Annotated in this window: 42 protein-coding genes and 7 pseudogenes (2 of these 49 running past the window's edge); 23 read left to right on the top strand and 26 right to left on the bottom strand. The window is 35.5% G+C overall.

Annotated features, from left to right (window positions below):
- The 3 genes in view from wVul_RS06910 to wVul_RS06900 are tightly spaced (at most 23 nt apart) and all read left to right on the top strand, a layout consistent with a single transcriptional unit that may run on beyond the window.
- Window positions 1-3008: the 3' portion of a DUF1601 domain-containing protein gene (locus wVul_RS06910; protein ID WP_047759683.1), read on the top strand. It extends 2278 nt beyond the left edge of the window; 3008 of the gene's 5286 nt are visible here — the last part of the coding sequence; its start codon lies off the left edge, out of view; the stop codon is at window positions 3006-3008.
- A complete protein-coding gene (locus wVul_RS06905; RefSeq protein WP_047759682.1) occupies window positions 3005-8548 on the top strand; it encodes an ankyrin repeat domain-containing protein in 5544 nt (1847 codons plus the stop codon). Before wVul_RS06910 ends, wVul_RS06905 begins: the two co-directional genes overlap by 4 nt.
- Before the next feature lie 23 nt (window positions 8549-8571).
- Window positions 8572-9231, top strand: coding sequence for a latrotoxin-related protein (locus tag wVul_RS06900; protein ID WP_047759681.1), 660 nt, complete (start codon window positions 8572-8574; stop codon window positions 9229-9231).
- A gap of 29 nt (window positions 9232-9260) precedes the next feature.
- On the opposite strand, the pseudogene wVul_RS06895 reads toward wVul_RS06900, so the two are convergent.
- The 4 genes and pseudogenes from wVul_RS06895 to wVul_RS09580 all read right to left on the bottom strand — a co-directional run.
- Window positions 9261-10322: pseudogene (locus wVul_RS06895) on the bottom strand (Rpn family recombination-promoting nuclease/putative transposase); the annotation flags it as partial.
- Entirely contained in the window at window positions 10319-10738 is a 420-nt protein-coding gene (locus wVul_RS09590; protein WP_202966484.1) for a group II intron maturase-specific domain-containing protein, read from the bottom strand. The gene wVul_RS09590 and the pseudogene wVul_RS06895, both read right to left, overlap by 4 nt.
- Complete coding sequence (locus tag wVul_RS09585; RefSeq protein ID WP_202966483.1) at window positions 10728-10985, bottom strand: reverse transcriptase domain-containing protein; 258 nt, start codon at window positions 10983-10985, stop codon at window positions 10728-10730. Before wVul_RS09585 ends, wVul_RS09590 begins: the two co-directional genes overlap by 11 nt.
- Complete coding sequence (locus tag wVul_RS09580; protein WP_202966482.1) at window positions 10960-11784, bottom strand: reverse transcriptase N-terminal domain-containing protein; 825 nt, start codon at window positions 11782-11784, stop codon at window positions 10960-10962. The genes wVul_RS09585 and wVul_RS09580 overlap by 26 nt, the downstream gene beginning before the upstream one ends.
- A 779-nt stretch (window positions 11785-12563) precedes the next feature.
- Here wVul_RS09580 and wmk (wVul_RS06885) point away from each other — a divergent pair.
- The 4 genes from wmk (wVul_RS06885) to wmk (wVul_RS06870) all read left to right on the top strand — a co-directional run bounded on the left by wmk (wVul_RS06885) (window position 12564) and on the right by wmk (wVul_RS06870) (window position 16879).
- Window positions 12564-13472: a WO male-killing family protein Wmk gene (gene wmk / locus wVul_RS06885; protein WP_047759680.1), complete on the top strand. Its 909-nt coding sequence runs from the start codon at window positions 12564-12566 to the stop codon at window positions 13470-13472.
- A gap of 187 nt (window positions 13473-13659) precedes the next feature.
- Window positions 13660-14328 (top strand): JAB domain-containing protein, encoded by a 669-nt coding sequence (locus wVul_RS06880; RefSeq protein WP_047759679.1) that lies wholly within the window; start codon window positions 13660-13662, stop codon window positions 14326-14328.
- A gap of 271 nt (window positions 14329-14599) precedes the next feature.
- Complete coding sequence (locus wVul_RS06875; protein ID WP_047759678.1) at window positions 14600-15832, top strand: hypothetical protein; 1233 nt, start codon at window positions 14600-14602, stop codon at window positions 15830-15832.
- 108 nt (window positions 15833-15940) lie between these two features.
- Window positions 15941-16879, top strand: a complete 939-nt coding sequence (gene wmk, locus wVul_RS06870) for a WO male-killing family protein Wmk (protein ID WP_047759677.1) — start codon at window positions 15941-15943, stop codon at window positions 16877-16879.
- Window positions 16880-16945: 66 nt separating this feature from the next.
- Here the strand turns inward: wmk (wVul_RS06870) and wVul_RS06865 are convergent.
- The 17 genes and pseudogenes from wVul_RS06865 to wVul_RS06785 form a co-directional block, all read right to left on the bottom strand.
- Window positions 16946-17860, bottom strand: a pseudogene (locus wVul_RS06865) (patatin-like phospholipase family protein).
- Window positions 17861-17889: 29 nt separating this feature from the next.
- Window positions 17890-18084: a hypothetical protein gene (locus wVul_RS06860; protein WP_047759676.1), complete on the bottom strand. Its 195-nt coding sequence runs from the start codon at window positions 18082-18084 to the stop codon at window positions 17890-17892.
- Window positions 18085-18293: 209 nt separating this feature from the next.
- Window positions 18294-18785 carry an ankyrin repeat domain-containing protein gene (locus tag wVul_RS06855; RefSeq protein WP_047759675.1) on the bottom strand — a complete coding sequence of 164 codons (492 nt, stop codon included), beginning with the start codon at window positions 18783-18785 and terminating at the stop codon, window positions 18294-18296.
- Window positions 18786-18820: 35 nt separating this feature from the next.
- A complete protein-coding gene (locus wVul_RS06850) occupies window positions 18821-19768 on the bottom strand; it encodes a contractile injection system protein, VgrG/Pvc8 family (protein WP_047759674.1) in 948 nt (315 codons plus the stop codon).
- Window positions 19769-19975, bottom strand: a complete 207-nt coding sequence (locus wVul_RS06845; RefSeq protein ID WP_047759673.1) for a tail protein X — start codon at window positions 19973-19975, stop codon at window positions 19769-19771. It lies immediately after the preceding gene.
- A complete protein-coding gene (locus wVul_RS06840) occupies window positions 19972-20319 on the bottom strand; it encodes a phage tail protein (RefSeq protein WP_047759672.1) in 348 nt (115 codons plus the stop codon). Before wVul_RS06840 ends, wVul_RS06845 begins: the two co-directional genes overlap by 4 nt.
- A complete protein-coding gene (locus wVul_RS06835) occupies window positions 20319-22619 on the bottom strand; it encodes a phage tail tape measure protein (protein ID WP_047759671.1) in 2301 nt (766 codons plus the stop codon). Before wVul_RS06835 ends, wVul_RS06840 begins: the two co-directional genes overlap by 1 nt.
- Before the next feature lie 109 nt (window positions 22620-22728).
- Window positions 22729-22986: a phage tail assembly protein gene (locus tag wVul_RS06830; RefSeq protein ID WP_010405430.1), complete on the bottom strand. Its 258-nt coding sequence runs from the start codon at window positions 22984-22986 to the stop codon at window positions 22729-22731.
- A gap of 121 nt (window positions 22987-23107) precedes the next feature.
- Complete coding sequence (locus wVul_RS06825; RefSeq protein WP_047759670.1) at window positions 23108-24079, bottom strand: Rpn family recombination-promoting nuclease/putative transposase; 972 nt, start codon at window positions 24077-24079, stop codon at window positions 23108-23110.
- Window positions 24080-24174: 95 nt separating this feature from the next.
- Window positions 24175-24681, bottom strand: a complete 507-nt coding sequence (locus wVul_RS06820; RefSeq protein WP_047759669.1) for a phage major tail tube protein — start codon at window positions 24679-24681, stop codon at window positions 24175-24177.
- Between the two features lie 11 nt (window positions 24682-24692).
- Window positions 24693-25868, bottom strand: a complete 1176-nt coding sequence (locus wVul_RS06815; protein WP_047759837.1) for a phage tail sheath subtilisin-like domain-containing protein — start codon at window positions 25866-25868, stop codon at window positions 24693-24695.
- Window positions 25861-26421 carry a hypothetical protein gene (locus tag wVul_RS06810; RefSeq protein WP_047759668.1) on the bottom strand — a complete coding sequence of 187 codons (561 nt, stop codon included), beginning with the start codon at window positions 26419-26421 and terminating at the stop codon, window positions 25861-25863. The genes wVul_RS06815 and wVul_RS06810 overlap by 8 nt, the downstream gene beginning before the upstream one ends.
- A gap of 107 nt (window positions 26422-26528) precedes the next feature.
- A complete protein-coding gene (locus wVul_RS06805) occupies window positions 26529-27932 on the bottom strand; it encodes a hypothetical protein (protein WP_410543415.1) in 1404 nt (467 codons plus the stop codon).
- Window positions 27929-28114 (bottom strand): hypothetical protein, encoded by a 186-nt coding sequence (locus wVul_RS06800; RefSeq protein WP_047759667.1) that lies wholly within the window; start codon window positions 28112-28114, stop codon window positions 27929-27931. The genes wVul_RS06805 and wVul_RS06800 overlap by 4 nt, the downstream gene beginning before the upstream one ends.
- Window positions 28115-28118: 4 nt before the next feature.
- A pseudogene (locus wVul_RS06795) lies at window positions 28119-29290 on the bottom strand (hypothetical protein).
- A 7-nt stretch (window positions 29291-29297) separates the two neighbouring features.
- Window positions 29298-31204: pseudogene (locus wVul_RS06790) on the bottom strand (DUF4815 domain-containing protein).
- Between the two features lie 6 nt (window positions 31205-31210).
- Window positions 31211-31876 (bottom strand): hypothetical protein, encoded by a 666-nt coding sequence (locus tag wVul_RS06785; RefSeq protein ID WP_047759666.1) that lies wholly within the window; start codon window positions 31874-31876, stop codon window positions 31211-31213.
- A 146-nt stretch (window positions 31877-32022) separates the two neighbouring features.
- Between wVul_RS06785 and wVul_RS06780 the strand changes: the two genes are divergently transcribed.
- Window positions 32023-33258, top strand: a complete 1236-nt coding sequence (locus wVul_RS06780; RefSeq protein ID WP_047759665.1) for a hypothetical protein — start codon at window positions 32023-32025, stop codon at window positions 33256-33258.
- Window positions 33218-34288 (top strand): hypothetical protein, encoded by a 1071-nt coding sequence (locus wVul_RS06775; protein ID WP_047759664.1) that lies wholly within the window; start codon window positions 33218-33220, stop codon window positions 34286-34288. Before wVul_RS06780 ends, wVul_RS06775 begins: the two co-directional genes overlap by 41 nt.
- Window positions 34289-34297: 9 nt before the next feature.
- Here the strand turns inward: wVul_RS06775 and wVul_RS09160 are convergent, their stop codons facing one another.
- The 5 genes from wVul_RS09160 to wVul_RS06755 form a co-directional block, all read right to left on the bottom strand.
- Window positions 34298-34453 carry a hypothetical protein gene (locus wVul_RS09160; protein ID WP_153295678.1) on the bottom strand — a complete coding sequence of 52 codons (156 nt, stop codon included), beginning with the start codon at window positions 34451-34453 and terminating at the stop codon, window positions 34298-34300.
- Window positions 34454-34631: 178 nt separating this feature from the next.
- Window positions 34632-35132 (bottom strand): hypothetical protein, encoded by a 501-nt coding sequence (locus wVul_RS06770; RefSeq protein ID WP_047759126.1) that lies wholly within the window; start codon window positions 35130-35132, stop codon window positions 34632-34634.
- A 33-nt stretch (window positions 35133-35165) separates the two neighbouring features.
- Window positions 35166-35969 (bottom strand): AAA family ATPase, encoded by an 804-nt coding sequence (locus wVul_RS06765; protein WP_047759127.1) that lies wholly within the window; start codon window positions 35967-35969, stop codon window positions 35166-35168.
- Window positions 35970-35991: 22 nt separating this feature from the next.
- A complete protein-coding gene (locus tag wVul_RS06760) occupies window positions 35992-36807 on the bottom strand; it encodes an ATP-binding protein (RefSeq protein ID WP_047759128.1) in 816 nt (271 codons plus the stop codon).
- A gap of 56 nt (window positions 36808-36863) precedes the next feature.
- A complete protein-coding gene (locus tag wVul_RS06755) occupies window positions 36864-37379 on the bottom strand; it encodes an RNA polymerase sigma factor (RefSeq protein ID WP_047759129.1) in 516 nt (171 codons plus the stop codon).
- Between the two features lie 222 nt (window positions 37380-37601).
- Here wVul_RS06755 and wVul_RS06750 point away from each other — a divergent pair, with 222 nt between their 5' ends.
- The 14 genes and pseudogenes from wVul_RS06750 to wVul_RS06685 all read left to right on the top strand — a co-directional run.
- The gene (locus tag wVul_RS06750; protein ID WP_047759130.1) at window positions 37602-39719 is read left to right on the top strand and encodes an AAA family ATPase; all 2118 of its coding nucleotides are present in this window, start codon (window positions 37602-37604) and stop codon (window positions 39717-39719) included.
- A 2233-nt stretch (window positions 39720-41952) separates the two neighbouring features.
- Window positions 41953-42414 carry a crossover junction endodeoxyribonuclease RuvC gene (locus wVul_RS06745; RefSeq protein ID WP_047759131.1) on the top strand — a complete coding sequence of 154 codons (462 nt, stop codon included), beginning with the start codon at window positions 41953-41955 and terminating at the stop codon, window positions 42412-42414.
- Window positions 42415-42517: 103 nt separating this feature from the next.
- Window positions 42518-43732: a DNA modification methylase gene (locus wVul_RS06740; RefSeq protein ID WP_047759132.1), complete on the top strand. Its 1215-nt coding sequence runs from the start codon at window positions 42518-42520 to the stop codon at window positions 43730-43732.
- A gap of 133 nt (window positions 43733-43865) precedes the next feature.
- Window positions 43866-45758, top strand: a complete 1893-nt coding sequence (locus wVul_RS06735) for a hypothetical protein (protein WP_047759663.1) — start codon at window positions 43866-43868, stop codon at window positions 45756-45758.
- Window positions 45759-45941: 183 nt separating this feature from the next.
- Window positions 45942-46424: a hypothetical protein gene (locus wVul_RS06730; protein ID WP_047759133.1), complete on the top strand. Its 483-nt coding sequence runs from the start codon at window positions 45942-45944 to the stop codon at window positions 46422-46424.
- Between the two features lie 19 nt (window positions 46425-46443).
- Window positions 46444-47903, top strand: a pseudogene (locus tag wVul_RS06725) (ankyrin repeat domain-containing protein).
- Window positions 47891-49718, top strand: a pseudogene (locus wVul_RS06720) (phage terminase large subunit family protein). The pseudogenes wVul_RS06725 and wVul_RS06720 overlap by 13 nt, the downstream one beginning before the upstream one ends.
- A gap of 3 nt (window positions 49719-49721) precedes the next feature.
- Entirely contained in the window at window positions 49722-49946 is a 225-nt protein-coding gene (locus tag wVul_RS06715; RefSeq protein WP_047759662.1) for a gpW family head-tail joining protein, read from the top strand.
- Window positions 49947-51344, top strand: coding sequence for a phage portal protein (locus tag wVul_RS06710; RefSeq protein WP_047759661.1), 1398 nt, complete (start codon window positions 49947-49949; stop codon window positions 51342-51344).
- Complete coding sequence (locus wVul_RS06705) at window positions 51344-52378, top strand: S49 family peptidase (protein ID WP_047759660.1); 1035 nt, start codon at window positions 51344-51346, stop codon at window positions 52376-52378. Before wVul_RS06710 ends, wVul_RS06705 begins: the two co-directional genes overlap by 1 nt.
- Window positions 52379-52445: 67 nt before the next feature.
- Entirely contained in the window at window positions 52446-52814 is a 369-nt protein-coding gene (locus wVul_RS06700; RefSeq protein WP_047759659.1) for a head decoration protein, read from the top strand.
- A 32-nt stretch (window positions 52815-52846) separates the two neighbouring features.
- A complete protein-coding gene (locus wVul_RS06695) occupies window positions 52847-53848 on the top strand; it encodes a major capsid protein (protein ID WP_047759658.1) in 1002 nt (333 codons plus the stop codon).
- A 361-nt stretch (window positions 53849-54209) separates the two neighbouring features.
- The gene (locus wVul_RS06690; protein WP_047759180.1) at window positions 54210-56261 is read left to right on the top strand and encodes a recombinase family protein; all 2052 of its coding nucleotides are present in this window, start codon (window positions 54210-54212) and stop codon (window positions 56259-56261) included.
- 413 nt (window positions 56262-56674) lie between these two features.
- A pseudogene (locus tag wVul_RS06685) lies at window positions 56675-57671 on the top strand (IS110 family RNA-guided transposase); it runs 309 nt beyond the window's last position.

The raw sequence follows: 57671 nt of genomic DNA, 5'->3' as shown, positions 1-57671 counted from the left end.
ATATTGCAAATACCTTAAATGCGCTATCAAAGTGGGGTCTGTCATCGGACCTTAATTGGAAAGATCATTATAAGCCTCTGATTCTCGAGCTTGCAAAAATGGGAATAAAAATATCAGATCAGTTTAATGCTCAAGATATTGCAAATACCTTAAATGCGCTATCAAAGTGGGGTCTGTCATCGGACCTTAATTGGAAAGATCATTATAAGCCTCTGATTCTCGAGCTTGCAAAAATGGGAATAAAAATATCAGATCAGTTTAATGCTCAAGATATTGCAAATACCTTAAATGCGCTATCAAAGTGGGATCTGTTATCGGGCCTTAATTGGAAAAGTTATAGGCCTCTGATTGTTAGTCTTGCTGAAAAGGGAGAGAGAATATCAAATCAGTTTAATGCTCAAGATGTTGCAAATACCTTAAATGCGCTATCAAAGTGGAATCTGTTATCGGATTTTTATTGGAAAAAACATTATAAGTCTCTGATTGTTAAGCTTATTGAAAGGGAAATGAGAGTAGCGTATCAGTTTAGTGCTCAAGATATTACAAATACCTTAAATGCGCTATCAAAGTTGGATCCGTTATTTTCTCATAAATTCAAAAAAAATAATAGGTTTATAATCATTGATCTTGTTGAAAGGCAAGTAGAAATATCGAATCAGTTTAGTACTCAGGATATTACAAATACCTTAAATGTGCTATTAAAGTGGGATCTGTTATCGGACCTTGATCGGAAAGATCATTATAAATCTCGGATTCTTAGGCTTATAAAAAAGAGAAAAAAATCAGATTTGGTTTATTATCTAGATCAGTTTAGTGCTCAAGATATTGCAAATGCCTTAAATGCGCTATCAAAGTGGGATCTGTTATCGGACTTTAATTGGAAAGATCATTATAAGCCTCTGATTCTCGAGCTTGCAAAAATGGGAATAAAAATATCAGATCAGTTTAGTGCTCAAGATATTGCAAATGCCTTAAATGCGCTATCAAAGTGGGATCTGTTATCGGACTTTAATTGGAAAGATCATTATAAGCCTCTGATTCTCGAGCTTGCAAAAATGGGAATAAAAATATCAGATCAGTTTAATGCTCAAGATATTGCAAATACCTTAAATGCGCTATCAAAGTGGGGTCTGTCATCGGACCTTAATTGGAAAGATCATTATAAGCCTCTGATTCTCAAGCTTGCAAAAATGGGAATAAAAATATCAGATCAGTTTAATGCTCAAGATATTGCAAATACCTTAAATGCGCTATCAAAGTGGGATCTGTTATCGGACCTTAATTGGAAAGATCATTATAAGCCTCTGATTCTCAAGCTTACAAAAAGGGGAGAGGAAATACTTAGTCAGTTTAATGCTCAAGATGTTGCAAATACCTTAAATGCGCTATCAAAGTGGGATCTGTTATCGGATCCTCATTTGGACAGATATCATTATAATTTTCTGATTTTTAGTCTTGCAAAAGTGGGAATAAAAATATCAGATCAGTTTAATGCTCAAGATATTGCAAATATCTTAAATGCGCTATCAAAGTGGGATCTATCATCGGACCCTAATTGGAAAGGTCATTATGAATCTCTAATTCTTAAGCTTGTTGAAAGAGGAATGGAAATATCAGATCAGTTTAATGCTCAGGATATTACAAATACCTTAAATGCGCTATCAAAGTGGGATCTATCATCGGACCCTAATTGGAAAGGTCATTATGAATCTCTAATTCTTAAGCTTGTTGAAAGAGGAATGGAAATATCAGATCAGTTTAATGCTCAGGATATTACAAATACCTTAAATGTGCTATTAAAGTTGGATTCATCATCAGATCCTGACTTGGAAAAGCATTGTAATCTTCTGATTTTTGAACTTAAAAAGAGAAGAGACGAGCCAGAATTGAATATTGATGATGAAATGGCGGTGGAGCTCAAAGAATTCAAAAGTAAAATAGGTAACGAAGTTTTAACTAGACATGAAAAAATAAAAGGCACTACTACTCATGATGTAAACAAGAGTGATGTGTTAAGTAACGCATTACAGTCCTTACAACTAAATGAAGTATCATTGTTGATGAGTCAAGAAAGTAAAATGTCTACAAAATTAGAAAAAAAGACATATTACAACACACTGATTGATATTGGCGCACTCGTTTATGATCACAAAAATCATGTTCATAGAGATCGTTTGGAAGCAATAGAAAGTAGGATTTTTGATAATCCGTTGCTCAGTGTAGGACATGACTTATATTACTTATCAAAAAATGAAGATAATATTGTTGATCAAGATAAATTGTATTCTGATCAAATAAAAAATAAGGTTAGCTCCTATAGTTATATAGAGAGCGGGAGTAGATTAGATGCTATATATAGTGAGCTCAGTGATACAGACATAAAGGATTACTTTAGTGATAGTAACGTCAAGGGGGTTTATACAGAAATTGAGGCCTATAATAAAGAAGTAATGACTATACATTCCATTCAGGTATCTGCTGATGAAGTATACGTGAACGTAAAGGATAATAATGGCGATCACCAAGAAGTAGTGATAGGTAACGCTGCAAGCATACAAAACACAGAGAATTATATATTAGATGAGAAAACTTCTGAAATCAAATTTAAAACGGATAATGATAAAGAGTACATAATAACGCAAGAGGGAGAAGACGTTAAGCATTATTTGAATATCCCTGGTGGATATAAAGTAAAGGTTGGTGATATAATTAGCAGCTTTACTAAAAATGAAAAGGAAGTGATTCATAATAGATTGAGTGAGCTAGAGTTATCAGCAGCTATGAAGGGGATTGAAGAGATAGGCAATGCTGAAATAACTGATCAGGATTATAATAGTATTGTAGGTGAAATTAAACAAAGTTTTTTACAAAAAGGAGTAAGAGAAGATACTTTTGACCGATTAAAAAATCATCTTGATAGTCTGAGTGAGGAGGTTTTTAGAGAATACATTAGCGATTTAAAAAAAAATTTGAGAGCTCTGGAACTGAATTTGATCGTGGTAAGTTGAGCCCAATAAAGGAAAAAGTAGTTAAGGGAGGAAAACTTTTCTTTTTTATGGCTATATATGATCTATTTGATAGTATAGTTGATATATCAAATCTTGGGCGTCATGATAATGAGGCTTTAAAGCAAATAACTTTTGTGGCCGGCATATTGGATACTCTCAATGATGCCAGGGAAAGTCTAAGTACTAGCTATATACATCCTGATTATACTATAAAAACAAAGCTTCCTCGTAATGGTTTAGGGAAGATTATAAGCAAGATACCAAATATTGTACGTAAAGGTTTTGTTAAAATAATTAGTAATCCTGTAGTTCAAGGTATTACATTTGTAACCGTTGCTTATCAATTTGGATATAGTATAAATGAAATAGCTAAAGGTAATCTTCATCCATTAAACTACTATTGGACAACTAGTAGCGGTGTAAAATTGACGAGTATGAGTATAAGACCTGTAAGTATGGGAGTTGGTTTTGCGATGAAGGGCGTAAGTATTACTCCTAAAGTTCTTAGAGGGTTATTCGTTGCAGGCAAAGTTTTAGGCAAGTTATCAATGGTTACTGCAGTTCTTGATATGGCAATATTAATTGGTATGAGCATCAATGAAAGAATGGAATATACTAGAGCAATAGCGGAACAGGTGCCTCTATTACCTGGCAATGAGCAAGCAGGGGTGTTTTTTGCAGAATGGAGAAAATTTTTTACAGGAAGAGATTTAGGAAAGGAGTATGAAGAGGTAATTAGAATAAAAGGTCATTTAAATGATGTAAAAAAGAAGGCTATTGAAGTGTTGGTTGGTAGTGATGTAGCTGCAGTTGTATGGTATATATCCTCTATTAAAGAAAGATATAATGAGATAACTATTCATAGAGAAGGAATGTATTCTCAAGCGATGAAAGTACATTATACAGTTGAATGTGAGCCGGAAAAAGAATATAAAAACGTTTCTTTTAATAGTGGTGCTGGCACTATTTCTAATTCTTACGTAGCGTATCATAATTTATCTCTCCTTAATATACCTAAAGCACTAAAGATGAAACCTTATATCTTGGGCATGAGTGGAGATGTGGGAGCTTTTCGTAGTAATATGGGATGTTTTGACAAATTTAATGAAGAAGAGGTTTATATTATTGATACAAACGCAAGACATGTCTTTCATCTAACCAGATTTGAGTACGAAAACCTTGATTTAAGAGTTGTAGATGCACCATTAAAATACACGAAAAAAGAACCTCAATGTGGTGCTGTAATCAATCTAATTTATCCAAGAAGAAAATCTTCCGCTTGTAATATTGCCAAACTTCGTAGAGAATGTACACAGGAATTTGTCCTTTCAGATGAACCTTTCGTTTTAGCCGATATAAAAAAGAGTCGCTCTTCTCCAATATTATACCTATTAGGGCCTAATCAGTTAATAGCAGCAAAAGATTACCCAGCAATTATGTATGTTCCAAAGGGTGAGATAGATTATATCGGTTCAAAATATCATGATAATACCTTTATTATCAATCACGATACTCGTGGTAATATTAGTGGAGGAATAGTAAATAATATCATAGTAATGAATTATGATACCCCTAGCCTTTCTGTTGAATTAAATAAAGGGATTGTTGAAATGGGAGAATCAAAAATACATTTATTGAATGTATATGATTATGTTTCTCATTCTACAGATAATCAATCCATTATTACTGATTGCAAAACAAGGTATATTGATGCAGGAGAAGGCGGAGGGTATAATTCTATACAAAGTCATGATGTCGATTGCCAAGACAATGATTATGAAGTGAGAAAGGTTAACAAGAGGGATACACACCTTAGAAGTACAAAACAAACATCATTCATTGTTGATAAGAGCAGTGGTGATGGTGCTGGTATAAATTCTGGTAATCTTGGATCAAAGAAAAACTTGGATGTGATACTTTTTGAAGGTAATGATATTAGACTATTAAGAATAAATGAACACCAAGCTTATTACAATCTAGAGCTTTTGGCTGATGATGAAAAGAGCAAAGTTGCAAGTATTAAGGTAGGTGATTTTGAAAAATTAATGATCCAAGCAAAAAAAGCAGGGATAACAGAAGTAGTTACGATACAGAATAAATCTTTGTCTGATTTAATAAAAGATATGAAGTATCAGAAGCTGAATCACTCAGGAATTGATGTTGGTAGCAAAATTATGGAAGACAGTAAAAAAATATCGAAAGCAGTAATAATTGCAAACATTATAGATTCAGAAGGTCCAACGGCTTATAAAGTCGCAAAAGATATTATTAATAACAATAATCTAGGTGTCCCAATATCTTTAGTGCAAGCGAAGAAAATTGTGGGCAATGTTGTTTATGAAGAGATAATTGGAGGTATTTATACTGATGAGATAGCAGCTGATTTTAGTTGTGAAAATATTCATTGTAAGAAGGTTATTACGATAGAAATGAACTCATACAGTAGTGATTACGTTGTTAAATTTCCTCAGACTTACAAGCGTAGTCATTCAGTTGATTTTACACTGAGAATAATAACAGCACCTTACGCTAGCACATCTGATAAGGTAATTGACCTTACTGGGTGTGACATAGATCCAAAAAATATTAAATGTAAAGTAAATTGTGAGAATGCTAATGAAATAGTACTTAGTAGTCATATTAATCAAGGATCTTTCCAAATTGTTTTAGATAATTATTTACGAGGTCCAAAATATCAACAAGTTGCTTTTCAATTTAACAAAGGTGGTAGGTTTTACAAAGTTAACAGTGCAAATCTTAAATTTGAGCCCGCAAGGGCAGGGGTGGATCCTGATGGTGAGAATAAAGTTGGTTCTTCATTAAGAGAGCGGATGTTTGATGCTATAGATCAAGATAATATGGATGAAGTTGAGGATCTAGCTAAAAGTATTGATATTGAGAGGTTAACATCTTTTGATAAAGGATGTGCTAGCATTGAATATCAAGATATTCGCGGTCGTAGTCTTTTGCACTTAGCTGCTCAAGAAGGCAAATTGAGTATGGTTAAATTTTTTATTAATCAAGCTGTTAGTGTTATGGATATAGATAAGTATGGCAATATACCTTTTTATTATGCTGCTAAAAATGGTCATACTGAAGTAGTAAATTCTCTATGGGATAAGGCAGTAGGGGTGCAACGTGAAATGCTAGAAGCCAATGACTATGAAGCATTTAAATTAGCTGCTAAAAATGGTCATACTGAAGTAGTAAATTCTCTATGGGATAAGGCAGTAGGGGTGCAACGTGAAATGCTAGGAGCTGATCGCTATGAAGCATTTAAATTAGCTGCTAAAAATGGTCATACTGAAGTAGTAAATTCTCTATGGGATAAGGCAGTAGGGGTGCAACGTGAAATGCTAGAAGCCAATGACTATGAAGCATTTCGCTATGAAGCATTTAAATTAGCTGCTAAAAATGGTCATACTGAAGTAGTAAATTCTCTACGGGATAAGGCAGTAGGGGTGCAACGTGAAATGCTAGAAGCCAATGACTATGAAGCATTTAAATTAGCTGCTAGAAATGGTCATACTGAAGTAGTAAATTCTCTATGGGATAAGGCAGTAGGGGTGCAATGTGAAATGCTAGGAGCTGATCGCTATGAAGCATTTAAATTAGCTGCTGAAAATGGTCATACTGAAGTAGTAAATTCTCTATGGGATAAGGCAGTAGGGGTGCAATGTGAAATGCTAGGAGCTGATCGCTATGAAGCATTTAAATTAGCTGCTGAAAATGGTCATACTGAAGTAGTAAATTCTCTATGGGATAAGGCAGTAGGGGTGCAACGTGAAATGCTAGAAGCCAATGACTATGAAGCATTCATATTTGCTGCTGAAAATGGTCATACTGAAGTAGTAAATTTTCTATTGAATAAGACAAGCTTATCAGAGGTACAACGCGAAATGTTAAAGGCTGATAGTTATGAAGCATTCAGATTTGCTGCTAAAAATGGTCATACTGAAGTAGTAAATTCTCTATGGGATAAGGCAGTAGGGGTGCAACGTGAGATGCTAAAGGCTGGTGGCTATCGTGCATTCAATTTGGCTGCTGGAAATGGTTATACTAAAGCAGTAAACTTTCTGTGGGAAGAAGCAGTATCATTGAAGATGGAATATTTTATGTTAGAAGCTGGTATCATAAAGTATGAAGCATTCAAACTGGCTGCTGAAAATGGTCATACTGAAGTAGTAAACTCTCTGTGGGATAAGGTAAAATCAGGGGTACGATATAAAATGCTAAGGGATAGTGGTTATCATGTGTTCAAATTGGCTGCTGAAAATGGTCATATTAAAGTAGTAGACTCCCTGTGGAAAAAGGCAGAGTCATTTAAAGTACAACATGAAATGCTAGAATTTTGGCATCATCTGGCATTCAAATTGGCTGCTGAAAATGGTCATGATAAGATATTAGATTTTCTGTGGGGCAAGGCAAACTCATCGGGGGTACAATATTCAATGCTGATGACTGGATGTTATAAACCATTCAGATTCGCTGTTAAAGGTGGTTATGATGAAGTAATAGACTCTCTGTGGACAAAGGCAAAACAGTTAGGTATACAGCTTGCAATGCTAAGGGATAATGATTATCATGCGTTCAAATTGGCTGCTGAAAATGGTCATACTGAAGTAGTAAATTCTCTATGGGATGAGGCAGAATCATTAGGGGTGCAACGTGAGATGCTAAAGGCTAATAATTATGAAGCATTCATATTTGCTGCTGAAAATGGTCATACTGAAGTAGTAAATTTTCTATTGAATAAGACAAGCTTATCAGAGGTACAACGCGAAATGTTAAAGGCTGATAGTTATGAAGCATTCAGATTTGCTGCTAAAAATGGTCATACTGAAGTAGTAAATTCTCTATGGGATAAGGCAGTAGGGGTGCAACGTGAGATGCTAAAGGCTAATAATTATGAAGCATTCGTATTAGTTGCAAAAAATGGTCATGATAAGATATTAGATTTTCTGTGGAACAAGACAAGCTTATCAGAGATACAACACGAAATGCTAAAGGCTGGTGGCTATCGTGCATTCAATTTGGCTGCTAAAAATGATCATACTGAAGTAGCAGATTCTCTATGGGATAAGGCAGGATCATTAGAGGTACAACGTGAGATGCTAAAGACTGGTGATTATAAAGCTCTTGCTCTTATAATTACAGGCCGTGAGGGTGTTTATTTTTTAAAAAGATTTCGATCTGCCATTAGTGTTGATAAGGAATCAATAATTTATTCACCCCATATTAGTGGTATTCTCATTCAAAAATGGAAGGAGTGTCTTGAAGCTGTAGCACATCGTGAAAATGAGGAAATGTTCCAATGGGTATGGCAAACTTTTATCCTCCCACTTAGACTTGAAAAAAAACAAGAGATCAGTGAATTTTATCAAGAATTCAAGCAGAATCTACAGAAGCAGGAGGTTCACCAAAAAGAGCTGAAGAAAGTGTACAAGAAAAGAAAAAAACTACACAACGCAAACGTCGTCATCACCGTGGAGATTATAATCGTCATCATGGTCACTTATCACGTAAACCTCTTGCTATAGATTTAAGTAATCAACATGAGGTAGTGGCAAGTAGTAGCGCAAGACCATCTTCATGGATAAATGATTTGTTTAGTTGGGTAAAAGATTCTATAGGAGGGTTGTTTAGTTCTAGAGCTGCTTTACCTGAGGAAACATTAAATACTACAAGCTCCATCTCACAAATTGATGCGCCAATAGATGTAAATGGTACAATAATGTTACTTGATTTATTGATTAGAAAAGTTACAGGTCAAAAGTACATTTCTACAGCAGATCAGCCTATATCTCCACTAGAGGCACAGAGCTATGCATTGAATATTACAAAGGGATTTGAGCGATTATTGAATGAAACAGCCACTAAATCAGGTATATCAGTAAAAAATCTAAGCTTTGATCCTGTGGCAGTACAATCAGCTATAGTTAGGCAAATAGTAAGTGAAAAATTTTCTGAAATATCAAAAACTCTATATTCATTTGCAAAAGAAGCATGTCCAGAATTAAAACAAACTGATAAGTTTCTAGTCCACTTAAGAAGCCAATTAGAAGGGGAAAAAGAAACTGTACTGCTACAACAAAAAATAGAGAAACCTTCTGAAGTCTTAGATCAACAAGTTTCAAGAAAAGTAGAGCTACCTAAGAGGCCTAATACTTTCTTAAATGGAACATCAGTAGTTAAAGGAATAAGCAGTGTGTTAGAGCGATAAATCAAGGAACTATATGGTCTTTCTGCCTGTAACTGCTTGATTTCATTAGAGGAAAGACCTGTAGTTTGCGATATGATGTCAGTAGAGACGCCAGCCTTAAGTAGATTTTTGGCCACAGCTATTTTAGCCTGTTGTTCGCCCTCTGCTATACCTTCAATTTTACCTTTTTGACGGCCGATTTGGATGCCTTCTTGTCTACCTTTTTCTTGACCTAGTCTAAGCCCCTCATCAAATTTTTCAGCAAAAGCAGCAATCTCATCCATTATACGTTTTTTCCTTTGCTCATATGCTAGTAATTCTTCTTCTGACCAGTTAAACTTATTCATCTCTTCATAAGCTCGTTTTATTATTACGTCACTACCAACTATCTTATCTAGATCCTCTTCCCTTGTTTCTCCTGCATAACGAAAAAAATAACACCATTTCTCTACTATATTTTCTAGTTGGTCTTCTTTGGTTTTTGTAAATTTTGGTAGCTCTATAAATACGAAGTAAAAATCCTTCAGGTCATGTTCAAATGTTTTTCTATCAAGAGTAACGTGATCGGATTTGTACTCTGGTTTATTAGGAAATAGGATAAAATCAGTGATAGCAATAAAGACAACTTCCTTCAGATCTTGATATTGACCACCTACGTCAGCTTGACTGGAATAAGCTTTAGCGGCATAGTATTGTGCACGTTTTTCGAAGCCAGTAGTTCTAGCGACTTGCATCTCAACAATTGTTTGAACACCTTTAGAATCTCTACACAATACATCAACAATACTTTCCTTTTTAGCAGCAATATCAGGATTTTGAATGGGATTTAGAAACTGCACATTTTCTATTTTAGCTTCATCAGTAAGGCCTAGAATGTCATTGAGAAAGTGGATAAGAATGTCTTTATTTTTTTCAGTGCCAAATATTCTTTTGAACGAGTAAGAGTTTAGTGGACTGAGATATTTTCCACTAAACTCTCCTCTAGGAACCGTACTTGAAAGTTTCCCTTCATACGGCTCGAGCCATCTTAAGTCCTTTTCTCGAGAACCGGCAACAGCTTCCTTCAAATATTCTGGCATTTCAAATTCCTTACTAGGATTAACATTAATCATATCTTATCATCCTCATAAAGAGAAGGATTATTTGATCTACGTTTTTCAAAGTAGGCATACCATTCTTTATCGTAGGGATTTGCCTCAGCTTGAATTTTCTTGTGGCGACGAATTGGTACGCTTGTTGCTTGAAAGAGTTCCTTCCACTCAACTGTACCTTTATTCTTAGTCAGCGCTGCAAAGCACCATCTTCTGGCTTCTTTTGTTTTAAAGTATTTCCCCTTAATCCAGCGTAAGCCTTTATTAGGGTGTCTGCGTTTTGACCATTGCCATAAGGCTTTAAAAATCTCAGAATCCACTTTCTCATAAGCTTTTCTTGCGCATATTCCCCTGTGGTAATAGACCCACCCTCGAATTTGAGGTGTGAGCAGTTCTATTACTTTTTCTTGGGTTGCTGCGCAGTTCTTACGAATCAAGCACCGGATGCGCTTCAGAAGTCGGTTTGTACTTTCTGCTGAAGGTTTGATGATTATCTTCCTTTCGTACTGTCTGACCTAGAAAATCAAATCCCTGTTCTACGTGTGTGATCTTGGTTTTTCCTGTGGATAGAGTTAACCCTCTGTCGCTGAGGAAATCCTCTACTAGCCTTTTAACTTTAGTCTCAAGAATTTCTTTTGATTTTCCAGTTACTATGAAGTCATCCGCGTAGCGAATCACGTGCACACCATATTTCTTGCGTTTTCTTGTTCCCGAAATGTTTACTGATAACATTTTCGAAACCATTAAGGGTCAAGTTAGCAAGTACAGGGGAGATAATTCCTCCTTGTGGAGTCCCTGCTATTGTGAAGCGGAACATTTGTTTTTCTATGAACCCAGATTTTAACCATTTGCTGAGAATATTCTTTTCTATTGGAATTGAGCTTTCTAACCAGCAATGGTCTATTTCATCAAAACACTTCTTAATATCCGCCTCTAGGATCCATTGCGATCTGTCGCGTCCCGCCAAAGTTTTGTGGATCTGGCTTATCGCATCAGCAGCTGAGCGATGTTTCCTAAATCCGTATGAGTGTCTATCTCCTATTGTTTCTGCAACAGGATCAAGTCCCATAAGATATAAGGCCTGCATCGCTCGATCTTTCATAGTGGGAATACTAAGAGGTCGCTTGCTGCCTGTAGGTTTGGGGATATAGACTCGTCTCAAAGGTTGAGAGCGATATCCTCGTTGCCTCAGGTTTGCAATTCCTTGAGATTTTGCTGAAGGGCTCTGCCACAACTGGTTGTCAACACCAGCTGTACATTTTCCTTTATTTGAAGTTACGCGTTTTACTGCCAACGCTTTAGCACTAAAACTACGTGTGAGGAGGCGTTGTAAAGTTTTCACTTTATTCCATCTCCTAGCTTTTGTTGCCTGAACAATACGAGCTTGTAGCCTTCTGGTATTTTTTTTACACTGAAACCAGTTAATTTGATTCCAGTGTTCTGCCGTACCGAAAGGTGCACTTACAATTTTACCTGTAACCATCTGCTTTCCTCACTTAAAAGGTTTTACAAACAATCTTGTTCAAGATGACCGTAGTGGACGTCAGTTCTCTTTCGAGCCAGATAACGTTTAAACCTGTATCTCATCCATTACAGATGAGCATTCACTTTTTCCACACTCCCAATCCCACATATCCATCAGTCTTTCTCATGATCAACCTTACTGAGTAAAGAAATTACCCAGAGATATATGGGGTTTCCGTGTTCCACCTATCAAACAACGAGCGGGTTAGGATTGATCTATACACCGGTGGTGTTTATGTTTGCGTATCAGATGCGTTCACGCTGATAACCTACCACATACCTTTTGGTCCAAGCCTGTCAGTGTCTTTGGCTTGTTCGATTTAACGATGCTTACGATCATTCACTTCTGTTATCCATACCGTTCACCCTAGCCCCCGTGCCAACTTGACACTTATAGCATCGTTCCTTCTTCACAGACCGAACTTCTCCTTTTCGGGCGGGTTCATTGTCCTAAACGCTTTGCATAAGACATTACTGTACTTATACAGTTTAGTAGGGTACGAGTGGCAAAACACTCGGTTTAGTCAGTGCTAAACAGTTCAATAGACGACTTTCACGTCACACAAAAGCATAATCATTGCGTGCATCAAGAAATTTAGATAAAGCCATAGGAAATCCACTTAAAAAGCATTAATAATTATACACAATTGTGAAGAAATATTCAACTAAAATTCAAACATAGAAGGAAGCATCCTTTTTATATATCTTTATTTGGTAGTATTAACCTGTATAATATTTATGGCAAATATCTCGATAAGGTACCAGATAGCACAAAAAGTAAGGAGCTGGAGGTTAAAGAGAAAATATACTCTAAAAGATTTAGTAGGCAAAGCAAACATAAATTACCATACACTGCTAAGATACGAGCAAGGAACATGTGGCATTCCAATTGAAAGGCTAAAAGTGATAGCAGAGACATTATCAATCCCTATTAGAAATCTCTTTCCAAGACAAAAAGTACTAAAAGAAAACAGTTGTTTCGACAAAGCTAAGACCCAGGAAATGTATAATTTTATAGAAAAATACAAAAGAATAGAAGGACGAAAAGCAATTTATGCATTAACCAAATCTATCCGAACTGAGGAAGAAAGTAATATAAAAGCAGCAAGAATAAGAATTGCAAAGAATCTAGTTAAAGCTGGGTTTGCTACTGACATTATCTATCGAGCAACGGGCTTATTAACCGAAGAATATGCTGATAGAGAGAGTATCGGCTGTACAAGCCAAAACGGAGGACAAGAGATCAAGAAGTGGAGAATAATCAGAGGCTATACGCAAGAAGAATTAGCAAAAAAGCTAGATGTAGGTCCCTCACAGATACATCACTATGAACAAGGTAGCGTTACTCTTTTAAGTGAAAGGTTGGGGGAGATAGCAAGAGAATTATCAGTGAATGCTGAAGATCTGATAAAGGAATACAAAGAAAATGATTGCGAAGGAGAAAATGAGTTATTAGGTTTGGCAAGAGAATATAGAAAAATTGACAATCAAGAATCACGAGATGAGCTAAATATATGGGTAGAATTTTTATTGCAAAGAAAGCAAATTTACAAAGAGAAGATTAATAAAATAGAGGAAATGAAAGTTGCAAATAATTTACTTCAGTTAGGTTTTTCTACTGATGTTATTTCTAAAATAATTGATTAACAACAACCTTTTTACATAACTTGAAAATAAATATGTATTAATATCTTTACCTATTTATGAAAAAATAAGTAAAAAAGATTTAAAAATTGATTTGACTTCACTCGGAAGCTATGGCTTTATGCCAATGCTGATAAAAAACAGCAGTAAATAATTAAAAACAATTTGTTATTAACGAGGAGTATATTTTATGAATAATGGTAAAAAACTTACAGAAGAAATAGAGAGAGTACTACAGAGCGGAGGAGGAAGTGCTCTATTTGATCGTGAGATAGTGTCAGTGCTTCTAGGAGCAGTTCACGACAGAAAGCAAGCACAAGATGTTACTAAAACTCTAATGGATAACTGCCCAGGAATAGGAGAAATTTTGGGACGAGAAATCGATGACCTGAAAATGATAGACGGAATGACTGAACATGCAGCCGCAGCGATTGAATGTGTTAAAGAAGCTTACAAGAGGGCACTAAGAGAAGGGTTAAAGAGAGGCCCTGTAATGGATAGCCAAGAAAAGCTAATAGAGTATGTAAGGGTAAATATAGGCTTTTCAGCAAAAGAAGCTGTCCTGATAATATACTTGGATAAACAGAACCGTCTGATAAGAGATGAAGTGTATTTTGGTACAATAGATGAAGTACACCTATCTGAAAGGAAAGTGGTAAAAAAGGCGTTATCAATGGAAGCAGCGTCAATAATATTAGCTCATAACCATCCGGGAGGGAGTTTAGAACCATCAGAAGATGATAAAGTAATGACTAGAGAATTAGTGTCAGCATGTCAAGGAGTGGGAATTGAACTAGAGGATCACATTATTATGACAGACAAAGGATATTGCAGTTTTAAGGAAAGAGAGCTGTTATAAACCAAATTTCAATTGCTTGAGAAGTTTGGCTACTACACAGTAGCAAAAAAACTTAATCAAGAATCTGAAGAGCAAGAACTGCACAATATAAAAGATCTTTGTATAGCTTGTATATTAAGTCGTGATTAAAGAATAAAAGTCCCAAAAATCTATTCTTTTATTATAAATAGTTGCAAGATATACAAGATCTTTTTATAATTTGCGTATTAAGTTAATCATAAAGCAATAAATTGCTCTATAGACTTGAATAACATGCTTAATAGGAGGCTATATGACTACTAAAAAAACAGTATCATTTGATGATATGGATGGAAATACTTATGAGTTAATCATTGATTCTAAAAAGTTACCAAAAGGACTATATAGTGCTATTAGGCGTACTAGCAAAAAAAATCAGCAGCTTATACTTTTAGACGAGACTGATCCGAAAATATTTGATGATAAAAGCAGGTTTGAGAAGCCTGAAGGTGTGCCTTCCCCTAGCGATGTTTCTGGAAAATCAATCAATCTTGGAGAAGGACGTAAGATTTATAACACAAAATCTTCAAATCGTCAAAATCCGTTTATTCCAGCCTTAAGCAAGATAGAGCCAAGTGCAAGTGAAAATGTAGAATTGAGATGGTTTAAAAGTAGAGTAGTAAAGGCAAAAAGCGTAGATGAACTGAACAAAGTGATAGACCAGGCACTAAGCGCTGGAATCAGGATAAATGCGTATAGCGAAGGACAGAAGAGTTTTGCTGATACGGTGATATCGAAAATGCCTTTGATCAAATGCAAAGAAAATGAGAAGGAAGACATAATATGTGAATTGATGCTAAATGGAGCAATATTCAGTTACGATCTATTGCAGGATAAGGGAATAAGTGAAATGCATAACAAACTGTATCAAGAGATTCATCCACAGATAGATGAGTGGCTTAAAGAATTGAGAGAAATCGGTGAAAGTGCTATTGAAAATGAGGGAATCATAGAGGATGTGGAAATAGACAATCAGACATTTTTTATGAAATTTTCTGATAATAGCAAGGTAAATATTGCAAGAGTATTGGAAGGTACAAAAAATTTAGGGTTAACCACAGGAGAGGTAAAATTAGGAGGTGATGTTATAGAAATGGGAAATAGTAAGGTTGAGGTTAGAAGTGGAAAAGAAGGTGAAAGGAATTATGTTGATGTGTCTGACAATAGTGCTTTTGAGGTAGCATTTCCCACAAGTATTGGTAGCCTAAAAATTGTAATATACCATAATGCAGAAAATGACCATGAGATAGAGGTCAGAGTAGCAGATAAAGAAATGTGGTCTGAACTACAAAAGAGAGGGGAAAATATAGGAAAAGAGTGTTTTTTTGGAGGGATGACGGTCACAGAAGCGGTAGAAAAAGGAAGTTTTCCTAGGAGTGGCAAGTGGAGTAAAGATAAGGTTGAAAAGACAATTAGTAATAGCGAAACATTATCGTGGGTTGATAAGGTATGTGGAGGTAGTAAAGAAACTTCCCGGAAACTTTAAACGAAGGGAGGTTTTCTCCCTTTTTACTTACAACCACAAAATTGCGAACTCTTTATAAGCTAAATATAGCAAAATAACAGATGTTTATTTCGGTAAAATTGTTACGATATGGCAAATATCTCTATAAGATACAAAATAGCACAAAAAGTAAGAAGCTGGAGGCTAAAACAAAAGTATACCCTAAAAGATTTAGTAGAGAAAACAGGCATAAAATATCATACATTACTAAGATATGAGCAAGGAGCATGTGGCATTCCAACTAAAAAATTAAAAGTCATAGCGGAAGAATTATCAGTTCATGTTGGTAGCTTATTTCCTAGACACAAAGTACTGAGAGAAAATTGTTCTTTTAACAAAGAATGGATGTACAACTTTATAGCAAAAATAAAGGGACAAGAGTCATGCAAGTTAATTAGCGACTTAACTGGATTTATTCAAGCTGAAGAGGAAAATAATGTAAAAGCTGCAAGGGTAAGCATGGCCAAGAACTTAGCGAAAGTGGGGTTTGATAATGATATTATCTATCGAGCAACAGGCTTATCAACTGAAGAATATGATAATAAGGAGAAAAAAGGCTCTGAGCATTCAAACGAAGGACAAGAGATAAAAAAATGGAGAATAATAAGAGGATATACTCAAGAGGATTTAGCAAGAGAGCTAGATATAGGACCATCACAGATACATCACTATGAACAAGGTAGTGTTACTATTTTAAGCGAAAGATTATGGGAAATAGCAGAAAAGTTATCAGTTAATCCTGAAGATTTGATGAAGAAATATGAAGAAGATAATTATAAAGCAGAAAACGAGCTATTAAGTTGGGTGAGAGAGTCTAAAAAGATTGACAATCAAGAATCACGAGATGAATTGGGCATATGGGTAGAATTTTTATCGCAAAGAAAGCAAGTTTACAAAGAAAAGATTTACAAAGCGGAGGCAATAAAAGTTGCGAATAATTTACGTATGTTGGACGTTTCTATTGATGCTATTTCTAAAATAACAGATTTATCTGTTGAGGAGCTTGAAAATTATGCTTTCAAAACTTAACCTGAATTAAAAACCTCAGTAGTTTACTGACTCATAAATAATATATTAAAATATTAGAGAGAATAGTTATATATTTAATATTTCTATACAGAATTTCTCTATCACTTTCTGATTATCCTCTATCATTGCATTTGCCTCCTCCTGCAGAGATTTGATATTTTTTGATGTAATGTTATCCATATCAGGTGATGCTATTTTTAATTGCGATTGTATACGTATATATTTATCACCTATAACTTGATCCAACTGATAATTTACTGCATCTAAACTTGAGGCAAACATCACATGTAGTAGTGGTTTTATCCAGCTTATTTTTCCAAATCTCCTTGAATTAGCTATGCTTCTATCTGTTCTACCAGTACCTAGTGATAACAGTATAATCTCATCATTTGGAAACAATTTTTTACCACTTGCATATGCACAAGCCGCTGGATTATTGGCAAACACCCCACCATCCACTAATACTCTGTTTATCTGGTTAATTTTTAGATGTTTTGGTATGAAATAAGTAGGTGCAGCCGTTGCAGCTCTGAGTGCATCTTTCAGCTTAATATTACCTTCTTTCCAGCTTTTGAAGAAAAATGGGCAGTTATTCTGAATATCGTAACTCGTAATCAACACATTACTTAAAATGTTTTTAAGGATATCATCGCCAAAATATTTATGAAGTACATACTCAATATTTTTACTGGGTATTGTGCACAGTTAAACCAAGATATATTGATTCTAAAAATGAAGACTTAAAATATATGCTCGTACTTTTGGTAAAGCTCGATAATCATTTGCTGAATATTGGGGATTTCCCCGTTCATCTTTTTGGCATAACCCTGCTACAACAATTCCACCGGTTGAAGTACCAGCCATTAGATCAAAGATTTGAGAAATAGGCTTCCTTGCTCTCTTTTCTATTTCTGCTAATATTATCGCTGGTGTGATGCCTCTTATGCCTCCGCCGTCAACGGACAAGATGTACTTTGTCATTGTGAAATGTGAAAATTTAGATAAAGGTATTAAGATTTAATTTTCCCGCTTAAGACTTGTAATTTAAACTCATCAAGTTCCTCAGAAAGATTTTTTACCCGTTCTTCCAGACGATATACCGTAACGGTCAATCCGTTGTTCTGCTCTATAAATTTATCATGAATGTGAACCCGTAAATCTAGCTTGGCAAGCCACCATATCGCCGCTACCGTCTGTATTAACATCGTTAATATAGCTCTTTTCACAATAATCCGAACAGATCATAATAACACACTGCTGGCCTCCTGGCTTACAATAGCTATAAAGACGTTTTTACCCACGTTCGGACTATTATAAGAAGGGCTATATTACTGCAACTGGGATCTTTTGATTTTGCATAATGTAATGATTTATTGTGGATAATTGTTGAAACTGTATGTTGTACGCGTGCGGTTTATTGCTCTGGCTTGTACTGCTTTTCTGCTTCATCAAGTAAGTCTACGATTTCTCTATAAGACTTCTTATTTCCACTATAAGATGACCTCTTCATTGCTATAGTTTTTGCAGTTCTTCTTTTACGGCCTTCAACATGAGGGTTAGCTCCTCTTTCTAGTAAAAGTTTCACAACCTCTAATTGGCCACTGTCAGCAGCACTAAGTAGAGCTAAACTAGTATTTATATCTACTCCTTCATCGAGCAGAAATTTGACAACTTCTAAGCATCCTTTCTCTGCGGCATCATATAATGCTCTTTCACTAACTCTTGAATCACCTCTACTCTTTTTTATTAATAATTTCAGAATGTCTAAGTCACAGTTCTTAGCTGACACTTCCAACATTTTCTGATGATCTTCAGCAGCCTTAGATTTTTGATAGTAATACGTAATAACAATAAATACTATTGCTACTATACACCACAAAAACTTGTTTCTTGATATCTTGCTCATGTTCAGCATTAAATCAGCAATTTACTTATTTTCTCTTAATACTTACTCAAAGACGCTGATAATGTAGTAAGATAACCTAAACTATTTAAAGTATGTTCTGCTTTATCAACCACCCATTCACCATCTATGTCTTGATTGAATCCTACAAGATTAAGTTTTGCTTCTGCAAATAGCTCTGGATTACCTGGTATTGTCATCTCTAAAGTCTCATTATTACGCTGCAGTTGCTTAAATCTGGCTTTTGCTGCACTAATTGCTGATTCTGCATTTGGATAAATTGTCTGTATGGCGTAACTTGGTTCACCGCTGCCTACTGTTTCTGATATTTGCTCTCCCTTTTCATAACTATACCATTTTGCTATCACTGAGTTGTATTTATTACGTACAGTAAAATGTACTTTCCAATTGATTGTGTCTTCAGGTCTGATAGTTGTTGTTCCTAAAACCTTTCCTGTTGCTGATTTTGCTGCACCTTTTGGAATAAATAATATATATCCTCCTGCTAATTTTGCCATGGCTTCTCGCTCTATAGCTATCCTAGTTAATAAATTAATATCACTTTCCTCAGTCTGATCAATGTGTGGTATTAATATATCTTTAAATTCTTCAGCAACTTTGTGCCCATATCCATGTTTATTTGCTATTTCTTTGACTAGATCACCCAGTGTAATCTGGTGCCACTCCCTAGATACTTTTTCCTTTAGTGATATCATCAAATTTGTTGCATGAGCTTTGATCGTTAAGGTTTTTGGTGGACTTTGTACTGTAACTTCATTGACTGTATATACACCTATGGGTAGTACTCCTGTTTCTCTATATCCCAAAGCAATCTTTAGCTCTTTTGGAACTTTTATGTTATCATCCCTGTAATCAACACACACTTCAACTACATCGTCTATTGTCCCAGATTCATCGGTAAGGCGCAATGATATAACTCTATCTTTAATTGATTCACATTTATCTATTATAAAATCTGGCTGCATTTATTCCCATACCTTTAATTTTGACTTTTGTACTGGTTTCTGAACAACGGGAAGTTTTATCTTTAACCCTGCTGGCAAGCTCCAGTATTCTGCAAGGCCTGGATTTTTAAGCAATACTTCCTCCACTGCTCCACTACTGTATCCATAATGTTTCCAGCAAATCAGATCTAACATTTCATTTTCTTTGCTCACATAATATATAGTCATCTATAGCTCTTCAAATTCAAGCTCAATTGAACTTTTCTTGGTAATCCATTAGGTAAAAAATACATCTGCTTTTCTTCTAACCTGGTAATTACAAATTGTCCTAAAATATTACCTAAACTATTTACTAAAACATGTGGTTTTTCAGCTTCTTTCATATTCTTTAGTTGATTTAGGCCGTTGAGATTATGCAGATAAATCATTCCTTCCAAATCTATATTTTCTACACCTTGGCCGATATTTTGCAATAGTGGCATATTTCCAATGCACTCAATCGTGCTCCAACGATTTTCTCTGCTATACTTTAAACTTGTGGGGGCAAACTTATACGGACCAAGAGATAGCATCAATAAAATGTCTCTACTGTATCAAATAAAATATCACGTGACTTCTCTCTTATCCTTTTTATTACTTCATCTGCAAGGCTACGGATATCTTGATTTGGCTCTGCTTTAATGCTGATAGTATAATTATTAGTGATGTTCTGAGTTTTATTTTGTTCTTTATTTTCAAACTTACTCCTTGCAAAATCTGCAAATATCTTATCGCTCTCTGTAAACTTTTTCTCCTCAATAAGGCTTTTGACTCTGAAGCTATTTTTATTTCTCTTTGAAAATTCTTTAATTATACTGTTACCTAGCACAGGATTTCCACTGTTGAGAATATTACTTTTTAGGGGAGTATGCACTGCTTTTACTTCAGTTTTTCTTTTTTCAAACTCTTTCAGTGGGCTATTTTCCAATACTTTTCCAAATACACTTTCTCCTATCCATGAAAAAGCTTCTCCTATAGGTTTAATGAGTGATTTTATGTACTCCAAAAAGTTAGAGAAAAAGTCTTTTACCTTTTGCCAGTTAGTTATAACAAGTGCTGCACCAGTAGCAAGACTTGCTATTAAAAGTCCTATAGGGTTACTCATTATAGCGAGTGTTACTGCTCTTAGTCCTGTTACTACTGCAGGAAAAACTGTAGCTGATAAAAATGAAAATACTCCAAGTAGGTTTGCTTTCAGACTAAAAATCGTACTTCCTAGCAATGTAAATCCGTATCCTAGTCCTACTGCTACAATTTTTAAACTTATCAAGGCTGCTACAGTACCCATGATTGCTTTGGTTAAAGTTGGATATTTTTCTGCAAATAACGCTATGCTTCTAGTTTTTTCTTGTAAAAATTCAGCTATAGATTTTAAAGTAGGCAGCATCACTGAACCCAGGTTCATACCAACTTCAGCTATTGCGTTGCGAAGAAGTCGTAATTTACTGGCTGTGGTGTCTACACGGTTTTGAAATTCTTTCTGCAACGAGCTCTTGTACTCTTCTGTGTCAGATAGTAACCTTATAGCATCTTCGTATTTGTTAAAACTTCCAGCTAATAATGCAATATCATCTTGATATTCCTGACCGAAAAGTTTCATAAGGATTGTAGAACGTTCCTGGTTATCCATTTTCTTTAGAGTTTGAAAAAAATAGAGTAATGCTTCTTCGCCGTTTTCGCTTATTCTTTGTACTATTTCTTCTGCAGTTATGCCCATTTGCTCTAATGCTGCTTTAAAATCCCCTCCTTGTTCTTCAGCAGTCTGAAGTTTACTAAGTAGAGCATTTATAGCAGTTGCAGCTTTTGCTGGTTGTTTACCTAAACTAACGAAGGCATTTACTAAACTACTTGTTTCCTTGATGTCAAGACCAAATTGTTTTGCAGTACCACCAACTATTGCTAGAGCTTCAACCATATCTTTTGCTTTGGCAGCAGTGTTATCTGATAAGTGATTGATTACATTACCAACGTATTCCATTTTACTAACATCAATTCCATAAACGTTAGAGAGTTTAGCTATAGAATCACCTGCTTGCTCTGCAGACATATCAAATGCTGTTGACATTTTTGCCACTGTTTCTGTAAACTTAAAAAGATCTTCTTTCTTGATACCAAGTTGACCACCACTTGCAGCTATTTGTGCCAGTTCTGCGGCTGATAATGGTATAGTATGTGACATCTCTTTTAACTTCTTTGCAAATTTAGTTGCTTCATCCGTTCCTTTTTTAAAATCTACCACTTTTGTAACATCAGCCATAGCACTTTCAAAGTCAATTGCAACTTTAACTGGAGCTGCAAGTGAAAGTCCCAGCCCAATAGTTTCTATAATTTGTGACTTAAAATGTGCTTTACTTGCTAAAAAACTTTGGTGACTACGTATTGCAGACCCAAGCTTACCATACTTACCTTTTAGTATTTCAATAGAAGAACCAAGTTTATATTGATCACTTACTAATGACTTAATATTCCTTCCACTTTTTCTGATTTCTTCATTTAGTGAGTACAAAGTATCTCTCTTTTTCAAGTAAGCTTCTTTTGCTTTTGTTGCAGAAAATTTAGCTTTATCAAACTCAGCTTTTAAAGTTTTGCTTGGTTTCTCTATCGCTTTCATTTGTTTAGCTAAAGATTTTACTTGATCTTCAAAGCCCTTCCACGACCTCCTGCTAGTCAAAACATCATGACCCAACTGCTTAAACTTTGATACTGATTTTAAAGATGAGTCAAGCTTTCTTATATTCTCACCAAGACAGGTAAGTTGACTACTACTTCCCTTTATTACAGTATTAAAACTGCCATCAAGTACCGCACCTATTTTTATCGATAATACTGACATTTGAACTTCCTAGCTAATTTGCTCCATAAAATAAACTCACTAATCTCCATATCAAGAATGTGCTCAACTCCACCACCTATGATAGAGCCAAGCACTAGTATTTCTAATCTCAAGTTTTTTGGATAATCGGTGAAAAAAAATCCTTTAATACCTCTTGAATTTTCACATAATCAGCAATATCTAACTCTTCAATTGCTTCTTTTGCAACTGATGTCAAATTGGCAGTCAAAGTTACTTCCTTACTCAGATCACTACCATTAAGTCTCTCAATAGCAAGATAATCTCTAACTTTTGGACGTCTAACGGTAAGTTCTGAGACAGAAATACCATCAACTGTAATTGGGTTGTTTAGTGTTATAGCTTGCATACTTTTCCTGAAAAAGTTAATTAAATAAAAGTCTATATCGGCTTTTACATAACTAATTTTTTTTATTACAGTTTTTGTGTTTGATTGAAGAGGCAACCTAATATAAAAGTTGTAGTAGGGGTTATTTCCTTTCCACTTGGATTAATTCTTGAACTTCATCAACAGAAAGACCTGTACACTTGACAATAGTGTTAATATCAACGTTATTGGTCAGCATCGCTTTTGCAACTTCAATCTTTCCTTCAATCTTTCCTTCAATCTTTCCTTCAATCTTTCCTTCAATCTTTCCTTCAATCTTTCCTTCAATCTTTCCTTCAATCTTTCCTTTCTCTTCTCCAATTTGGATTCCTTCATGTTTAGCATCATCGAGTTTTTGAGCAAGGACAGCCTGTTCATCACGAATACGCTTGGTCTCCTGTTCATATGCTATAAACTCTTTTTCTGACCAGTTAAACCTATTTAGCTCTTCATACGCTTTTTTGATTATTACGTCACTTCCTGTTATCCTTTCCAATTCTTCTTCACTTGTTTCATCAGCGTACTTAAAAAAATATACCCACTTCTCAACTATATTTGAAAGCTGATCTTCTTTGGTTTTTGTAAATTTAGGCAGTTCAATAAATACAAAGTAAAAATCTTTTAGATCATGTTCATTAGTATCTTCATCGCGAATAGTGTGTTTTGATTTATACTCAGACTTATCAGGAAATAGTATACAATCTGCTATAGCAATAAAGATAATTTCCTTAAGGTCATGGTATTGATCACCTTTATCCGCTTGTCTTGAGTAAGCTTTAGCAGCGTAGTATTGGGCACGTTTTTCAAAGCCTTTGGTTTTAGCGACCTGCATCTCAATTATCCATTGCACTCCTGTTGAATCTCTACATAGCACGTCAACAATACTTTGCTTTTTAGATGCAATATCAGGATCTTGAATAGTACTTAAGAACTCTATATCCTGTATTGCATTTTTGCCAGTAAAACTCAAAATATCATTTAGAAAGTGAATGAGGATATCTTTATTCTTTTCTGTACCAAAGATACGGCGGAATGCTATATCATTCTTAGGGTCGAGAAATTTAGATAAAGCCATAGCAAAAATGCCTAAAAAACGTTACTAATTATACAGTATTATCAGTAATTTTTCAATAAAAAAGTGGTTATATAAAAAGGCATCCATCTATTCCATTAAATCCCTAGAATCGTTTGCAGCAAGGCCATTTGATCAACATCATTTATCTTTCTAATCATATTTTCAGCATCGATTTCTATTAATTCATTACTACCTATCGCAAGTTTATAGTAATGAGCAGCTACAGTACACTTCAGCGTTGCTTTTTCAGCAGGTTTCCAGCTACCAAAATCAAATTCTTTGAATATGCCCCTTAAATTGATTATTACTCCTTCAATATCATTACTTCCACTTCCTTGTAATCCACCTCTTAGCGTCAAAGAAACCGAATTTCCATCTATCAAGCCAAAAAGCCTAAAAAGTTCTGAATCATATTCTGCAAAAGTAAAATCAGCTTCAAGTTTCTCCATCCCCATATCAATATTTATTGGAATATCCATACCACCAGCTCTGTACTCTTCGGTTTTTATGGTAAGCTTTGGTAGGGTAATTTCATCTATTTTTCCTGCATAACCACGACCATCAACAAATACGTTAAAATTTCTCAGTATTTTTGGTAACACTTCGCTTTCTCCTAACTTATTACACTATTATTTACAAGATGAGATCTGAATATTATTTGCTCAGCCGGATACGGTGGTGTAAATTCAAAGTCAAAATATACTTTTCCACTTGCAATGTTTGCCGGCGTATTGAGTTCTGGGGTTGCATAACATCTTCCACTGATAATCGCTCCTTGGGCTTTTAAATTAGCCAAATAAGAATTCACCCCCTCAATCACATCATCTATATAAGTTTTAGTGATATTGCGATCAACTGCCCATAAATGAGCCCTAAGTAAACTATCGTTAATTAAATCTGCAGTTCTTCTCACTGATAAAAAAGCCCATTTTGAGTCATTTGAACATGTTCTATTTCCCCAAAGCCTATAGCCATTTTGATGAATTATCGTTGTTACTTCATTTTCATTCAAGTGGTTTGCTCTACAATTTATATTACCGAGCGTAAAATCAATAGGCCTGCTTGTTCCAACAATACCATTTATCTCTTTATTTGAAGGTGAGTGCCAGAAGCCTTGCTCGCTGTCTATCTTAGCTATTAAACCAGCTACAAATGGGCTTGCTGGCAAGATTCCTTCTTTTCCTTCAATAAATACCTTAACCCAAGGATCAACTACGTAAACTCTTGAGCTGCCTACACTTTTTCTCCATTTTATTGCTTCTTCATCATTAGTATTTGGTCCATCTGCTACTATTATGCTTCTCAGCTTTTCTGCTACGGAAATTAATGCTGCAACCACTGCATCTTCTGGTAGTTGGTGAGTAAATTGAGGTGCAATTAATATTCTTGGGGCAACATGAACTATACTTTCATTGCTGAGGAATGCCTCTATCCCTTGATACTCTCCAGTCTCTTTATCAACTCCGCCAATTATACTTTGAATAGTTTCACTTTCTTTGAGCTTTGAATCGCTGTTTTCACTTTCTTTAACTCTAATAACTACTACTGTTGCACCAATTTGGGAAAATATTCCATTTACTGCAGAAGGTAAACTGCCACTCTTTCCAAGCTTTGCTGCTTCCTTTAAACTTCCTGCTATCAGTACTGGTTTATTCAGTGGAAATTTTTGCTCATCAGCTTCGAATGCAGTACCAATTACACCTATCACTGATGATTTAGCTGTGCGTACTGTTCTTGACCCTGAGGTTACCTCAATAACATTTACACCATGTAAAAATTCTTCAGCCATTTCTTTGTATTTTTTTCCTGAAATCATCTAGCAAAGTCTGTAGCTCATTTTCACTTTTGGCTTCTTCAATCTTTCTTTTGGCTAAATCTTCAAGCTCTTCACATTTAATTATTGCTTTTACTGCTTTTTTCACTTTTTCCTCGATTATTCCTGCCATTTCAATAACCGTAATACCACGTACTTTTGCTAGAGGTTCTATAATTTCTTTATCCTTTTCATCTATAGATTCTGGTGCTGCTAGAATGCTTTTTGCGGCTTCCGCTTGAATCTCATAAGATTTAGCTTTTTGGTGAGAATGACCTGCATATTGGTGAGTATGATTATCATAATAGAAACGCATACTATCAAATGCACAAAGCTTCGCATTATCCAGTAACTCCTTTTGTATATCTTCTTTAGTACACTGAGCAATTTCTCCTCCTTCTGTTAAACAATAGCTTTTTTGCCAATCAAAATTCTTTGGCGCTTCATACCAATCATTTCCTGTTGGCTTGTTTTCAAGTGTTGTTGTTTCAATCTGCTTGTGGTTTTCAAAACGTATATAAATAGTCACAAATTCCTCCTCATTGCCATATTTGATCAGTTCGTTCTAATCCTGGACATTGCCAAGCCCTGAGCGTCCTTTCCACATCTACCTCAAGCCCTGTGGTGAGAAAATTGCTACGTATGTCCCCACTGGATAAATTGACCATAGTTGTATACATAATTTGATGCAAGCATACCTTGACTGACCTGTGTTCTGGAATACAGGTAAGATGATGTGTAAAGTAATATTGCAACTGTTTTTCCTGCTGGAATCTCCACATTACCAGATCCGGCTAACTTGCTATCAGAACTCGTGTATTGGTAAACATTTTTCCATACTATTTTTGAAATACTTGATTTATTAGAATTAGTATTATCAGGAGTTCCCACAAATAATCCTGCTCCCCCATACTCCGTACTCGAATACGATGATCCAACAAATTCCATTGTCTTATTTATGTTCACATTGGTTGTATTTTTTACAAATACTACTCCAAGTGCAGCATATGGGTAATAGTATATTTGATCATAACTACCAGAAAAACTGTTTGTGTATAACTCTCCGTAAATAAATGTTCCTTTACTTCCCTCTATAAAACTGAGTTGTCTTGGCCGATATAAACTAACATAATCTGTATCGTATGTATGGCTACCTGCTAGTAGTTGTAACATATAGTCAGTTTTTGTTATATCACTACTCCACTTTCCAAGCTCTGTCATAAAAGTTCCGTGGCCAAAATAATTATTTTTTCTTCCAAGTACACCAAATAAGAAAGGTAATGAACCTGGTTCAACCATATTGCGCTTTTTTATTTCGTTTGTAAGCGACACTTTTAATTGATCATCTCGAGTCTTTACATCATTTGTAAGAGATGTTCTTAATTGATCATCTCTAGTTTTTACCTCATTAGAGATGTTTTCAATTCGAGTTTCTATTTCTCCTATAATTGATGAACCAGGTGGTACATTATTAATAGCACGAAAACTTTCTACTACACCTTTAAGACCATCTTTATGACTGTTGCTAACACTGTTTATTGCTGCAATATTGGCATTCTTTCTCGTATCAAGTAGCGATATATGTGAATCTGATGATGCTTTTAAAGTGTTTAAGGAATTATCCCTAAGCTTGTTAATTTCATTGACAGAATCTGTTTTTGCTTCAGTTATTGCAGATATTGAATTTTCCTTATTGCTGTTTATGTCACTTAAGTGCTTCCTTGCAGCGCTTAAAAGTTCATTTAACTTACCATCTGTCATCTGTACAATTTCAGAAACCGCACTTTTGTCGATTATTGATTCCAGTGCTTTAGCAAGATATGCTAATTGATCTGGAGTACTGTTTGCTACTAAATCCTTAAGTCTTTTTTGTAGTGCATCAATTATTTCTTTTACTTCAGTCATTTGCACAACGTTGGAAATAGCTTTTTTATCTGCTATCAATTCCAGAGATTTTGCAAGATATGCCAGTTGATCAGGTGTGCTACTTACTGCTAAATCCTTTATCCTTTGGTGTAATGCTTCTATTGCTTCTTTCATTCCCAAAAATTTAAAAAAGTTTCAAAGTTAACCCGCTCAAAATTACTCTTAAGTTCATTTTCTCTCTCACTCATATCTTCATCTATTTTTTCTATAGCTCTTCGAATACATACTACATCTTCCACTGCAATATTCTCTGGATGAGGTAGTGAATATCCTCTGCTTGTTTTATCATCTGACATTCTGCTACGTGACAATGATTCGTAGATTTTTGACTTTTGGCCGATAGACAACTGTTCCACTTAAAACTAATTTTATTCTTGTCTCATTGCCATTAAAGTTTGTCAGTACGTGAGTTCTTTCTACCCAATTTTCCCCTATTGGTTTTCCTAATGTTAAATTTACTAATTGCCAATTCACGTTTTTTTGCACATATGCTTTAACATCTGCAGTGCCAGGTATCAGCGCATCATAGGTAATTGTTATCTTAGTGTTAGCTCCCGCTGTAATGCTTCTTGTTACATAATCTGCACTCTCAGAAAGATTACCCATAACTAGCTGTAACCCAGGATAGAGAACAGGACTTCTTTCTTTTGACCCTTTTAAATTTGCCTTTACTGTTAACTCTCCACTGATTCTTTCACGTAGTGCGAGTGGCAAATTATCAGACAAAAAGTTTTCTTTTCCCTCTTCATCTGTTAAAATAAATTCTACATTGGTATCAAATGCTACTTTTTCGACGTTCGTCAAAACAATTAAATCTGATACGTTATTTGCAGTAACTTTTCCAAGATCAATAACATGAGAATTTTCACTAAATTTTGCAGCTAGTAGTCGAAACGTTAAATCTAAATTTTGATGTGGAGTCCAGGTACTTGCATTGCTCGATGAAAGTAATACTCCCACTTGATATGGCTACCCAACGGCTATTTACTGCATCATATTTGCCAAGCTCTGCTACCTTTACTGCAGTATCTGCATCATCGGTAAGTAAAACTATTGCATATTCTCTGCCAGCTTCACACCAGACAGGAGACCAAGTAATACGTGTTGCTGTGCCATCTATCTTTATATCTTTTGGCTCAATATAGCTTTCAGCAATGACAGTCTGCGAGGGCATTCCCACTGCTGTTGCTCTAATCTGCACAACAACACGTTTTTTGCCGCTATTTGTGAACCATATCTCTACACCTCCTATGTGTCTGCTTTCATTTGGTGTAAATGTCTGGGCTAACTCTTCTTGCTGCAATAACTCTTCTTCTTTCTTCTATGGTAATAGTTTTTTTACCAGTATAAGTTGCTTCTCCATAACTGCCTTTATCACCGTAAAACTGTACTAATTTAGTACCTGCTGGAATATTTGCTGGGATTTTTATTTTTCCCTTTAATTTTCCCTGGTTGTTAGCTCTTTTTTCCATTTGCCTTCTATGCTATGGGTTGAATACTGATGCCATCAAATTTTATTTCCTTAAGCTTTTCACCTAGCTCAAAACCTTCAATTTCAAAATCTTGTACTACTTCTCTCATAAATTCAGCTTCGTATGAAGTACTTGACAGCAATTCTGTTGTTTCTTTAACATTAAATACCCTGGTTATTGGACTTTTCCAATTCGTGGTAACCTCCGTCCAGTGATCAATGTTTTTATTTAGAGTAATTTGAACCGGTACTGGGTCAAAAGCTTGATATGGATTAATCTTTTCTCCTTTAGTCTGTAAAAGCTGCTCAAGCACTGGCTCAAGTTCATACGGCAATAAATAAGGTTCTTTACCTCTTTCAACATCAATAATTTCCACGTCTATCGGCAAAATTAGTTCCTTGTTTACTATTGCTGCAAACTGCTTGATCACGCATATCATCATCAAAGAACGAATCAACAAATACTCCTTTTTTGGTAGTAGGTTCTCTTGAATTTGCATCACTGCGTAGACGTTCCTCTGCAACCAGCGCATAAAGATCATTTATTCCTTTTTTCATTGCTTCAAGCTCATTCATCGGTACAGCATGAATAGCATTATTCACTATTTTTACCCCTTCTTTTTCTCCGTTTTTCCATGTCTGATGAATGTAGCAGAGCAAAAGTTGTCCGCTAGGTGCTTTAGGCATTGATGGTCGCCAAGGGTGAGCTATACCTTTTATTCTCCTTACTGCTCCTTTGCTATCGATAGTAATTAAATCATAGCGTGGCATTTTCCAGGTGTAATCAATCAGAACCAGACTGTTATCAACGGCACCTCTTACTTTACATCCCTCTTCATTTATATCTTCAGGACTTACCTGAGTGCGACAGCGATAGGTTATAAGGTAACTACTTCCAGGTGCTGGTTCTTTGCCGGGTAATGACCAATCAACGTTTCCTGCGTTTAATTTGTAATCTATACTATTTTCATAAATAACATTGCCTTGTTTAATCTGGATAATTTCTAGCACTGCAGAATCAGGAATAGCTCCAGAATATGAACCGTGAGTAACGGCAAATGTTTTTTGAACAGTTATATCTACTTTTTTAATTTCACTTATTGGAAAATCATTAACTTTTAGTTCCATTACTCTTTGGCTATTTGGCTGAAAAGTATGTGGCTCTGATTCAACTGATTTTATATTTCATCAAAAGAAATGCGAATACTATGTGGTAACTCAATTTCATAGCCATCAACATGAGCTTTGCCCTCATTAATCACGAATACTTGCTTTTTGCCCTCTTCTTCCTTTTGCAAAAACATTACTTCAAGGCCATTTACAACGTAGGAACCATTTGCTTCTTTGTCATAACGAGCAAGAGCAGTAGTTACTATGTTTGCTTGTGGAGGTGGTGAATGTTCTATTAATATCCCATTTTCAATGTTGTAAATTGGGTAAAATTCCCCATTTGTAGAGTTAACAGTAACACTCTCTGCTTGATGACCCCAAATGGTGGAAACTTTAAGCCTTGCAGCTCCTACTTCCTGATAGTTTCTTGTACCAACAGCAGGATCACGAAGATTTTCATCCTCAAGCTCTGTAATGGTAGATTCTACGTAATAAACACCGATACGAACTATAGTATTAAGAGGAACAACAAACTCTTCTTTTTCGACTTTTCTAACTGCTCCACGAAGATAGATTTTTCCTGATTCAAGCGTAACTTTACCAGTTTCTCTTCTATAATACAATTGCTGCCTGTTATAACATCACCATCACGAAATATTGCATCACCTATGCCTTTGAGCCTCAAAAGGGCGTAATCTTGAATCTCATTTAATTCTGCTGATTGTAGACCTCTTCCTGCCAGGAACAAACTTTTTTCGTATTCTTTGTCAGGATTAAAGCGATTATAATAACTATTTAAGGTCATTTTGTTTCAAAAAGTTACAACAAATGAAAAAGTTTCCCGAGTTGCTGAAGTCCTAATGAGCGGTACTGTATGTTCTAAAACTAATAAGATCCCTGGGTCTTCTATATCTTGAGGTTCAAAATATCTTTGTCCTCTAGGTAACCCTTCTTTTACTTTAGTACCAACCATAACTCCTAGCTCCCTGATAACTTGATTTGCTGCGTCCGTGAAATCGAAAGTAAACTTGAGATAAAGATTATTGGTTGGTACATTAGAAGGGTTAAACCTCCCTGTTGGAGTCAAAAGCTCTCCATTCTCATCACCTGTGCAAAAGAGAACCTCATCGGCAGTACGTCTGCCAAGTTCATTGAACAGTTTTTGAGACGTAATATGCTCCGGTGGTGTGCTTTCACTATACTCTACAGTAACTGCACTATTTGCCGTGATAGAGCTATTTTCCGTACGTTTTATTACACCACTACTGCTATCAACTATATTTGGCTGATAAGTTGTTTGTCCTGTAAAAACCCTTACATCTTTAATAGTGTGGTGATCTAGAGCTGTTTCACCCTCAACAAAAACTTTTTCGACCTGATGGCTACTTTCCCAACCACTGCCCCAAGCAAGATGGATAGATTGCTTTTTTATGCTGGCTGCTATTGCTGCTCTTCCTGACTGTGTAAGAATTGACATTTGAAAGTTTGACTCCTGTATATATATTCACCAAAATTACAAAAACTGTTCAGTTTTTTTAGGAAAATTCTTCTTTTTTTTCATAATAAATTTTTGTTGACTAATCTTTAATCTATTTTAGACATAATATATTTACTTTTAGATATATGATAGCTAGTGAGGAGTTTTGGGAAAGTAATTTAGAAATGCCAGTATCCTTTCTGCTTAAGGACTTTCAAAATCCAAGTTTACGTGAAAGTTGGCTTAATTCTCTTTCTGGTAGACAATTAAGTGTGATTTTTAACCACTATTTTCAGAATAAGCAAAATAGGCAATTATTTAAAGACCACGAACAATGCGATGATATTTCAACTCAGCAAAAGCGTAAAATGCTTACTAAAATTTCTGAATCTCTGTTTGATTATTATTTAGTCAATCGTTTTAGTCGTACAAAATCAGATACAACTATAGCTGAAGTAGCACAGTCTGTATTAGGCCAAGATCTTCTGAAGTCATTTCTGCTACAAAATAACAAATATGACAAAAAGTCCTTGTTGTTCACTCTCTTTATAACTAATCGTAACTTACTAAAACAAATTTTCTGCTTTAATCAAGTACAGAAAAAAGGGTTTTTACCTTTCATATTAAAAAATCCTCCAAGACAAAAGGCCACTTCATTTAAGGATTTTTTATCAGAAAGTACAATACAGCAAATATTAAAACAGCATGATCTATTTGAAAATGATAGTTTTGAAAGTCAATTTCAAGAACTCTTTTACTACCAAAATAGTATTTACTTATTTATACGACGTGCTAGTAAAGATGAAGATTTATTAATCAGTTCAAATAAGGTAATACACGGTTATAAACCTAGTAGAATTATTATTGACTTTGCTTTAAATGCTAACCAAGTAAACTTATCTATTCAAAGTTTTGATCAAGGATTAAAAATAGCAAATAGAATAGTAAGCTGTTATTTTCAGCGAGAATGTTCATTTACTAACATGCGCCACCAAAATACAACAGCACAAGTGAGGACTTTTTTGAATGACTGTGTAAAACAACATGTACCTGATATTCACCTATTTGAATTGAAATTTGGTCCATCTAAATCTAAAACTAATCTTACGTTAAACACAGATAATATTGAAGAGTGGTTGCAGAAAATAGAGCCTTCGGTTGGTAGTGTACTGCATGATGTTTCGCTTGTTCAGCATATCAAAGTATTGTTTAAAAGTAAAAAAGTTACTTTATCCTTTCAGACAGACACGCAATACGCAAATTATATAGAAATTGATTACTCAGAATATGTTCTCAATAGAAAAGAACGAGATGATTTTAAGTCTTTAATTAGAGATAGCTATGGAATTATCGTTTTGTCGAAAACACTCTCAAGATATTGATACTATGTTAGTAAATAGGTCCTGGGTAAATCCTAACGAGAACTATATAAAGGCTGCAGAGCATCTCAGTCAGCTTGATTTTGTTAAGCTTGAGAAGTATTATTTTGTTATTTGTGCTAATGATTTAGATCTTGATTTTCCAAATATACAAAATCCTTATTGCAAAAATGAGGTTATCATTTCTCATGATTTTGATGAAGATTGTGATGATCTAGCTTGCGAGGATTGTGGTCGTGATATTTTTCCTGATACTTACAAAAAACAGCGTTATCTTGTGCTTTCAATAAAACTTAATACGGAAAAAATTATAAGTTGGTTTGAAAAACTATTAATAGGACTCATATGGGAAAAGGCGGCAAATGGGATATATCATATAAGCTTTAAAAGTAAAATAGTAAGCATTATAATACCAACTTTATGTACTGATAAGTCATATTTAACTGTAGATAGGTTAAGAGCTAATGTTGCTGTTCTTATAACTTTTGGAAAGGAAGACTTAAAAATATTGTTAAGCCTATACACTGTTTCCATGGCTGATTTAATTTGTGAATATCAAACTCTAAATCAAATACTAAGCGAAGCAGTTGAAAAAGGAGTACCAGAGCTATTACCTAATGTTTCTTTTCAAGCATTCCCTTATGTTCCACTGCAAGAAATAACTCTTCCAGAAAAAAAGATACTGCGATTAAAAGTTGAAGATAATATTATTTATGTTAATGATATTGAAATTATAGGCAAACAAGCAATTTCGAGCATCCGTATTTTTAGAGTGTTACTTAAACAATTTTTACGTGATTTTGAAGCAGCTAAAGAATATAAATTTCTTAGTATCATTCAAATAGCAGATAGTTTAGGTATTGAAGACCCAGAACAGCAAGTGCGCAGACCTCTTAATAGAATGCAAAAAACAATAGCAGAAAAGCTAGCTAGCACCTTGGGACTAAATATAAAACGCGATGATGTGATACAAGCATGTAACTGGTCAGGCTATCGGCTTAATCCATCTACCATTAACTTAAGTGCTAGCTAAGCTCCTTAGTCAATGTTGGACAGAAAACGCAGAAGGATACTTCTTTACAATATACCGATACAATTCTTCAGCGCTTTTTTTGTCACCTGCAATGAAGGTAAAAAATTCAACTACGTCTTCTTTAATTTTAGCTACAATCTCCGGCTCTTTCTCCTGTTGTCTCAACTATTATTTTATCTCCACGTAAATCTCCAATATAAAACTTACTTTTGTAAAACTTGCCACCAGGTAGTAAATGGAGTTTCAATTCTATCAATTACTAACGCTTTTATTTCTTCTAGAGATCTATTCATAAAAGGTGCCCTCCAATAATTTATGATAAAAAAATGATTCTTTTATTTACTTAGAAAGGTATCCAATCAAGCTCAGTATTTTGATGTTGCTCTGGGATAATAACCGTAGCAATCTTATTTTTTTCTCCATATCGATCAGCTTCAATACCAACTTTTGCAGTAAACTCTAACCCATTAAAATCAGCTATAGAGTTGACTTTTCTAGCAATAACTGCTTTTTCTGAAGTGTCATTTGAATGAATGTTCCGTGCTGACTCTAAAATACTTCTAAGCATAGAACGTCCAGATTCTCCCCAAACATCTTCTCCTTCAACGCTTGCTTTGCCACTTTTGACACCTATAATCTGAAAAATCTTGCGTTTTGCATATGGACCTTCAGTGACAGTAAATTCAACGTTTAAATAGATGCTGCCAGTAGTGTAGCTTTTAATGAACCAATTTTCATAATCTCCTGGTTTAATTGCCATTTTTACCTTGACTATTGTACCTTTTGGTATTAAATTACTTTGTAATTTTGCAGTATTAAAATCAGTTAAAAAATCTGATAACATATTGTCTCCTATAAATTAAATGAAAAAAAGAAATCAACTCCATTGGTCTGCAAGCTTCCAACGACTATCTATCTTATCAACAAGCTTACTTGCTACACGTTCACCATTACGAAGCTCAAATACTATTTGACGGACAGTGCTTTCCTCATCATGAGCAAACATCACCATGCCAGTACTATAAAATCCCCTCAAAGAACCAGCTCCGCTTAAACCCTGAAATGGATCTTCTTCCAGCATCTTTTTTGATAATTTTTTTGTATGATGAGTGAGTACAATGCAAGCATCTGGATTGACAGCACTGCGTAGCTTTTCAAGAGTCTTTTGCAGAAAAAACAGCATAGCACTGTTATCATTTTCATTTCCATACTCACTGCTAAAGATGTTACGCAATGGATCTATGGCCAAAACATCAGGTTTAAAGCGTTCTTTCACGATTTCCTTGATTTCACTTATTTCATCATGATTAAATGATAAATGCACTTTTGGCGTAATGATTAAGTTGTTAGCAGCTACATTCAAAAGTTCGTTATCAAGTTGAAGTTGTTGCAACCGTTCTTTCATATATTCATATTCAATTTCAGTTTGCATGTAGAAGATCTTCAAAGGTCTACTCGGCGTCATGCCAAGAAACGAAACTCCAGCAGCCATGTGGACAAGCCAAGAGATCAAAAAGTCACTTTTGCCGATTTTAGGTGGGCCACCCAGTACCAACAAACCTCTTTTAGTTAGAATTCTAGGGGAAATTATGTCCTCTGGTATTGGCGTTTGATCACTTAAATACTCCTTTACGCTGAAAAAGGGGATTTTTTGACCGATATTGAAAAAGCTTTGTTCCATATCACTCCTTTTAAAATTAAATTTAGGCAACAGAAGCCAAGGTTTTGGCTTTAATTTTCGCAAGTAATTTACCTAAATGCGGTTCTTCAACCATATTCAGGCAGCCACTGCGATCTTTAGCGGGATATCCCCAAGAGTTAATAGTCTGACAGACAAATGAACGTTTCTCTGTACCATCATCTTTCTTGATTCCAACCATGATAATTACTTCATCAACAATTCCAGGGAGTTCACTGGCAGTTTTAGCCCCTTCACATTGAGGAAGCCAGGTTGGACGATTGAAATCATCAAGATACTGACCTAAAGTGCCAACTATGATGATGTCTTTATCCCGAATATGTTGAAACTGATTGAGCCATGCCATCATCTCCTGAGCAAGTGTTCCGTAAGCAGCTCTCATGTCCTGTTTCCCTGATTTCTCAGAAAAAGCTTCAGGTTGCATCTTTGCCCAAAGTAGACATAAACGTGATGCAACGGTTATACTGTCGATAAAGATAGAGCGGTATTTAGAAATCTCCGAAAGAAGATCTTTGTACTTACCAGATACATGCTCATAGTGTCTTTGACTATATGCTTGATCAGATTTTAATGCAGGGTTTGGACCACCAATAAGGCAAGCTACATCCCGTGCTTCATTCCAGGTACGAATACTGATAGAATCCCCTTTCCACTCCTGAACGGCTAAAAGTCCTGCTTCAAAATCAAGGCAAAGTGTTGTTGACTCATCAAGAGTTTTAAGTAGACTGGTTTTGCCAATTCCGTAAGGTCCAAAGATTACTATCTTCACACCTGTTACCATTTTTACTCTTTCTTCGCTGTTTATTATTTTTAAAGTCATATATCGTGGCCCTCCTATAAGAGTTATACTAGAACTGTTACTTATTGTTTGATTTGCTAAAAAAAATTTTTTATGTGCCGTCTTATTCGTTGCAAAGTGTTATAAACCGTTGTGCGTGGTATTCCATTTATTTCAGCTATTTCTGGAACACTGAAAAATTCCAGTTGTCTGCATAGTACTTGCCATTCTTGGGGTAGTGTTGAGATAACGTCGTTCACATCAATACGAGTTGTTATTTCAGTGATAAAACGACATCTATCATCGACCACTTCATGTAGCTCATCAGGATCAACATAGAATATACCTTGTCTGCCGCCGCGTTTTTTGCAGAGTTGCTTATTGATTAAATTAATAGCTCGACACTTAATAAGTTGACATACAAAGGTAGAAAAAGAGCTTCTACTTTCGTCATATTTCTCAATAGCAGGCCAAATCATACAGAAAAGTTCTTGCTCAATATCTTCAAGGCTTTCATGAACAAAACACTTTAAGTTTTTTATACATTTTGCGTAATGTCTAACGTATTTAACAATTATGGGATCAATTCCCGAGCAAGAATTCTTTGATTTCATAACTTTTCTTGAATAATTAACTTCTTCAAGAATGGTTGTTTTCGGAAACTAATTGTAATTGCGGAGCAAAATTAAATAATTGTGATGCGATTTTTAACTTACTGATATTCTATGCTTTTTTTCTGAGAATAATGGCGATAGCAATTTAAATAATGGTGATGGCGCACAACAAGCAGCAATTACAGTATAAATCATATAAGAAATGATTGAAGGTTTTGAACTATGAATTTCGGTTTAAACAGTGAAAGATTAAAAGCAGAACTATTGTTGCAGATAAGATCGTGTCTTTCGTATTTACTACCTAATGGCACTTTTTGCAGAAATGAGTTTCAAGTAGGGGATATCTGGGGTAATAGAGGAAAAAGTTTAAGAGTAGAGCTAAGTGGCAGTAAAGCCGGGTTATGGAATGATTTCGCAACCGGGGACGGTGGTGACATTATCGATCTTTGGGCGGCTGTGCATAGAAAAAACGCCAAAACAGAGTTTTCTGAAGTAATGGCTTCTATAAGTGAATGGCTTGGCAAACAACACACTAGAGAAAAAAAGAGTATCAAAGATCTAGAACAATACATGACTTGTAGCTGGAATTATTACGATGAGAACAACCAAGTTATTGTTATAGTTTACCGATATGATCCACCTGAAGGAAAGAAAGAATATCGTCCTTTTGATGTTAAAGAACTGAGATTTAAAGAGCCAGATGTAAGGCCACTCTATAACATTCCAGGAATTTTAAAGTCTGATAAAGTTGTTCTGGTTGAAGGGGAAAAATGTGCTGAAGCGCTTATAGAACAAGGTATCACAGCTACAACAGCAATGTTCGGGTCGAATGCATCTCCTGATAAAACAGATTGGACACCGCTTAAAGGTAAACATATTGTCATTTGGCCAGATAATGATGAAGCAGGCAAACGATATGCTGAAAATGCTGCCAAAAAGCTGTCAGATCTTGGTGTTGCATCACTTGTTACTCTTAAGATTCCACAAAATAAACCAAAAGGTTGGGATGCTGCTGATTGTGTACAAGAAGGTATAAATGTCAAAGAATTTTTAGCTTCAACTCCGTTACTTACTATTGATACTCCAGCTACTGATACTTCAAATATGAAAAGTTTAGAAAGATCCACAAAACAGCCACTTAACATTTTAGATTGGAGTGCAGAGCGCTTTGCAGGTCCGGTACCAGAGCAAAAGTTTCTCGTTGAAGGTCTATTTCCTTTAGGTGTTACTTCAATAATAGCAGCAATGGGAGATACAGGCAAAGGTATGCTTCTTCTTGACCTAGCGCTTAAGGTTGCAAGTGATAAGGATCAGATGTGTGGCTTTGGTTCACTTGTTACTGAACATGGATCAGTAGTGATTTTTTCAGCAGAAGATGATGCAGGTGAGGTACACCGCCGCTTAGAACGACTTGACCCTAAATGTGAAAGATTAAAATATAAAGACAAACTATTTATTGTACCACTGCCAAACGTTAGAGGATCACTTACAATACTCAGAAATGTTCGTGGTAAAATCGTCGAAGTTTCTCCTGAATTCGAATCCATAATGAAACAGCTCGAGGAAATTAAAGATCTGAAATTGATAGTATTTGATCCACTTGCTTCATTTATCCATGCAGATATAAATGCTGATCCTGCTGTAGGGGATTATCTAATGTGCTTATTATCTGATTTAGCATGTAGTACTGGAGCTTCGATAATTACTGCTCATCACATGAGAAAGCCAAAAGGAGAAAAACCAATATTAACTGCTGAACAAGCACGCGATGCAATTAGAGGTACCTCTGCTCTTGTTAATGGTGTTAGATGCTCATACGCTTTTTGGCCAATAGAAAATACAGCTAGGCTAGAAATCTTTAAGGCAGTAGGAGAAACACCAAGACAGAATGCTTTATTTCATGGGGCAGTTGTGAAGGCCAATGGGTTAGCTGATCGCACTGTAAGAACTTATCTAAGAAATCAGGAAACAGGTCTACTAGAAGATATAACAATACAACTAACAGTTAAAAATGCTAGTGAAAAAGACCTTAAAATATGTCTTATCGATGCAGTTACACGATCTGCTGCTTCAGGGCATCCATTTACTCACACAGGAAGCACAGGAGTATATAAGCAACGACATAGACTACCTGAAGTTTTTCACAGCATGGGAAGGGATAGACTAGAGCGTATGGTACAGGAACTTTTGCAGGTAAAGCAGTTAGTTAAAGTGATGTCTACAGGTTCAAGAGAGGATAAGTGGCTTGACATTCCAACTGGACCATTTGCTTGTGGTATAGGAAAATTCACTCTTGGAGCTGAAGATTTTAGCTATAGGGAAAATTTAATGTTAGGATAAGTCTTTTTTTATGGGTAAAAATATTTTAGAGTTTACCCAGTTTTCTCTATTGCCCTTTCAATCTATATAGCTACTATCAATTTACATCCACTCAACTAAAACTTAGCACTTAAGAAATAGCACCATCAATGATTGTATTACATTCCTAATTCCTAGGTTCCTAAATCAGTAATTAGAAATCAGGAATCTAAATTCTGCGTGAGAGCTAGCTTTTTTACCTACGTTCCTAAAAGCGTTCCTAGAAATCACATGTCTAAAGTCAGCCAGTGAGGCGGATTCTAGCTTCCTAAAACCCTTATATATTATATATATATAATAGTAATAAATAATAACAGTAATAATAAATATAAAATATATTGGATAAATAGAAATAAAGAAGACCTAGAGAGATTACCACAAAACATTACTTAAATTTAATGAAAAAAATACAACTTTGAGACAATTGCATTTAGTGCGGATTTAAAGTGATTACACGACTCCAGGGTACAATTTACTACTAAGACCTAAGTTACTTATGTAAGGTAGCTTAAAACTCGATTATGAGGCATTTCTAAATTATCTTTTACCTTAAATTTTTACTTACTACAAAAAACCCTCTTTCATTTTATCATGTTTTTTATTCGTTGTAAAATATTTTTTCAAAATAATAAGCTAGATGAACTGCAAAGTAGTTGTCAACTGATGTTTGAATTACGTATGCTATTCCATCAAAATATAAATCAATAACTGCTGGCATATCAGAGGCTTATAAATAAAGATTATGGCCAAAAGTTAGATGCAGAACGTTCGCGTAGGTATTCTACAATTAATTTATACGGAAGGGACGTCTATATACAATAAATTCGTTCTGTCAGGCATTTGAGAATAAAGCAGGTCTTGGTAGTCAACATTCGATCCGTGAACGTATTGATACTTTAGCTACAAAAGGCTATGTAAAATTTAATAGAGAAGGTAAAAATGGAGCAAGAACTAGATATGGTGTGCTTTGTGTTGCAGGCATGGAAAAGAAAAGTACGGTATTTGATCATCAACTGAATAAAGAAGTGACAATTTATGAAAGGATTTTACCGACCGACTATAAATCACTGGAGAATGGTAGCATCTTACCAGTTGAAAATCCGAATACTTGGGTTCATCATAGCATCTGCAATTAATAAAGTTTTCATAGAAACTATGAGTTACTTCAGTCTTCGGATTTGCTCAGTTTGTCTTCAGAATTTGCTTAGTCTATGCAGACTGAATTTAGTGAAGGCAAAAGAAATGCGAGATTTTCAATAACTTAGAGGGATTGTCGAATTTTACAGCCGCAGACTGAATAATAGGGGAAAAAGCCAGGATTATAGAGGGTTTTGTTCGACTTTCAGTTTTCAGAATAACTCCTATTATTATATAATAATATAGTAGTATGACTTTAAAACATACTACTCTGTTCGTTTCTCTTTTACTTACAATAATAAGCTATGGAAAGCTCTCTTTCAAAGTTATCTGATAAAAGAAATGAAAGACAAATGGCCTGTAATTGCGTTTTAAGACGATTCTATGATCTGAGATACCACCCTGACCTAACTAACGCTTGTAACACCCTTTAAAACTCGAATAAAAGGCACTCCAAACAATTCTATTGTTGTAAAACAAACTTACGCGTAAGTTTAACGTCATTTTTATTCATTGTAAAGAAAAAATTTGTATGAAGGTCTTATTTAGAAAACTCACTTTGCAATAGCTTTACTTCTACCATAAGTTTAACAGGCTTCAGAAGGCTCTTACTCTCATCTTTTTTTTATGCTGATAAAACTCAAATAAACACTGAGTTTGGTCAGGTCTCCGTGGAATACTCAATAGCCTCTTGGTATCTGATAGCAAAAAAAAGAAGTGTAATCTGAGGTGAGCTTTTGGTGAATTGAGAAATTTTCAATTCTTTCAAACGACTTATTGTTTTTTCAAATCTAGCTCATATCAACTTTTTGGAAGAAATAACTTAACTAAAACAAAAAATTTTAGTGCAAATCAAATTTCTGACCTCATTTCTAGTATATATCTGTTAAGAGGTGGTTGAAAGAGCTACTATAACGTAGACAACCTCGACCCACATACTTCTTAGGGGTAGCACATGATTCTTGGATTTCCGTTGTTGGCCAATAAAAAAACTATAAACCGCTTTTTGATAGTACATTTTGACAGAACCAAACGATATTTAGGAATTAGTGCTACTTATAGTTTTAAATAATAGCAAATGCTAACACTAGACCTCGGCAAACAAACAGGCTGGGCTATTCTCAAAGACGGAGTAATTCAAAGTGGCAGTGAAAACTTTCATGGTAGCCGTTTCAGTGGAGGTGGCATGCATTTTTTGAGTTTTCGCAATTGGCTTAATTCCTTGGAGCATAAGTTCACTGCGGTTTATTTTGAAGAAGTAAGAAGACATCTTGGAACTGATGCAGCGCATTGCTACGGTGGTTTCCTTGCCGTTCTCTCTGCTTGGTGTGAGGAGAACAATATTCCCTACCAAGGTGTTAATGTTAAAACTATCAAACGCTTTATAGCTGGTAATGGTAATGCAAGCAAAAATGAAGTTATTGAAGCGATACGTGAAAAAGGTTTTTCACCTCGAGATGATAACGAAGCAGATGCTTTGGCATTAATGTTCTACGTTAATAATTTTAGTAAAGATTTTAATATGCTAGATAGCACATAGGAAGTGGGTCCTTTCGGCCAGGCTGGCGGGTTTGGTGGGTTCGACCCCAGGCCTTCTCTAGCGTCAGATATATTTTGAATATTAACTTTTTAATTATTAAGATATGAATTTAGCAATCCACTACTATCCTACTCGAAACCTAGTTGAATATGAGCGTAACCCACGTAAAAATGACGATGTGGTCAACAGAATGTGTGCTTCTATTCGAGAATTTGGCTTTCGTATACCAATAGTTGCAAAAAGTGATGGCACTGTGGTTGATGGTCATTTAAGACTTAAAGCAGCAAGAAAACTTGGTATGGAAAGTATACCAGTGGTCTTAAGTGATAATTTAAATGAACCACAAACTAAAGCTTTTCGATTACTGGCAAATCAATCAGCTAATTGGGCAAAGTGGGATGATGAGCTTTTGAAAGTAGAAATTCAAGAGTTAGAAGATTTACAGTTTGATCTTAAAATGACTGGATTTGAATTAGAAAAAGTTCAACATTTCCTTGATGATTTAGATAGTGAAAAAGAAGATTTTTCTGACTTGGTTGGTGATGACAAAAAAGTAACAAAACCAGGTGATTTTTGGATTTTAGGTGATCATAGAATCTATTGTGGTGATAGCTCTGTAGTTGAATCATATAAAGCGCTGTTAGATGATAAAATGGCAGACATTACTGTTTGTGATCCTCCATATAACGTTGATTATGGTAGCAGTCAAGAAAGAGAGGATAAAAAGATACTAAACGATAATCAAGGTGAAAAGTATGAGCTTTTTCTCTATGATATTTGTACTCATATTTTAGCATATACTAAAGGTGCAATTTACATCTGTGCATCATCATCAGAGTTTTCAACGTTGCAAAAAGCATTTGAGGAAGCGGGAGGAAAATGGTCAACTTTTATCATTTGGGCGAAGAATCACTTTACGCTAGGAAGATCAGATTATCAAAGACAATACGAAGCAATGCTTTATGGATGGAAAAGCGGCAATAAACGTGAGTGGCATGGCGGTAGAAATCAAAGTGATCTGTGGTTTTATGATAAGCCAATACATAACTCACTGCACCCAACAATGAAGCCAGTAGAGCTAATGGAGAGAGCAATAGTAAACAGCAGCAGATCAGGAGACATAGTACTTGATCCATTTAGCGGTTCTGGAAGTACACTGATTGCATGTGAGAGAACAGGAAGAATTTGTAGGACAATAGAGCTAGATTCAAAATTTGTAGATGTAACCATAAAACGTTGGCAAGTGTACACAGGTAGGGAAGCAATTCTTTCTGGTGCTGGTAAAACTTTTTCAGAGATTCAAGAAGAAAAACAGTAAGAAAAAAGTGGAAAAGATAACGCAAACAGAAATTTAGTAAGCCTTGGTAGTTGTAATATTAATTTACTGGTATATACCGTATTTTAATGAGTTTAGCGTAACAAATAACTTTGGATTAAATGTGGTGTACTCAATGAATCAAGAAAAGACGTTAGCTGGAGTAGTAACGTCGCAAACAAATAATGAAGCATCGTTTTCTGAAGAAGTAGAAAATAATGTTTCAAATTCTACACTATCTGTTAAGGAGAGAATTGAATTGTTTGAAAAAGGTACGAAGCAAGAACCTGACCTGAACACTGAATGCAAACTAGCTTCTTTAAATGTGATTAGCAATAGTAGCGATAGCAGTATTACAGCAAAAATAGACGAAGCAGGTGCTGATTTTTCAGTGAGTTGTTCTTCTTTAGTATTTGATGATGGTAAAGACATAGAGGACGAATTTAATGCAGTTTGTGAGGCAAATGGAATAGAATATAACCGTCCGTATTCTCTTGATCAGCTTGAGGCAGCATCCAACACATCTTCCAACCCCAAAATAGACAATACAAAAGAAATGCAAAAAGAGGAAGAGGATAAAGAATTAGGAGATAAACCAAAGCCGTTACCTAGGAATGGAATGTTGGAGAAGGACAATATTAGAAATGTAGCTCCACCTTCACCTAGAACAGCAGAAAATCATCGGTTGAGTATTATTCAGGATATTGCACCACCAAAGCTACCACATTCTTCTTTCCAATTAAATGGAGAAAAATGTGATGAGCAAGAAGCTATAGGAGAACCTATGTATGCAACTATAGACAAAAATAAAAAATTCTCGAAAAGAGGTTTAGATGGTGAAATAAACGATCAAAGTCCGGAGATGGAAAAGTCAAATTCTGAAGAAACATCAATTAAGAAAGGATCAGAAGATATAATTGGTGAACCTGTAGATCTGAATACAAAATTTTTAAAAAAGAGTTTGGAAGGAAGTGATAGTGGAATAGACAATAGAAGTGCAGAGATGACAAGATCAAATTCTCAAGTAACAGAAATGAGTGAGTCTTGTGGCAATCAAGGATGGGAGAATATGTCATTAAATCATGATAGTCCAGTTACACTTTCAACTAGCTCATCAGAAAAAAGTGATAATGAAGAAACCCCGTTAATTAAAAAAGAAAAGAAAACAAATAGAATTTTGCCAAGAGTAAAATATGCAGTGCAGCAGAAGGAATTTATAATTTTCGGTATAGCTGCTGTTGCACTTAGCGTTTCTGCAGCTTTGGTATATTTACAGGATAAAGCACAATTTATTGCATTTTTTGCAAACAGTGTCATCTATGTAACTATACCAATTCTAGCTGTTGCATTATTGGTTGCAATTAGTCCGATATTTTGTGGAATAAAGCAATTTAGAGATACTGAAGAGTGTCAAATAGGGAGAAAGAATGCGAATGAAACTTTGAATCAGGTGCGAGAGTATCAATCAAAAGATAAAGTAATAAAATCAGTCAAACTGGAATACGGCAATGGTACTCATTCGCATTTTACACTTAACGCTTGGGAGGGTAAGAACAACTTCATTAATATTGACGACAAAGTCATTAGTAGAAGAAATAAAGTAGAATCAGTAATCAAAGATAGGCCATTATTTACAGCATTATTAAGCAGTTTGGTTGCTGCAAATATAGTATTGCCTTTATTACTGTATGTAGAAGGTGGTATTAATAGTGTACAGAAGTTTTACCAGAACGCTTTGATTAATAACGTAGGGTTATCACTACTTATAGGCTCGAGTATACTTGCACTATCAGTGATATTCCTTGGAGTACATTACTACAGAAAAACAAATTGCACAAATCTTGTATATTGTGAGGAAAGAATTGAACCAGAAAAAGTTAATGGAAAGTTCATTGAGGAAACAAAGGAAGCAAGGACAAAAGTGCTTGAAGAAAACCATAGTAAAGATGCTAAATGCAGCAGTTTAACGCTAGAGCAAGTAGTGGTTGAATCTCATAACTACAAAGATGTAATTTATAGTATTAGTTGAAAATAGCCAAATTTCACTATGTAAAAAGAAAGCAGCTATAAACCGGAGTACTTCGCTCTATATTAGTAAAATATCTCTAAGACGCTGGCAAGTATAAACAGGTAGGGAATTGCTGATACTGGCAAAACCTTTTCAGAGATTCAAGAAGAAAATTCGTAGAAACAAGAGAGAGGAGAAAAAAAAGTGAAAATCACACAAACAGAATGGGCAAGAGAGATAGGAGTATCAAAGCAATATGTCTGTTATTTAGTAAAAAAAGGAATAGTTGAGTTGGAGGATGGACTCATTGACCGAGAACAAGCAAACAGGGCTATAGAAACAATCAGAGATCCAAGTCAGCCACTGAGGAGGAAAAATCCAGAAAACGAAAATACAAGTAACCTTTCCACGATGTTGCTAAAAACTAGAATAAAAAATGAAATGGAACGAGGTAAACTGCTTGAGGCAAAGGCAAAAGCTGAGATTGGTGAACTTGTAGCAGTAGAGGAAGTAAAGCGCGAAGCATTTAATGTAGCAAGAGTTGTCCGTAATAATTTGCTTAATATTCCAAATAGAGTTTCAGCACTGCTTGCATCACTGAGTGACACTGAAAAGATTCATATGGCGCTAACTGAAGAGATTACAAACTCATTACAAGAATTATCTAATACTAAATTTCAAATATAAAAAAGATTTTGAATATAAAATGGCTGATAACTTAAGTTTAGAGTTAATAAAATGCCTCATTAATCAACCTGGATTAGATGTTAATGTCAGAGGGTTAAACGGAAAAACTCCACTGCATTGCGCTATAGAGTTTAAGCATGGTGGATTTGTTACTCACGAAGAAGAACATTAATCCTTTTGTGGAAGATAATGAAGGTTCTTGATTACGCCAAAGAAGGGAAAAAAGCAGAAATATTACAAGCACTAATTAATAACAAGTACGGGTCAGAACAAGATAGCTTACTTCATTTAGCTGCAATGATAGGTGAAATTAATGCAGTGAGATATTTGATCAGAAAAGGTATTGACGTTAATGTACGAAATGCTTTGCACCATACTCCATTACATCTAGCAGCAGGCATAGGACATGCAGAAGTTGTAAAGATTTTGATAAGAGAAGGAAAAGCTGAAATAGATGTCTTTGATGCACGAAATCAGACACCAATGCACTATGCAGTTAATAATAAAAAGTTGGAGATAGTAAAGTTACTGCTGAAGCTTGGAGCAGATGTGAATAGTGCACGCATGGGACAAAACTCAATACCTGTGCATATAGCTGTAAGTAATGCTAATTACGATGAAAGAGACTTATGTCTTGATATCCTCAAATCCTTAATAAAGGAGCCTAATGCTCAAGTAAATTTGCAAGACTACGAAAATAAAACACCACTACATTATGCTGAAAGACTAAAAACAATAGAAGTTTTACTAACGCGAGAAGATATAGACCCTCTGGTAAAAGACGATAGCGGTAAAACACCATTTGATTACGCTAAACCTGAGATAAAGAAGGCTTTGATGAGTAATAAATACGGTTCTGAAAAGAATAGTCTACTCCATTTAGCTGCACAAAGAGGAGAAATTGAGATTGTAGATGCAATTTTAAGAGAAGAAATCGATATTGATATTGTAAATAATAAAGGTTTATCACCGGTTTACCTTGCTGCGGAAAAAGGGCATTTACATGTAGTAAAGTTATTGCTGAAAAAAGGAGCAAATTATACACCTGTTTTACATTTAGCAATTAAATCAAACAATTTAGAGTTACTTAAAGTTTTGTTTACTGAAAAAAATGGGTCTTTGCTCTGCAGAGATACCGTTGTTAATTTTCCAACCCTTCATAATAAATATATAGCACAGAGAGAAATAGCAGATAAAAGGACGAAAAAACATAATAATATTATCTGCATCTATACTACAGTCAGCGCAATAGCAGTAGCAGTATATATAGGGTTGATAACAACAACAATAAGCAGTGCAATCATTTTTGCAACAATAACAGGGGTATTTGTGCTTGTTATAGCAATAATGATAAGTGAGATGAGCAAAAGATATATAGAAAAGGAATTTCAGAAAAAGATGTTTATGGAATTGGATGAGTGTAGTTCTATTGTTAATGATGTCGAGATAGAACCAGTTATGAGTAGATGCAGACAATGATATACGCTACATCTTTTTCTGAAGGTTTAAGGCCAGATCCCCAGCTTAAAGTATCAGAGTGGGCGAATGAGTATCGAGTTTTAGCGCCAACTGCAGCATCAGAGCCAGGTAAATGGAGAACAGAAAGAACTCCTTATTTAAAAGAAATAATGGATTCACTATCACCATCTTCACCTGCAGAAAAAGTAGTATTCATGAAAGGAGCGCAGATTGGGGGAACAGAAGCTGGCAACAATTGGATTGGCTATATCATCGATCAAACACCAGGTCCAATGCTGGTAGTACAGCCAACAGTTGAAATGGGAAAACGTTGGTCAAAGGGAAGATTTGCACCACTGATTGAAAGTACACCATGTTTAAAAAGTAAAGTAAAAGACCCAAGGTCAAGAGATTCAGGGAATACTGTACAAAGTAAGGAGTTTCCAGGTGGAATAGTAGTAATAACTGGAGCGAATAGTAGTGTAGGACTGAGATCTATGCCAGTAAAATATCTCTTTCTTGATGAAATAGATGCCTACCCAGGAGATTCAGGAGGAGAAGGAGATCCAGTACTGCTCAGTATTGCTCGAACTAATACATTTGCAAGGCGAAAGATTTTTTTAGTATCGACACCAACGATTCATGGAATAAGCAGAATTGAGAAAGAATTTGAAGCAACAGATAAGAGATATTTTTTTGTTCCCTGTCCGTATTGTAATTACTATCAAGTTCTAAAATGGTCACAAATAAAATGGGAAGATAAAAATCCAAGTACAGCACACTATATATGTATAGAATGTGGTGAAAAGATAGAAAATCATCAAAAGACAGAGATGCTTGAACGTGGAGAATGGAGAGCTACAAATCAAGTACACAATAGCAAAGTAATAGGATTTCACCTTTCAAGTCTTTATAGCCCAGTTGGGTGGTATAGTTGGCAACAAGCAGTAGAGGATTTTCTCCATGCAAAAGAAAGTGAACAATTACTAAAAGTTTGGATCAACACAACGCTTGGAGAAACCTGGGTAGATAAAGGAGAAGTACCTGATTGGAAGCAATTATTTAACAGGAGAGAATTTTTTCAGATTGGCACAGTACCAAGGAGAGAAGTGGTACTTACTGCAGGAGTAGATGTCCAAAAAGATCGTCTAGAGGTGGAAGTTGTAGCATGGGGAAAAAGTCGTGAAAGTTGGTCAATAGACTACCGAGTATTTGAAGGAGATACAGGAAGTAGAGAAGTATGGAAAAAGCTTTCTGAGCTCCTCAATCATCATTTTATTGGTGAAAATGGGCTTGAATATATGATAAGTATGATGGCGGTTGATGCAGGGTATGCAACGCAGGAAGTTTACAACTGGGTGAGAAGTCATCAAGGGTCTGGAAGAGTAATGGCAGTGAAAGGTGTAAATAAAGCACTAGTGCCGCTGAGCAGCCCAAGTAGAGTAAGTTGGAGGGCAAAAGCTGAAAAGAGGAATAAAGCTCTGGCCAGTCGGAGTATCGATATTAAAGTCAGAGCTTTTTCAATTACTTAATATTTTAAAAGAAGGTGAAGAAACACCGCCAGGGTATTGTCATTTTCCCGAGTATGCACCTGAGTATTTTAAGCAGCTAACGGCAGAGCAATTAGTCAGCAAAGTAGTAAAAGGATATACCAAACAAGAGTGGCAAAAGGTAAGAGAAAGAAATGAAGTACTAGATTGCCGAATTTATGCAAGAGCAGCATCGATAGCACTGGGAATAGACAGATGGCCAGAGAGTAAATGGAATAGTTTAAGTGAAAAACCGGAAAGTAAAAAATCAAAGAAAATAGTCAAAAGCAAATGGATCAGCAAGTAATAAATGTATAACGAAGATTATTTAATTCAAGTCGAAGAAGCGATAAAGAAGCTGCAAAACGGAGAGCGAGTAGTATCAATTGCATATGGTGATCATGTGGTAAGATATGCAGAAGTAGATATAAATGATTTACTAAACTTAAGACAACGAATTAAAGCTGAGCTAAAGATTGCTGGAGTGGAGCCAAAGAGGAAAATTATTTTTTTAACGAGTAAAGGAATTTTATAAATGCTACTAAAAACCTTCAAACAATTATTCAACAAGCCAAAAATCAAAAGTTCAGCCTGGGATGCAGCAGGCTCAGGAAGAAGATTTTTTCACTTTCAACCAGAGTTAGGAAGTATAAACAATTTGCTGTCTCAAAGCCTTGAAACTTTACGTAGTAGATCACGTGATATGGTGAGAAAAAATCCTTACGCTGCAAATATAATTGATACGATAGTAAGTAACTCTATTGGAACAGGAATAAAACCACAATCAAAAGCAAGAGATGGAGAATTTCGAAAGAAGGTGCAAGAATTATGGCTAAGATGGACAGATGAAGCAGACAGTAGTGGAGTAAGTGATTTTTATGGATTACAAGCTCTAGTATGCAGAAGTATGATAGAGGGAGGAGAATGTTTTGTACGTTTAAGAACGAGAAAGCTGGAAGATAGATTTTCTGTACCACTACAACTGCAAGTACTTGAGTCTGAACATTTAGACAATAAAACAAATCAAACTTTAGCAAATGGTAATGTAATAAGAAACGGGATTGAGTTTAACAAGCTTGGGCAAAGAGAAGCATATTACTTATTTAGAGAACATCCAGGCGAAGGCTCATTTGGAGAATCAGTAAGAGTACCAGCAAATGATGTTTTACATATTTATAGACCACTAAGACCTGGGCAAATTAGAGGAGAGCCATGGCTTTCGAGTATACTGCTAAAGCTCTATGAACTTGATCAATATGATGATGCAGAATTAGTACGAAAAAAGACTGCAGCAATGTTTGCGGGATTTATTACGAGACTTGATCCAGAAGCAAATATCATGGGAGAAGGTGAAGCAAGTGAGCAAGGAGTAGCACTATCTGGCCTGGAACCTGGAACAATGCAGCTTTTAGACCCAGGAGAGGACATAAAATTTTCAGAGCCATCAGATGTTGGAGGAAGTTATATGAGACAGCAACTGAGGGCAATAGCAATAGGTACAGGAATAACATATGAGCAGCTAACAGGAGATTTAACAAGCGTTAATTATTCATCGATTCGGGCAGGGTTGATAGAGTTTCGCAGAAGGTGCGCAATGTTACAGCATAACGTGATAGTGTTCCAGTTTTGTAGACCTATTTGGAATAGATGGCTAGAATTAGCAGTGCTTTGTGGAGAACTGAGTATAGATGAAAAAGTAGTAAAAGCAGCGAAAGAAGAAGTAAAATGGATACCACAGGGATTTGATTGGGTGGATCCACTGAAAGACCAGCAATCGCAGCAAATGGCAGTAAGGAATGGATTTAAGAGTCGATCGGAAGTAGTATCAGAAATGGGTTACGATGTTGAAGAAATAGATCAAGAAATAGCAGAAGATCAAAAACGTGCAAATAGTCTCAACTTAATGTTTGACTCTGATTGTAAAGGATTATGATGCTCTTAGGAAAACCATTAATGCTTGAACCAAGGAGTTTTGAGCTATTGTCACTAAACAATCAAAAACATCCCACGTTTAAAAACATAAAGTACTCCATCAAAAGTAACGTAGAAAGAACTGCAATTATAGCAATACATGGAATCTTGACTAAAAAACCAGGTGCGTTTGATGAAATGCTCGGGATGACATCATATGAGCAAATAGAAGAACAAATCAAACAAGCATTAGCAGATAGTAGCATAGAGACAATTATGCTGGAAATAGATAGCCCCGGAGGAGAGGTAAACGGTATATTTGACCTAGCTGACTTTATTTATGAATCAAGAGCAAAAAAGAGGATAATAGCGATAGCAAATGATGATGCATACTCTGCTGCATATGCTATAGCTTCAAGCGCTGAGAAGGTATTTGTGAGCAGAACTTCTGGTGTTGGCAGTATTGGAGTAATAGCAAGTCATATAGATCAAAGTAGATTTGATGAAAAGCAAGGTATTAAGTACACCACAATCTTTGCTGGTAGTCGAAAGAATGATTTAAACCCACATGAGCCAATGACGTCTGAAAGTCTGGGAAGCTTACAAAAAGAAGTAGACCGACTATATGAAATGTTTTTGCAGCTAATAGCAAGGAACAGAGGTCTTTCAATTGAAAAGATTCGATCAACAGAGGCAGGGCTATATTTTGGGGAGAAAGCAGTAGAAATAGGCCTTGCAGACGGAATGACAATTCTTTCATCTATTAATAAAAACAGGAGTATTACTATGAATGAACAAACTACAAATGACCTAGAAACTGATAATTTAACCAAGTATCGTACTGAAGTTCTTGAATTAATACGTTTATGTAATTTATCGAAGATGCCAGAAAAGATAGGAGAATTTATTGAGCAAAGTGTAAGTGTTGAGCAAGCTAGGGAAGTTTTAATGGAATTACTTGCAGAGAGAACAAAAAAGACAGAGATACTGAGTGCAATACCACAGAATTCAGGAGAAGAATTGATGATGCAGGTAGCGAAAAGTCGTAGGAGTTAAAGTATTTTTATAACCGCCGTATATAGCATTGATAAAAGCGGCGGTAAGCAGTTAAGGAGAGAAATTTATGAGTTGTATAAGTGAACAAAATAATCTGGGTGACTTATTAAAGTATGAGGCATCAAGTCTATATTCAAGAGATCAGATAACAGTAGCAAAAGGGCAGAACCTAAAGCTTGGTACAGTAGTGGCTCTCGATAAAGATAGCATGGTTAAGATAATAAATCCAACTGCCACAGATGGTACACAAACAGCGATAGGTGCAGTAGTAAGTGATGTAAATGCGACAGAAAATGCTAAAGCAGTAATTATTACTCGTTGTGCAATACTAGCAGATCATGCGGTTGTGTGGCCAGCAAATATCACTGAAGAGCAGAAAGCTGCAGCAATAAAGCAACTTGAAGCACGAGGGATCATTGTCCGCAAGGGAATTTAACTAAAATTAATAGGAAAAAAAGGAGAGAAAAAATGCAAAATCCATTTACAAATACAGCATTTAGCATGACGGCACTAACAAATGCGATAAATATATTGCCGATAAATTATGGACGAGTTGAAAATCTAAATTTGTTTCCAAGTAGGTCAGTAAGATTTAGACATATTACCATAGAAGAACACAACGGAGTATTAAGTTTATTACCAACGCAAGTACCAGGGGCGCCAGCAACAGTAGGAAAAAGAGGAAAAAGAAAGGTAAGAACATTTACGATTCCACATATTCCGCATGATGATGTAGTGTTACCAGAGGAAGTACAGGGAATAAGGGCATTTGGATCAGAAAGTGAACTTAAAGCGCTAGCAGACGTAATAACTGACCATTTACAGCTAATGAGAAACAAACATGCAATAACATTAGAGCATTTGCGAATGGGAGCGCTGAAGGGAATAATTTTAGATGCTGATGGGTCAGAATTATTAAATCTGTACAACGAATTTGAAATAACACCAAAAGTAGTAAATTTTGCCCTTGGAACAGCAACAACTGATGTAAAACGTAAGTGTCTGGAAGTATTGCGGCATATAGAAGATAACCTAAGTGGTGAATATATGACTGGAATTCATGCCTTGGTAAGCCCTGAGTTTTTTGATGCACTAACTTCTCATGCAAAAGTAAAAGAAGCATATGAAAGATGGCAAGAAGGAGCAGCACTTCGAAATGATATGAGGTCAGGGTTTACATTTTGTGGCATAACGTTTGAGGAATATAGAGGGCAAGCAACTGACCCTGAAGGAACGGTTAGAAGATTTATTGAGAAAGATACAGGGCACTGTTTTCCACTAGGAACAGCAAGCACGTTTACAACATATTTTGCACCAGCAGACTTTAATGAGACGGTGAATACTCTCGGACAGCCACTCTATGCAAAACAAGAGCCAAGAAGATTTGATAGAGGGACCGATTTACATACGCAGTCAAATCCTCTACCAATGTGCCACCGCCCGGCCGTTTTGGTCAAGATATCATCTTAATACCCCCCTCAACAATGAAGTAAAAATATTAACTGACAAGATTACAGTTACAGACCCAACTCATCCACTGTTTGGTAGAACTTTTACCATAGCCTCAAGGGTCCATTGTGGTAGCAATATATTGGTTACTTACCGTAATGATATCATTTTAAGTATTCCGTTTTCTGCTACCAATTTAGTTGATAGGGAAGATTTTATCGTTAGTAAGCTAACATATGAATCATTATATGAATTTGTTTCTTTAGCAAAGGAGTATAAATTACTATGCCATGTAAACCATATCAACTGTGGCAGCGAATGTCACAAAGTTCTAAATTGGAAGTCTTAGAAAATATATTGTTAATATCTCAAGAGGTTATTCATGAGCACGTCAGAGCTAATCACAGTACAACACTTAGCACGCGAAGCAATAATTTATATAAGACAATCAACACCTCATCAAATATTAAGCAATCAAGAGAGTCTAGAACTACAGTATGCGTTGAAGCAAAGGGCAATTGATCTTGGTTGGAAAGCTGATAAGGTTATCATAATTGATACTGATCTTGGTATAACTGGTACTAATATTGAAAAGCGTGAAGGGTTTAAAGAAGTTGTTACTAAAGTTACTTTAGGACAAGTAGGGATCATACTTTCTTATGATGTAACCCGTTTATCACGGAATTGCTCTGACTGGTATCCGTTACTGGATATATGTGGCTATAAACAGTGTTTAATAGCTGATAGGGATGGTATCTATGATCCTGGTAGTATTAATGGTCGATTGTTACTGGGTATAAAAGGGCAACTTGCTGAAGTAGAGTTATCTACTATAAGAGCTCGACTAAATGCTGGATTATTGAATAAAGCAACACGAGGTGATTTAGCCTTAACTCTTCCAGCTGGCCTTGTTCGTTATCCAGACGGTTCAATACATAAGGATCCTAATCTTGAAGTTCAGCATCATATTGAGCTTATTTTTAAAACTTTTTTAGAAAAACGATCAGCAGGAAAGGTTCTAAGATATTTTCATGATCATCAACTTACTATTCCTAGGTATAGCTATTTAAAAGAACTACAATGGGAAAAACCGAAGAGGTGTGCAATTCTCTCGATACTTAAGAATCCAGCTTATGCTGGAGCATTTGTTTATGGTCGTCGTACCACAAATTACAAACTATCCTCTGCTGAAAAAACGACAAAAAGATTGCCAATAGAAAAATGGAAAGTTTTGGTAAAAGATAAATATCCAGCTTATATAGATTGGGAAAGTTTTATAAAAATTCAGACAATGCTAAAAGATAATTATCCAGAATATATGCATGGAAAAACACGCGGAATACCTAGAAAAGGAGCCTTGTTATTGCATGGAATAATCTATTGTGGAGAATGTGGATACAAAATGATAGTGAAGTACAAAAAAGGAAACCAATATATATGTAATCACTCGTACAAACATGGTCTTGAACCTATATGTCAAAGTTTACCTGCTGATGCTATTGACAATGAAGTAGTTCCTAAATTTTTTGAAGCACTTAGTCAAATTGAGTTGGATGCTTATACCAAAGCTATTGATTCACAGTTACAATCTGAACAAGCAATTAATAAAGTACGTTTGCAACAATTAGAACGCTTAAGATATCAAGCTAAGCTGGCAGAACGACAATTTAATCAAGTTGATCCTGATAATCGTCTTGTAGCTGCAGAACTTGAAAAGCGTTGGGAACAAGCATTGAGTGACCTTAAGGATGCGGAGGTTATATTTGAACGTCAACATCCAAAAAAACCTACTCCTCAATTATCTGAGGAACTGAAAGAGGTATTTCTAGATATAGGTAGGAAATTACCTGAAATTTGGTATAAACCAGTTCTGTCACATCAACAACAAAAATCTTTTCTCCGTTGCATAATTGACAAGGTAGTAGCGCACCGAATTAAACGTGATTGCTTACAAATACGTATTGTATGGCATGGTGGAGAAACTACCACTTTTCAGATTCCTATTTCAGTGAATTCTTTTCGTGAATTAACCAACGCAACAGAAATGGAACAACTTATAGTAAAGCTAAGCAAAGATGACAAAACAGATATAGAAATTGCTCAGTACCTGGAAAAACAAGGATATCGCTCTCCCAAGAAGAACACTGTTTTAAAAAGTACAGTAGAAAGGATTCGATTAAAAAATAATATTTCTCAAAAAAAGTATCATCCACTTCCCATTGAAGTACCTGGCTACCTTACTATTTCGCAAGTTGCAAAAATCCTTAAAGTTTCTAGGCATTGGCTTTATGATAGAATTAATAACGGTAAAATTAAAATACAAAAAGATACTAGTAAAGCTAATTGCAAATATTTATTTGAGGATAAATCAGAAACTATTAGAATGTTAATAGATTTTAAAAATGGTAAACTCAACATCATAAATTTTTTATAGGAGCATCAATATGAACGATCAGTCAAGATCGTTGCAGCATAACAATACTGGTAGAGTAACTACAAGGTGGTGAGGCACAGAACGACTCTACCGGTATGCGCTTTCTTAGCATGTAAAGGTTAGTATATCAAAAAGAAATATGCAAGCATCGAACAGACAAAATCTGTCGAATCAGAAAGAAACACACAAATTTAAGTTTTTAGTAATTTTCAAGTATAGTTGTAGAGGGAGCGCCTCTGCAGTTATGATCGACATTTTCAATGGTGCCTAAGTGCCCGTATGCAAGCATGGTCTTGGAAGGAACGGTCAAATCATTGATGGAGTCCATTTAGACTACCTCGGTTAGGAGATTGTACTATCAACCGTTCCAAGCTGAAGCGTTTCCCTGTAACAAATTATATGTAGGAGTTACCATGAAAAAAGCAAAAAGTAAATTAGAAATAGTGAATCCTAATGCAGCAGATTGGTTCAGCTGTACACTATGTGTGTGTACCTGAAGGAGGAGATGAACAACGCGTTCAGAAATTTGGCTGCTTTACTGAAGACCTTCATAACTTAGCACAGTGGTTGAAAAAGTGTAAAGTTACAACAGTAGCTATGGAATCAACAGTGGATTCCTTTATTTCAAATACTTGAGTCATATAAATTCGAGGTAAAATGCACGGCATGTAAACTGGTAGGAAGTCTGACGTTTAAGATTGCCAATGGCTCCAACAACTGCATAGCTACGGACTGCTTCATGGATCGTTTAGGCCAGATAATCAGATGTGTGTATTGCGCAGTTACGTGCGGCAGCGCAGAAATCTCACTGAAAGTGCATCTACACATATTCTACGTATGCAGAAGGCATTAATTCAAATGAATATACAATTACACAAGGTTATTAGTCATATTACTGGGATAACTGGTATGAAAATCATTGAAGCTATAATTGAAGGCGAAAGAGATTCTGAAAAATTAGCAGAATTCAGGGACGTGCGAATGAAAAATGATCAGTCTACTATTGCAAAAGCGTTAGCTGGTGACTATAGAGAAGAACACTTATTCACGCTAAAGCAAGAATTTGAACTATATAATATTTATCAAGAAAAAATAGCAGAATGTGATAGAAATATTGAAGCCTATTATAAAACGTTTGAAACAAAGTCTTGTGAAAGCAAACAGCTAAGTAAGCAAAAGAATAAAAATAGCAAAAGTAAGCCAAGCTTTGCTTTGTATGAGGAACTGCAACGAATCACTGGTATGGATTTCACTAAAATTCCTGGATTTGATGTATTAAGTATACAAACCATAATTTCAGAAGTTGGTATAAACCACAGTAAATGGCCAACAGAAAAGCACTTTTCGTCGTGGTTGGGACTCAGTCCTGCTAATAAAGTTACAGGGGAAAAAGTGTTTAATACAAGAACA

The sequence above is a fragment of the Wolbachia endosymbiont of Armadillidium vulgare str. wVulC genome, assembly GCF_001027565.1.
Taxonomy (GTDB): domain Bacteria; phylum Pseudomonadota; class Alphaproteobacteria; order Rickettsiales; family Anaplasmataceae; genus Wolbachia.
The sequence above is the reverse complement of the archived record's forward strand: the minus strand, read 5'-3'. Positions and strand labels throughout refer to the sequence as shown.

Coding starts and splice junctions, on each gene's coding strand:
- wVul_RS06840 (WP_047759672.1), bottom strand. CDS start 20,319: ATGCTATCTCTTGGTCCGTATAAGTTTGCCCCCACAAGTTTAAAGTAT.
- wVul_RS06880 (WP_047759679.1), top strand. CDS start 13,660: ATGAATAATGGTAAAAAACTTACAGAAGAAATAGAGAGAGTACTACAG.
- wVul_RS06855 (WP_047759675.1), bottom strand. CDS start 18,785: ATGAGCAAGATATCAAGAAACAAGTTTTTGTGGTGTATAGTAGCAATA.
- wVul_RS06830 (WP_010405430.1), bottom strand. CDS start 22,986: ATGCAAGCTATAACACTAAACAACCCAATTACAGTTGATGGTATTTCT.
- wVul_RS06785 (WP_047759666.1), bottom strand. CDS start 31,876: ATGTCAATTCTTACACAGTCAGGAAGAGCAGCAATAGCAGCCAGCATA.
- wVul_RS06705 (WP_047759660.1), top strand. CDS start 51,344: ATGCTCTTAGGAAAACCATTAATGCTTGAACCAAGGAGTTTTGAGCTA.
- wVul_RS06695 (WP_047759658.1), top strand. CDS start 52,847: ATGCAAAATCCATTTACAAATACAGCATTTAGCATGACGGCACTAACA.
- wVul_RS06780 (WP_047759665.1), top strand. CDS start 32,023: ATGATAGCTAGTGAGGAGTTTTGGGAAAGTAATTTAGAAATGCCAGTA.
- wVul_RS06760 (WP_047759128.1), bottom strand. CDS start 36,807: ATGACTTTAAAAATAATAAACAGCGAAGAAAGAGTAAAAATGGTAACA.
- wVul_RS06735 (WP_047759663.1), top strand. CDS start 43,866: ATGAATCAAGAAAAGACGTTAGCTGGAGTAGTAACGTCGCAAACAAAT.
- wVul_RS06745 (WP_047759131.1), top strand. CDS start 41,953: ATGCTAACACTAGACCTCGGCAAACAAACAGGCTGGGCTATTCTCAAA.
- wVul_RS06750 (WP_047759130.1), top strand. CDS start 37,602: ATGAATTTCGGTTTAAACAGTGAAAGATTAAAAGCAGAACTATTGTTG.
- wVul_RS06740 (WP_047759132.1), top strand. CDS start 42,518: ATGAATTTAGCAATCCACTACTATCCTACTCGAAACCTAGTTGAATAT.
- wVul_RS06805 (WP_410543415.1), bottom strand. CDS start 27,932: ATGAAAGAAGCAATAGAAGCATTACACCAAAGGATAAAGGATTTAGCA.
- wVul_RS06755 (WP_047759129.1), bottom strand. CDS start 37,379: ATGAAATCAAAGAATTCTTGCTCGGGAATTGATCCCATAATTGTTAAA.
- wVul_RS06710 (WP_047759661.1), top strand. CDS start 49,947: ATGCTACTAAAAACCTTCAAACAATTATTCAACAAGCCAAAAATCAAA.
- wmk (WP_047759677.1), top strand. CDS start 15,941: ATGGCAAATATCTCTATAAGATACAAAATAGCACAAAAAGTAAGAAGC.
- wVul_RS09580 (WP_202966482.1), bottom strand. CDS start 11,784: ATGGTTACAGGTAAAATTGTAAGTGCACCTTTCGGTACGGCAGAACAC.
- wVul_RS06815 (WP_047759837.1), bottom strand. CDS start 25,868: ATGGCTGAAGAATTTTTACATGGTGTAAATGTTATTGAGGTAACCTCA.
- wVul_RS06770 (WP_047759126.1), bottom strand. CDS start 35,132: ATGTTATCAGATTTTTTAACTGATTTTAATACTGCAAAATTACAAAGT.
- wVul_RS06715 (WP_047759662.1), top strand. CDS start 49,722: ATGTATAACGAAGATTATTTAATTCAAGTCGAAGAAGCGATAAAGAAG.
- wVul_RS06775 (WP_047759664.1), top strand. CDS start 33,218: ATGGAATTATCGTTTTGTCGAAAACACTCTCAAGATATTGATACTATG.
- wVul_RS06690 (WP_047759180.1), top strand. CDS start 54,210: ATGAGCACGTCAGAGCTAATCACAGTACAACACTTAGCACGCGAAGCA.
- wVul_RS06850 (WP_047759674.1), bottom strand. CDS start 19,768: ATGCAGCCAGATTTTATAATAGATAAATGTGAATCAATTAAAGATAGA.
- wVul_RS06835 (WP_047759671.1), bottom strand. CDS start 22,619: ATGTCAGTATTATCGATAAAAATAGGTGCGGTACTTGATGGCAGTTTT.
- wVul_RS06765 (WP_047759127.1), bottom strand. CDS start 35,969: ATGGAACAAAGCTTTTTCAATATCGGTCAAAAAATCCCCTTTTTCAGC.
- wVul_RS06860 (WP_047759676.1), bottom strand. CDS start 18,084: ATGTTAATACAGACGGTAGCGGCGATATGGTGGCTTGCCAAGCTAGAT.
- wmk (WP_047759680.1), top strand. CDS start 12,564: ATGGCAAATATCTCGATAAGGTACCAGATAGCACAAAAAGTAAGGAGC.
- wVul_RS06875 (WP_047759678.1), top strand. CDS start 14,600: ATGACTACTAAAAAAACAGTATCATTTGATGATATGGATGGAAATACT.
- wVul_RS06825 (WP_047759670.1), bottom strand. CDS start 24,079: ATGGCTTTATCTAAATTTCTCGACCCTAAGAATGATATAGCATTCCGC.
- wVul_RS06700 (WP_047759659.1), top strand. CDS start 52,446: ATGAGTTGTATAAGTGAACAAAATAATCTGGGTGACTTATTAAAGTAT.
- wVul_RS06800 (WP_047759667.1), bottom strand. CDS start 28,114: ATGTCAGATGATAAAACAAGCAGAGGATATTCACTACCTCATCCAGAG.
- wVul_RS06845 (WP_047759673.1), bottom strand. CDS start 19,975: ATGACTATATATTATGTGAGCAAAGAAAATGAAATGTTAGATCTGATT.